Source organism: Pseudomonas sp. GM55, from assembly GCF_000282395.1.
GTDB lineage: Bacteria > Pseudomonadota > Gammaproteobacteria > Pseudomonadales > Pseudomonadaceae > Aquipseudomonas > Aquipseudomonas fluorescens_CC.
On record NZ_AKJJ01000004.1, the window covers coordinates 1 to 57,671 of the forward strand.

The window sequence follows — 57,671 nt, forward strand, 5'->3', positions numbered from 1 at the left end:
GTCCACCGTCAGCGTCGGCTCCGTGCCAGTGGTGCTGATGCTTGGTCCGTCATCTTCGAAGATGATCCTGGAGCCGATTTCAGTGGTTACCGTGTTGGTCTGCAGCACTTTGAAACCACCGATGTCGAAGTCGGCGTGCGTCTTATCGCCATTCTTGGCGGTCAGCAACCCGGCGTTCTCGATCAGCACGCGGTTGTGGTCGGTCGCCGTGCCGTAGGTGATCTGCGAGTCGGTCGGAATGCCGGTGATCAGCACTGTGCCGTCGGCGTTGTAGGTGATGACAGCGTTGGTGACGGTGGCGCCCAAGAACGTCTTCACGGTGACACTGCCGTTGGTGATCGCGATCTTTTCGCCGTCGTCGTTGGCGTAGCTGTTGATGAAGTTGACGCCGCTCTGCGACCCGCTGACGTTGTCGGCGTTCTTGAAGGCGGTGAGCAAGATTTTCGCGGTCGTGCCACCCGTCTCCTGCACGACCCTGAAGGTTGCAGCGCGGGCGCCGAAGTATTGATTGAAGTCGATGTTCGATTCGACACCCGCTTCGCCTGGGCTCAGGTTGGGGATCGTGACGTCCGCCCTGGCACCGGTGACGAAGCTGAAGCGCAGACCTTCCTGTTCGGTGATCGCCTGGTTATTGGTGCCCAGAGTCGTGTTGCCGCCGCCCTGACTGCTGTTGACCGTGTCGGCGCTGGTGATGGCAGCGCTGCTTGCCGACTGATCCAGCGGATTCCTGCCAGTGACGATGATCGAGACACCGGGAATCCGACCGTTCACATCGGCCGTCGCGCCCTCGGTCGTGAACATCAGGAACAACTGCTGGCCCGACGGCGCCCCAGCCAGACTGAAATTCGAGTCCTCGCTGGTGCCGATGAAGACCTTCTGATCCAGATTGATCGAGTCGTCGGGGGTGCCGGTATCACTGTGAAAGAGCGGCTGGTACAGCACCGTCCAGATCTTGCCGCCCGTGACCGGCGATCCGGTCTCCTCAATATAGGCAGCGAAGACGATCGCGCCGCTGGAGCCCGGGCCTGCTCGACCGAGGAGAACGTTGTTGTTCTCCGTATCGGTATAGAGGTAAATGCTGACACCGTCAGCAGTCTTGCGTCCGCTATCCACCCCATCGAGCAGGGTGCCGTCTGCTTTGGTAAACCGGATATCCGTGATGGCTCCGCCAGCAGAGGGCGCGATCGTGAACGCATTGAGGCCTGTGTTTGAACCGTTGTAACCACTCAATGCGGCGCCAATCAAGGTTTCTGTCGGAGCAGTAGCGGCCAGCAGTGTCGCCAGCCGGCCAGAAAACGCCGTCGGCAAGGTCAATGACGTGTCGTTGTCGTCAGCGTCTCCCCCTGGGCTTGGAGTGGCAGCGCCGTTCTGCAACCCGGCCGTTTCGTCCAGCGTAACGGTCACACCGGTCGCCAGGGCACCCGAACTGCTGTCCGTAAACGACGTTGTCGCCACGACGTCGTCACCAGTGCCGACTACTCCATCGGCGCCCGCAGAGGACGCTGTCAGCAGAAACGTCGCGCCTGCCGAGTCGTCGGGATTCACGTACCACGAGGTGGTGACGCTGCCGTTGACCTGGCCATCGAGATCGCCGGCGCCGCCGTCGGTCACGGACCAGGGCTCGTGTCCCGCGCCGGTGTTGGTAGCGAGCACGTCGTCGGACGTACCCCACACACCATCCGCGCCAGCACCGATGGCGTGGTCCACTTCGAGCGTCACTGTGCTGCCGGCGGCAAAGCCGCTGGCCGTGATGATGGCAGTGCTGCCGGGGGCGTAGTCTTTCAGGTCGGTGGTGACTAGCGGAGTGTAAAGGCGGGATCGATCGCTCACGTAGGTAAAAGTCCAGTCGTGGCTGACGGGTGAAGGATGGTCACCGGCGATATCGGCCAGGTCACTCGTTGACGATGAGGTCTTCTTGCGCATAGTCATGACTTTCTCCTCAGTGGGTCCAGTCATCGGGGGCCGACCGTGGACCATTTTCTGTTCTATTGGTCACAACTATGAACAGGCACAGGAGGCTGCACATCGGCCGATACTCCCAGGCGGGATGGGAGATTCAGACTACTTGGGAGAGGAGATGGAAAGTCACGAAGGTAGAGTTGATGGATTCGATCAATCCAGGTACCTGAATTTGTCGAACTTTATCTACACATCGTGAAAATGAAGCGTTGAAACAGGCGGGGGAGCTGCGATATATGGTGTCCCAGGGCAGGTTCGAACTGCCAACCTTCCCGAGTATCAACGTCAAGCCCTCGTCGGGCCTACGCCTCGGTTGCATTGAGCACAACTCCGAGGCGGCAAAGGCAGCAATCGACTAGCGGACGTTCGCGGAAGGCTTGAAACTAGCCTTTTGGAGGCGTGCAAACGTCTACCACCAGAGTAGGAGCGATTCAAATATCGGAAGGGGTTTTGGTTAGTCAGAAGCGATATCGCTTTGCATCTGTACACATGCTCTGAAGCATGTCTTCGGCGCGTGAGATGTTCATGGCAGCATCTGCGTGGGCGTTCAACGTGCGTAAGAGGTGAGCATATTCCATGCGCAGTCCGGTCGCGAAAATGCCGGGGTCGTCCGAACCTATTACTACGCTGACAGCCTTCCCCGCAGACCTCCTATCGAGGCCTAGCCAGTGCAGAGCATGGTGCTCCTCGTAACTATTGTGGATACTGATTCGCACATTGCTGCTTGGAAGTGTTTCGATTGCAATACAGCGCTCTTGCAGTAGTTGTAGAACGGCGTTCTGAATGGCACGTATGACCTTCGGTCTGAGGACGTCGTTCTTTTGAGAAACAACGAGGTCTTCTCGTGCTCGCTTTAGTTCGTCACTGCTAGCCCCCTTACCGTGACGACGCAAGAAATGCGCGTGGGCTACTGGCGCACGACTGTGAGCTTCTTCGAAACGTCGAACCTCTTCCCGTCGGTTTGGATCTACGTCATCTTGTCTCAGGCCTTGGACGAGCGGATCAAGCGAACGAAGCCGCCAAGCATCTGCCAAGACCTCGGGTGTGATGCGCGGATCGCTCCAGATTCTCATTGACAGCCGATGTATCTCCGCTTCTATCACAGGCAGGCGGTCGGCATATACCCTTGCATGGAGCAGTATTTCCCTGGCAAAGACCAAGTCATCCAGCCGATCCTCGGTCGGCATCACCACATAGCCTTCGGCTGCAGCCCACCAGGCCTTTGGATCTAGCCCCGACGCGGTTCCATGCCCAATGCGACAGCCTGCATCAAGTTCGAGGAAGTACACGGCTTCGGTGATCGCTCTCAGGCCGGAGATAAGGTGAGCAAAATCTTCGCCGGCGTGATATGTGAAACGTCGAATTCCGGCACCCCTCATACGACGGAATACTGGAGCAAACACCTCTGGACCGGCGTGGCGTTCGTTGCTGGCTGCGTCGATCCCACGTATAAGCGTGTCTAGCCCCGTTGTCCGGCGAATCAGTGCGACCAAAGCGCGCGCGCACTGATCGGTCTCTTGCCGCAGTTTCACATCGCGGCACATCGGGCGAAACTTCGGTGCATTGAAGAAGGCATTCCTTTCGTTAGCGTCTGCCCGTTTGATGAAATGGGGGACGAGCCCTAGGCGTAGACGCCTTGCAGAACGCAAAACTCGGCCATTCGTCTGCTTCGAAGTTAAGGAAGCCCCCTCACATCCGTTCTCCAGCCTACGAACGAGGCAAAGCATCTCAGCTAGGGAACCATATCGCCCGACCTCACGAGTGGTGCCAGCTTGGCCTGCTTCGCTCTCGCCGAGGAACTCCAGATAGCCACGCAGTATTCGACCGATCAGCTCGGCAGAGCCGTCTGGATTGGACTTTGGCGCAAATCGTCCTTCGAGGAAATCGACGCCCTTTTGGTGTGCGCGTTCGATCTGACGAAATCGCTCGGCATAATCTTTCTCCGTCGCCTCCCGCAACTCATTAAGGGTGATGTATTGGAACTGATCGAAGCCTTTCTGGTGCACTTGCTGGACTAGTAGACGGCAGAACTGAGCTCTCAACAGGGCGTAGTACCAGAAAACCAGACCAGCGTCGGTCTCCATACCCCCAGCCTCGAAAGCTCTCATAATCGCCACAAGCTGCCAGGCTTCCCTGGCCACCCGTGGAATTTGGTTTGCTGAGATGTGCGGCAAACAGGCTTTTTGCGCACGCCGATAGGCCGCCACCGCTGATTCACTTACATCGGTTTTTAAATTCGCATTCGACACTGGTACAGCATCGCTCAACAGCATCGCCTTTAGTGCGACGGCAGCTTCGACCCGCTGCAACAGCAGATCCGGTGTGAGTTCAGGATCTTCTTGAAGCAGCAAGCGTTCCACGCCATTTCCGATTGATACATGCAAGCCGCTGTCTTTTGCGGTGGTCCTCGCCGTAAGTCCCCCTACCACCTGTTCCGGGCGCTCTAGAGCGTCGCACCAGACCTTTTCGGCCTCAGTCGTGCCATTGAGATGCATGTGGGTTTCGTCCAACCCCTCTGTGCGGCACAGATGGTCAAGGAACGGATCGTCATCCACCGGCAGAGTGGATTCGCACAGCCATCTCCTCATTCGGGTCAAGGCCTGTTGCTGTTCGTCAACGGTTGGCGTCGTCGCGTCAGGTAGAGAAATGCGTTTCGCCATCCAAGCAGAAGTAATCAGCAACGGTGGAAATACAAGCACAAGATCTTGCCAAGGGGCCAGTAATCTGGCCCGCACACGAATTGACCCATCACGCCCCTCGCACAGGAATGTTTCGGCAAGGCACCTCAGCAATTTGGGAAGTGCCTGCTTCAAATCTTCGAAGGGCTTGACGCGCTCTGATTGAGCCTCTCTTGCCATAGAGGGGCTATACATTGAAGCTGCGTTGTCTAATCGCTTTACAATCCGCGCGATTCGGTTTTCGAGGGCTTCATCTGTCAACCGCGGATGCAAGCGTCGCATCTGGCTGAAGCGCCCCAGCGCATGTGCGTTATTTAACCGATCATGGCATTCGCGTGTTATAGACAAACGCGCGCCCCCTATGAATCGCGCGACCTTCGCCGAATGCTCGAATGCACGCAGCAGATCCTGGTTAGTCAACACGGCCTTCGCGTAATCCACCAGTTCCCATGCATCGATCATTTCATCCTTGAGGGGACGGGTCATTTTTTACTTTTCTCTTCGTGGGCATAACGTGGTACCACGTTCAGAACGTCATAAAATCCTTCTAGCTCCACAAAACGTTTCGTAATTGACTTGGGACCAAACTTTATCTGGATTTTCGGCGGGGATAGCCAGCGATCAAAGTCCGGTGGACATTTGAACTCGATAGCTTTTTCCGCCGTCGTGCTTTCCCAGTTTTTTAACGCATGCATAGCGGCGTCTTTCAGTTTGACGGAGGATATACCGCTGCGTTTGAATTCCTCTTTCGGATTGAGAAATGCCCATACCAAAGGGCAGGAGAGAAGAATAACCGCTAGCAAATGGGGGGCTTTGCCAGCCGCTACTTGTCCAAGTGCTTCAACGAAAGGCCGGTCGGTATCTTTGGGGCTTTCTTTACGGCCTGGAAGGTTCGATGTAAGCACAAGTATCCCGTGCAGGATATTGGTGATCTGTCGGTGCAGGATTTCCCCGCTTTTCCAGACAGAGGTGACATTTTCATCCAGCCCCATCAGATCATCATGGATGCGCGCGGCGATGCTCCCCAACATTGAAGGAGAAACGGCAACTGTTCCTGTATGTTCGCGTGAGAAGGCGTGCCAATTTTGCAGGTTGGCATTGAAGCTTTCAAAAGCTTCGCTCTGCTCGGTGGACGGCGCATCTTCGTCGCCTTCAGTTTCTTCACTGTTCGACTCGTCGTCATCCTCTTCTGCTAGCTGCTCATTGTCGTCTGTTGCAGTCGAGCTTCCGAAAGCCGGAACAGTTGAGGTTACGGAATGTGCTGCAAGGTCGCCTATTTCACTAGACATCAGTAGATTGCCAATAACGGCGAAGAGTGAAAGTGCCGAGATTGAGCGAAAGGCTTCACCGCGTGCGCTAAAACGCTTGTAGACGACGAGGTTCAGGACATCACTAAATTTCTCGCATCGCTCTTCTTGAAGGTCGTCGATCGAGAACCACCCCACTCCATTTCGGGCCTGCAGGCTAGCCCCGCCGGCGTCAGAAACCTTGGTGATCCAGTCTAGGGTGACAACGCCGTTATTGGTCTTTTTCACTAGCTCATCGACTGTCAGCTTTGCTTTCACATCTTTTACGCCGTAGATGCGCGGCAAGATGCTTTCCCTTTGGAATTGGCTAGCCAGCCCGACCGAGCCGAAAGAGCTTGCAGGTATTTTTCCTATCTTTTGTTGAAACCGGTCAATGGAACCAATGCGCGCCGCAAGCTCTGGCAGCGGTGGCGACGATTGCGTCCAGAGAAAGCCAAAGACTGCTTCACGGGTTGTCTCATCACTTAGCGCTGGGCGGCGCATCATGGCAATGGGGAGCGCTAGGGCAAACAAGGCCTGGAGCACTCCACCATGACGAGCTTCTAAGCCTTGCGAAAGCGCCAGAGCCAGACAGTGAACCACAATGGCTTTGGTTCGGTCGGCTGGAACACCGAAGCGGAGCAAATCAGGAGCGTCCTTTTGCCTGATCAACCAATTGAAAATTTCCCGCAATGTATAGTCATAGTTGCCCTTGTCAATAAGATCTGTCGGAACGCGCATGGTCCGTAGCCGAGCCTCGAACACCGTCAGAACCGCTTTGCGTCTTTGCTGTTTATTCTCGACAGCAAGCGCTCGCAGGTAGCTGATCACCAGCCGTAAGTGCTCCATCGCAACGAAGTCGAAGAATGGATGGTGTCGATTATTTTTGTCTTCGGCTAGCAGCTCCCGGACTTTCCCACTGGCCCATGGTTTTAGGTCATGTGTTCCATTACTCGCATTCAAAACGATCTGAACATCGTCGTGTTTGCTCTGTATAATGCCACCCAAAGGCAACATTGAGATTCTATTTTGCGGAGGGACGACTTTGAGCAGATATTGCTCTTCCAACTCCAGAACAGCATTTGCGACATTCTGCTTGTCACCCCCAATTATGTCGGGATCCTGCTTCAGGACCTTGTCTCCAAAAGTATCGTAGATGCCGCGACGCAAAAGTCGACCGTATAAGTCCAGATCTCCTGAAAGCAGTAGAACCAAGCGGGGGGAGGTCAGGTATTTTCGAATCGTTTCCAGAATGGCGTGACCATGCGCGAAATTGGTGTCGACATCGTCGAAGGCCACTACGAAGGCCTCTTTTTTAAGAAGTCTTAGCGCTGCTTCGATGTATGCGCCGAGTTTCCGTTCGAATAGCCGTCCTTTCATTGCCTTATTCAGGCCACGGCTCATGACCCAGTTCGCATCTTCCCACTCACTTCCGTAGGCCGAGTTCGATCCGATCCCATCGAGAAGGCCAAGCCCTTCTGCTAATGCCTGCTTCGCCTTGTCCAGTTGGTCATAATTACCTGGTGCATGTGCAGTCGCCGCCTCAATCATCGACAAGATGACGATGATGATATTTTCCTTGGTCTCGATTAGTGTAGGGTCGATCATCGGCAGCACATGGAGTTGCTGCGCGATTAGGCCAGCCTCTTCATCGTTTGCATTATTCAACCGCTGCAGTGCAGTCAGGAGGAACGTCGTTTTACCGCTGCCGCGCCCTCCCTCAATGAGGGCTGCATTATGGGTCCTCGGATAGCTCAATTCGGTTTCTTTGAAATCGGCGAATGATTCCTTAGGAATAGAGCCCAACTGGTGTTGAATCAGATTAGTCAGACGCGAGAAAGCATCCTTCTGCAGAATGTCGCTTGGGTTTTTAAGCCGCTCCATCTCGCTTTTGGAAAGGTCGATTACCAGCTTCTGTTCACCCATTGCCTATGCCCTGCAGAAAAGTAGATAAATAGAAAATTATAAGGCGAATTGGTAGCAAAATGACACCAATGAATGTGTCAGGTTGTGGGCTTGAAGTACGATTCTGCCCTCCCCTGTTTTCGTAGCAGCCCAAGTGTAACTTCTGATCCATCGCTGCCAGTCGTCACTACTCGCCACGAGGCCTAGACTAGAGTGTTTGTGACTCAGTTGGCGGACGGGCGGGGACAAAGGGGGTGGGGAGTGATCTGAGTTTTGGACGTGCTGCCGACCGAGTGCCGTGCCTTTTCTCAATACTGATTAGAGTGATTTAGAGACCCAAAAATGGCCAGTCAACTAGCGAGAACGCGAAAGGAACCTGATACCTCGATCAGCTCAAAGGTTGAGGTGATACAGACGATGCAGTTGGTTTTGACGCCGACACGCAAGCTTAGCCCTGTGCGCAGCAAATTTTCCGAATGATTATGAGTATGCGGCCGGTGACGATGCGGGGGGCCTATGACCTGCAATTGGCGACCGACTTGGCCGAGGTCAATACCCAGATCGAATGGACTCAAGAGGTGTTAGCGGTCGAGGGTGACGTGCTGACTACCTCGTTCGGAACGCCGATCATCAACCTTCGGGCGCCCCATTGCGGCAACCTCAAGCGTCAAGCGGTGACTCTGACGCGTTCGTTGGGGCTAACGGCTGGCCAGCGGCATTTAGGCGATGAGCCGAACCATAAACGTGCAGGCAAGCAAATGGAGTAGCAACAGGCCTCACGCGATGCCGAAGGTGACGCCTTGCTAGCATGACAGCGACAGCACGGGAACCGGGCAAGCTGGTACAGGCAATCGCAAGTCCCGAGATCAGTTAACAGCGGCCGAAACGATGACGATTGACTTGGTGCAATTCCACCCCCAATGGGCCCCGATTCTTTCCCTTGCTTTATCTCCAGTGTTAGCCCGCCCCGAAAACAAACAAGGCCCGCATCACTGCGAGCCTTGATTTTACTGGTGCCACGGATAGGAATCGAACCTACGACCTTCGCGCTACGAGTTAGGCGCGCGGCTGAATCAAGTTTCACCGCCTTCTGTTCGACGCTTAACGTAACCCCTGCGTAACCCCGCCGACCCTATAGAGACAGACGGAACACGCAATCATTTGAACTATATGGTGTCCCAGGGCAGGTTCGAACCCTTATCCGACATTCCCTGGCACCAGTCCCAAGAAAACCCAATAAAATCAATATGTTCCAGTGCACAGTCACTACACATTGAGGTGGAGGGGAAACCTACCAACTCTTTCTAGTCCGACCACAGTGGCCCCACGCAGAAATACGCTTCGCTCACTCAGCTAGGTTCTGTACGAAATGTAAAGCCTTTGATATCTCAGCGTGGCCATTGGGGTGCACCTCTGGTCAGCTTTTCATAGCGAGTACCGATCACCGTCCCTTTTTCATCCAACGAACGACCTGCACGATGTTGCTCCTTTATTAGATTCTCGGTCGAGCAAACAGCGGCAAGACTTGGCTTGGTAAGCGCTTCGCGCTTCACCCCTGCCTCACCGCTTGCCCGCTGCAGGGGTCACAATACGCCAACACCGGCACGGCAACCCTTTTCTGCTAATAACCAGGCACAGCGTCCACGGTATCGACCGGTGTTTCGAGGATACGCACCTGATTAAAATCCGAATGAGCATGCAGCGTCGTTGACCTCCCCCCAACGAGAAAACTTATCGAATGGGTTGTCTTGGCTTTCCCTTCTCTGGGAAGCCGGAGAAGGCTCCAATAATGAGCCCCCCAGTGGAGTCACATTGATGAACGGTTGACCTAGTTGTCAGAGCGCCCTGGAATGTCGAACCGGTTCATAAAACCCAGATAATACGATGAAGCCCCAACCTATTATCACTGCGAGGTCATTACTGATGGGAGTGTAAGCCTGATACTAGAATTCCAAGTCGACACTAAACACATTGGCTAGCTTAGCCTTACGCCAATTTAAGAAAACGGCAATATCTAGCCGAGAGATAGCGACTCTACGAGCCCTTGTAACAAATAGTACATCACCTGTCTGATCATCAAACTTAAAAAGCCCCGTACCGATCAGCACATCGAAAAGAGTGCTTGCCGCCCTACCCATGCCATCAATATCAAAATTATGTACTGCAACAGTCCGCGAATTAGTATCAAAGGATTTTTTTTGATGTTCGATTTTTTTATGAGCACGACCAAGCTTACTAGTGAGATTTGCAATCTCAACACTTTTCGATACGAGCAACCTCCTAGCAACAGGATCCACAACCCCGTTTTCGAGATCTCCGGAATGCATTTTCACTTCAATCAAATATGCATCGAGCAGTGAACGATATTTACCATCAGGCCTTAAAAGTGTAGCACTATTAATTGGCCGATATTTTTTCCCCTCCATGAGAGCCTGCCGCTGCTCTACGGCTCTAATAGTATGACAAATAATCTCGGCCAACTCAGTGATTTTCAACGGTGACGATTTTCTAGCTCGCATTGAACTCAACACGTCCATGACCATTTCCTTCCTAGACCTGACCTTACCCTCCTGCCAGGGTGAAAAGTTACTCGACATCGTCCTCTCCGAGTGAAGTTAATATCAAAGGTATATAGTCATCCAATGCTACACTCTGACCAATCTCCAACCTCTTGGTAAACTCATCAATAGTTATATTATTAACTTGGAGCATCGACTTGACCTGAGTCACTAATAAAGCAGCAGGGTCAGATATCGCCGGCTTAAAAATTTCAGCGATATCCACACTACCGCCTCGCAAGCGCATTTTCAGAAAATTATACCTAGCTCTTACTACTTCAGCCTGCAACTCTGGATATAGACTATTTTCATATAACCTTGAGAAAATGTATTGCATAGATGAGTCATTCATCTCTACTTCGCGCATGCTTTTTTTCATAAGCTGGGGCTGAATAGAAATGAGTTTATTACTTGAGGCAACATCTCGTCGATAACACTCTACCAAATAGTCGCGACTCCAAGTCCAACCTAGAAGATCAGACACAGTTCTTTCAAGCCTCACGTCAACCTGCTCTAACTCAAAGACATTTTCCTCAGAGATAGAATCAGCGTAAGAATGAAGCTCTTCAACCTCCATAGAAAGATTATAAATTTTTACATCTATAGCTGGGATGTTATCAACCCCTTTAACAGAAAAAATGCATAACCCACACCGCTTTTCGAGACCCTCATCGATTATTTCCTGCGTGCACGCATCTCCTTTTGTACATATATGGGTAGAATGATGACTCACTCTACCATCATATTTCTCTGTCAGATCTTTCAAAGCTGAGTTATCTTGAAGCACGGAGATATGTGACATAGTAATACAATTGAAGTCTCGCAATGCCTGAGACGCATCGACATTCAGCGCTTTCCGAAAATTAGAAGTTGGATGCGATGCATCAAGGCGTTCTCCTTTCCATATTCGGACTATATCATTATTGATCTTTTCAGTTACCTCATTGAAATCTTCATCTATGAGAGTCCCATAATAACGAACAGTGCGTACGCCTTGGCCAGTTTTAAACTTTCCAACCTCGCTGTCTTTCATAATCCGCTGCCATACTTTGACTGTGCTGTTGCGTGTATGGTGAGGAGTCATGTCAGTAACAACGCGCACGGGGCAGTACGGAAAATTCACACTCAAAACGACTACATTATTTGGGATTACTATTTGGCCATAACTGAATCCATTAGGCTTAAACTCATAAAACTTCGATACAACCCCGTGCCTCTTAAGAAAAAACTGAAACTCAACTAAAAAAGATAGATACCCTTCCGAATACACAGAATCTGTATATGGATCCCCACTTGAAACAGATTTCGAGAAAAGTGGAAAATAGTCTTCACGTACATTTTCGTGCCTATTCTCGTAGCTTTTCAGCCTGTTAAAAACGGGACTTGAAACCAATTCTCGGATCTTTCTTTGGTAGCGCAAAACGACAATAGTTTGCCCACTGACTATAGTCCGGATAGGTCGCTTCTTTACTTTATCCACCACCACATGCAGCCAATAAGCTTTGTTTAACTCGACCTCCCCAACTACGTATTTATCAAAGTCAGTTGACAACCATTGAATCGATTGATGCCTAAGACCACTTTCAACTGCTGAGATAACATGTACAATAAGATGAGGACTGAAAATGGTTTTACTCCCTTCGCCAGCCAGCGGGATGCTCCAACGCTTAAAAAAACACTGCGGCAGGGCCTCCACTACATACTTACGACCGGAATAATAAAATTCGTTTTTCCACCCTAACGATAGTGCACGTTCCTCCAGGCTTCCATGCATTATATCTGCGTAGTTCTGCTTAAATATATCATCATTAAGAATTTCAAGAGCCAGAAAAACACAATACAGATAATTAATTGCCAAGCTGTACTCAGCCCGCTTGAATGGACGCTTATCTGAATTCGGCAAGCCAGAACCTTCTGGCATGTCAATTTTCAGAAGGTGATTCTTGAACTTCCCTTCTTCATCTTCAAACTTTTTCGCCTCCATCCACTCAAACATTACTCGAAGCTGTTGCAAAGATGCGGATTTCACAGTTGGCGAATCCTTTGCCATACTTTCAATAAAATCCTTTAGAGGCAAAGGCGCGCCAGAATGCTTGGCGATAGGTGCGACAAACTTCAAATCCAATTGAGATATATACTCAGGATAAGAAAAGCCCTCACAACACCCGAACAAAGAAAACCACTTATCTAAATACACAAACAAATATATATTTAAATAACTCAGACCAAATGCACTATGGTTCTCATCCTCATACGCCTTAAGCTCCAAATACGCTTTCTGCACAGCCATCCACCGCATAAGTGCCGGAGTATTATGAAAACTAGAGTGACTCAAAATTGGATTCTGTTTAACCCTGGCAGGCATAAATTGATTCCGCACTAGGAGTCGGCAGTAATCTACAAGCTGGTCATCTGATTCTGATTGGTCAATAATTGGAACAAAATTTATAGCTGTTAACTCGCCCTTACTTCCTGACTTATACTTCATTGGTCTTAATGCATTAAGAGCATGAAATAGTTCATCGTAGCTAAAATTGACCCGCTCGCCGAAAAAGCTGCATACATAGTGAGCAATTGTATGAACAGGTAACTCTGCAGTCAGCCGCTCTTTTTCATAGAAATATTTTTGATGAACCGCCACTAGACTTTCGATAGTCAAATCTTCCGGTTTGACGGCCCCAATAATCCAAAATAACCGCGCACCATACTGTGCGATTCGTTCTCTAACCCTTTGATCAACACCTTGCCAAAAAACGGGAAGATCCACTTTATCTCTTGCAGAGATCGTGAAAGCCATCAACTCGGGGTAATGGTCAAAACCGAACTCAAGAAGTACTGGCGAGTTATTCTTATATTGGTTCGCTTTAAGCAGAGGAGTCAGTAACAAGCACTTATCCTTAAACAACAAAATTAACAAAAGCCATAGTGCCCGCCTCAATGAAACCTTAGTAGCCGGAAGATAATCAACTGAATCCTCGCCCAAAAGCTGTACCACTAGATTTTCTGATGCCCTCAGATCACCCAATAACACATACTCGTAGGCCGCCATCACCCATGAAGTGCCATAAAATCTCTTCCCAGAATTTTTTGAAAATACAAAAAATTTTTTAAATGTATAACGCTTCATGATTGGGCCGGTATTTATAGACTCATAGCTCGAAATAATGGATCCATAAATCTCATCCAAATAATTACTAACGGTTTTTATATTTCTTCGAACTGCGTCATTCAACTCAAAGTCGTTAACTAGCACCACGGGCTTATCTGAAAAATTAACACTCATCAGACCGACCCCAAAACAATATTCTCGTAATACCCATTTACGATGTAAAAATCTTCTGCCGCCATTAGAGCGTCAGATGAGTCAGCATGATTATAGATTTCAGTACTTTCAATATTTATATGCCCTACGTAGCCACTTGTCTTCTCCACCCCCAACCCGCAACCATTTTCTGTTGGGATATCATTGCAAAGATAAGAAATGTACATATGCCGTACATCATGTTGCTTTCCAATGAAAACACCTATTTTCTTTAGATTTGATTTGAATGTCCGAAGAATTGGCGATGGATCGACCAAACAGAAGGGCTTCCCTTTTGTTGCCCCTCTACTAACGCAAAAAAGAAAGTCATGAGTAATATATAACCCGTTACTATCTACACAGGGTAGTTGTGGCGAGGACAATAACGTCTGAAGGCCATTCCAAAACATAGTAGCGAAAGGCTCGATCAGAGTAAGTCGCTGATTGGCTCTACCTTTGAATCTAAGGGAGTTTATTTGAGACATCGACAATCCCATATTTTGGTAAAGCTTTTTCCTGTCCCGAGGATCTACGATATAGACAATCTTATTTTCCACATCGATATCGGAAATGAGTACCTGTAAGGTCTCAGATACACGTGCACCTCCAGCGGCTAACAGAGAATAATAAACCTTATCCCTGATATTTCGCGTTTGCTCTATCACCCGCACAACATCATCTAAATTCAGCTTGAGCTCTCCGACATTCCGCGTTGAGCCACCAACAAAGTACTGAGGTATAAGATTCAGCGCCTTTACACCCACCCCACCAGCTATACATTCCGCAAGATATGAATTAACCCTTCTACTCCCCCATCCTTTTCTTTTGTAATCAAAATCAGATACTTTTGGTACATGCGAAATTAGCGTCGGAGTCGATGCCGCGATCAAACAACCATATTCGTCCAAGCCTACAGTGGCCAAACTTGATTCCACCCACTTCTCAGACAATTGAAAAAATAGTGTCAATGCACTTCGGTGAATTTTCATTGTTGCGGATGACAAAATACTCCAGCCTAAACGCTCAACTAAAATCTGTACAATTTCCAATTCAGATTCTCGTCCAAAACTTAAGGCTTGAAAATATAACTCTACAACTGAATACTTGCTTAATTCGCCAATATCCAATGTAGCCATAACGGCCATACACTCGACGGTAAAGTCTAGATATTTACATACGCATGGAGTGTAAGTCTCTACTGTCCCCACAGGAGCATTACTAGAGAACAGCCGCCTCACATACTCCTCTACACACTCAATAATTTCACCTTCCAATGATTCCAACACATCTATGGACTGACCTGCTATTACGAGTTTTTTATATCTGAAATTTTTCATCTAAAGAGTACTTAACAACCTTGATTATTGAACAGCAGTGCACTTCTTGGAGCGACAATATTTTGCCGCATGTACAAAACGCTTTTTTCGAAGCTACTACAAGATCTTCAAGGCACACAAGGACTTCGTCAAAAATCCAATTTCGTCAATACAACGCAATTAAATTCCTGGTGTCAATTTGTTGATTATCTTAACGAAGCAGTTGCGGCATTACGTCAATACAAGCCATATAACCATTCAAGTTGCGACAGCCATCAATGTAGATATTGGCTTACCAAAAATTGCGTGAAGCCGCTCCCTCCCTGGCTTTCAGAGCCAGCTCAAACAAAAGTATGCGTACAAAGCCTGTCAATATATCTAATATGTTGAGGGAGCTAGAGTTTCCTTTCCCGAAGCACCTTCCTTTGATTTTAGCCTGCACATTCCGATGGCATGCATAAACCACGCCACCAGAACGGAATTTACTAAATCAATGGAAGGCAGATGATTCACCCGACCAGCGTTCAGAGAAATGACATGCATCATCCCTCTTCCCTTCAGTTTTCATCGCGCTAGCTTCAAGAGCCTGATTACTGTGCGTTTACCAATTATGAATATAAATTCCTTAACTTTTAATGAGTGCGACGAACATTGCTTCCATTATCAATGGAGACACTCAGCTGACTGCATAAAACTAACTCAAGAGTGCAGGAGTCAATATAGAATCTACCTGTCAGAATAATTTAACGTAACTCATTTTATAAGACTTTTACCATGACCTATCGATGCTCGGTGAGCCACCATTCAGGCCTAGATACTTCCGTCCAATGAACGCTTGTAGTTCGATCTACTCAACTCAGTACCACAAGGCAGGATGCGACTTGTAGTGCTGCGCTACTAGGTCTAACCGGCGACACTTTTATAGACTGTGGATCCCATGTGGCAAAGGCCGCCTGCTGATGACTTTTACGTGCACGTAGCACGTTGCCTATACCTATCGCCCCGATCAAACCGAACGATATGATGAATGGGCGGAGTACGCAGCATCACGTTTCTATTTCCGACTAAGTAGCGATGGAGACCACACATGCGAAAACCTCCTATGAAAATCATCATCGAAGAATGGGATGGTGACAGCGCGATTCGAAGTCCGGACAAAGCTCTGCAGGAGCTCGAACTGATTGTCGGCGAAGTTGTGTACTTGACAGAAGTATTTGTCGGCAACACGCGCTTCATCACGGATCGAATAGACGAGCTCACAGATGCTTGTGAATAGCGGAAAACAATGATGATTGACGCGAATCGTCTCTGGCAGCGCGAACGCAATCGTCGCTACGCCTTGTGGGATTTAGAAAGGCTGCAGCCTGGATCTGATCGAGCGATTCAGTACCTTGCGATTCTTGATGAAATTGAGCGCCAAGATCGAGATGACCCTATTGGCGATGCAGTCGCCATGTCAGTTGATGAGCTACGAGAATGTGTCCCAGAAACCGAGATCGTGGGAGTCAGCGGATCCCACTTTGTAGTCGTGCTTGACGAACACATACCAGAACCCTGGAAGACTCGTTTCGAAGAGGCGAGTACTGGCTCTACCCGTTTACGGCAGGGCAGCTATGCGAGAGATTGGCGCCGTTTTTTACGACTATGGTCAGCCGAGATGCAGCACCTCGCAGAGCACAGAGATGCGTTAAGAACCTGATGGGGGTATTCGTGAGTCTCGATTGTCAGAGGGCGCCTAGGTGACAGAGCCTATCAATTAGTCCGCCTGACGGATCTCACACTAGAACACCCTTCTCCAACTGGCCTATAAGATCGAAGACAGCTTTCGTTTCCACCCTCGTCCCCAGCATGTCGAGTGGACGCTTCGATCCGAGCCCTCGAACCGGCGAGCTAATCCACTCCGTAGCTGCTGCGACATCGTTTTCGAACAGGGAAAGGGCTTCCTCAAAGACAGCTACCAATGCGACGAGGCGGTCGCTTTCTACTGCGTTGAACCGCCCTGCTTTCGCTCTACGCGCCAACGTCGAAGGTGCTATGCAAATAGCCTTGGAGATGACGCCCCGCTGCACCTGCAGCACGCTCGCTATCCGCTCGAGGCATTCGAAAGGTAGTCCTTCGTGAACCAGGTCATGAAGCATGGTGCCGCGTGACGGCAGCCCGAGGCTCATCCAAATAGTCTGTGATATCCGAGGCCCTGGTTGGTATTCCTTGATCGATGACAGCACTTTCATCTCCATCTGAAAAGCCTCAGGCGAGCCGGGCCAAAGGCCCGAATCAGCGACATACACCTCGGCGACAAGCACCGCTTTACGGCTTACGAAAGCAGAGCATGACAAGAGCTTCAAGCGCGGATAATGTCAGTGCCATGAATGATTCAAATCCTACTCCATCCATATCCACGACCCACTCTCGCAGTGCCTCGGAGCACGCGAGCACCTCAGAGAATGACCAGGAGCTTTCTGGGTTTCTAAAATTGCTGGAGGACGACATTCTGAGTAACCCTGAGAGTCTGATCGCCCTCGATTCAACTGTCCTGGCTCGCCTCGACTCATTAGTCGGCGGTATCGATGTTGACATCAACTCCCCGCTTTCAGCGGATGAAGAGTGAACGATGCCCTCTGACAGATACTCACGCAGATGACTGAGCACTGGCTACACCCCATCATTCCCACATCGATTCCTACATCGACTCTGGCCCGAGCAGATGAGCTTGTAAGGAAGACTGCGTTCCTCGCTGGCATGGTCGCGCCAGAGACAGCTTCATGCTTGAGTGAGCGGCTTGAAGTCACCAACGCTCATTACTCGAGCGTGATTGATGGGGTCATTTGTGAGCCAGAGATTCTGGAACGTGTGTTCATACTTGAGCACCATCAGAGCGCCTTTGGCGAAATCCCAGAGCATCGTCGACGCATCGTGGCGGTCTTGTGTATGCACTACCAGCTTCTCCATAGGCGAACACCCCGTAATGGCATAGGGGCTTTTGCGCGGGCGCTTACGTTCGAGCATTTCGCACTACTTGGACTTCACCCACACCTGTGGTCGCTTTCGCGGGGCCTGGCTCGAAGGCTCGACGAGTATCAGTCTGCTACAGGTATGAATGATCCCATGCAGACAGATGGGCTTGAGGGTGCTCAACAATCCACAGACAGAGAGCAACTCGCTTTCATCGAGTTCATGCTTGATGTCTGCCATGACGAAGTGGACTACATTACTACCGCTCTGAGTCGTCACCAACTTCGTAAGTCCATGGCCCATGCGTACAGAACAAACTCGCAATTGACCGAAGCAGGCATCACCCCAGAAACGATGCCGGCGCTCCTAGCGCTGTTAATCCAAGGCTCACTACCTCCCGCCGAATTCGTAACCTTCACCGACCTGCCACGTGCAGCAGCGAACGATCAACTCAACCGGCTACTCAACCTTGGCATAGTGGTGGGCCCGCCATCTAACTTTCATAGACTGAGGGTAGGCTTACCGGCCTGGATTGCACTCGATCTCCTTCCTAATTTCCATTAGGCATGCTGGCGGTGCGCGCTGCCTAGTTAGGATCCTCTTGGGCTACCTACCTTTCAAACAGAGTTCCGCCGGATGGAAACCAGCCATCGGCCTGCAGCTTTTGCTTGTTGTCTCCAAGGTATCCAAGGGCTCGCGCCCCTGGGCCTCCATCAAAGCGTTAGAAAGCCACACTGCGTCGTCCATGCTGAACGAATGGGACGTGAAATCGAAAACCAGCTCTACTCCACCCTCATCATCCGTGTAGACCCTCACCTGCTCAGTTTTGTCGTTCTCATCCACCGCAAGCTCAACAACATAGACTTCATCTTCTGTCTCGTGGCAGTTAAACCTGCCATTGGCGCAGTAATTCCACTCTCCGGACACTCTTTTACGATATGTCCTTTCAAGCATACATTCGCGATCTGCTGGCGTTGGCACAAACCCTGCGAGATTTCCTACGGTAATGAGCACAGCATCGTAAAGACAGCGCGCGATATCCTCTGCTACAGCATCGACGAACCTGATAGACATTAGGTCTAAATTAACACTGACGTAGTAATCTCCCTGTCTTGATACCTGGCACGAATATTTTTCGTCATCCTCACGCCCTAGCCAACATACAAATTCGCGCTCGGCAAAAAACTCTGCTGGTTGCACCTGAGCTTTATTCATAAACGCCACCGTCACTATGTTCTTAAACATCAATCGGACGGCTTAAAGGCATTCTTTAACGTAGAGGAAAAATATTTTTTTGAAATAACCGTTTGCGTTAAATTTAGCTGCAGATTAACTATGCTGTCATCATTACCTACGCCGGGTCGGTTCAGCTCTACATAGAACTCGTCTCCGACTTCTGAGACCAATGCTAATGAGATCAATTTTGTATCTTGGTTGAGCTGAGTGAACTCACAGTCCAAAAAAAGCTTCATCACCTTCCGTCCTAAGCGTGTTCTCAATCCGTACTCATGACTGCGGTGTATTCTTGCGCAACGATGGTCAGTCAGGTAGCTGGGCAACACTCAGGCTAGCTTAGGGCTCCCAAGGCGCTCTGATTGCTGTGAGCACGTGATAGCAGTTGGCAACCCAATGATGGCTTTTGGCTTCGATGCCAGCTAGGATTTGGAGCACTTCAACATCAAGGACGGATATGAAAAGTCTCATCGCAGTTATGGCAGTTTGTTTGGCACTTGGCGGTTGCGCTACATCGCACTTCACCGCTGGCCGAGACTTTCCGTCGGCCAGTGTGGCGAGTATCACCAAGGGTAAAACCACGACTACTGAGTTGAAGTCGCTATTCGGTGAGCCTTACGCCAAAAGCGCAGTTAGCGAGACTGACGAAAAGTGGGTGTACACATACACCAATGGCTCAGCCCATGCTCAAAGCTACGTTGTCACTATGAAGGTGACGACCACTGGCACTCAGAAAACGCTCGACGTTCTGATCCGCAATGACGTGGTCATCAACTACACGTTCAGTGAGGGCCCTGCGCCCGGCACAACCACCGCCACTAACTGAGACTGCCACCTTGGCACTGGGCGACCCACTGCGTTCAGTCAGGTGTTGATGGAGCACGCCCATGGACAGAACGTATGCCTTCGTGGATGAGTCCGGGAATTCAGACCTGGATACGTCAAAGGGAGGGAGCTCGGGCTTCTTCATAGTGTGCTCCATCCTAGTGGCGGAGAAAGACTTAGACGCCGCCTACGCCCAAGCAGAAGTCCTACGAAAGCGCCATTTCCAAAATGGAGAGATCAAGTCAAGCAAGCTGAAGGCCAAGGATTCAGATCGTCGTGCCTGGATCCTGAACGAGCTAGCCGACCTGCCATTCAAGCTTTATTTCACCGTTGTTGATAAGTCCAGAATCCACAAAGATGGCGGCCTCCGTATCAAGACCTCGTTCATTAAATACGTGAACGGGTTGCTCTATGAACGTCTGTTCAGCGCCTACCCTGACCTGCGGATGATCGTAGACGAGCATGGTAGACAGGAATTTCAGGAGAGCCTCAAAAGCTACGTTGTAAAACGGTTCGTCGACGACCTGTTTGGCGATGAGGAAGCCTTCCAGACGATTTCCAGTAAGGACAACGTTTTGGTTCAGGTTGCAGATTTTTTCGCCGGCTCAGTAGCTCAGATCTACGAAGAGAAAGCATCGCAAGAAGCAGTTCTTGCCTACAAGAAGATCCTCCGCAGTCTGACTCTTGGCATGCTTGAGTGGCCATCCAAGTACCAGTCTCTCCTGCCGCCGCCGACGAATGAGTCTGGATATGCAGACTACCAGGTACACCAAGAAGCTCTCCGCCAAGCTGACCGATTTAGCGAGCGGGTTGGTGAGCACCCTGATGAAGATGAGCGCCTACAGCTAAGCATCTTGCGGTTCTTGAGATTTCAAAGCGAATTCGTCACCAAGGACTACGTGCTGACTACGGAAATCATGGCCCACCTGAAAGACAGCGGGTTCGGAGAGGTCAACGGCCAGAGAATTCGCTCCAGTGGCGTTGCCAAACTCCGAGATGCAGACGTCATCATCACAAGCGCGGCAAAGGGCTACAAGATTCCCCAGACGCGTGCGGACATCAACGAGTTTCTTGAAAGGGCGTCAGGGATTGTCGTTCCTCTGCTGGAACGGGTCAAAAAGGCTCGAGAGGTGTACCGGCTGAGTAGTCGCGGAGAATATGACATCGTGACGGCAGCGAACCTTACCGAGCTAGCCAAACTCCTCGCATCGCTAGAAGCACTTGCGGATGACTGAGCCGCTCGATGAGGAGCCATATAAGGCTGTGAAGATGCATCTCCTGATTGCTCACATATCATAGTGCTACTATCGCCCTTCCATCCTGCCAGCGCGCGCATCAACGATTTCTGGTGGTTTTTAAGGTTGAACATGGAGGTAGCAAATTATGCGCGTGATCACGGCGCACGCCCGGTTGATAAAAGGCATGCATGCCATGCAGCGAGCACTCATTGGTCAAGCAGAAGATCGCGGCGAGCTTCAATGGGCGTTCCCCAGTGGTGGTAGGGAAACGTGTCGAACGTATGCGCTGCAGACTGACCTTGGTGAAATGCTGTTCGCGATCCCTTCGCCGTGGGATGGAAGGCAAGCGCATATGTTCAGGCTCGGCTTTGAACGAGGCACCCTGTTTCCAGACGCAGAGATTAATATCCCAGACGGTCTAGACCGCAGCGTATCCGGTGTGCTCGCGGTAGGCGATAATGGCAAGACAATGATTTGTCATCGCGGTGCGGTCACGGCATTTCGTGGGAAGGTGCGTACCAGCATCACGCTTGAGCATTTCCAGGCTTGGCTACAGGAGGTCGACGACGATGGTAGGTCGGCACAGGTAATCGCCGTCAGCTCAACGGATTCTTCTACCATCGCCGACGACATCGCTGAGTTTGTATTCGAGGTGAAGCGACTCAAAGACAGGTTGAAGGCTGAAAGCCGGGATGACTACGTTCCTGATGAACAGGACGAGCCAGCTGTGGGGTGGGGAGAGCAAGAAGAGTACGAGGGCGACAAATCTTATTCCCCAAACCCAGGTAAGCGTGATTACCCATACCTCCATGGCCCCCTATGCAATGCGCTCCACCGGAAGTTGAAGGAGCTTGCCGGGGCCTCCGTCGCGGTCAAGGTTCTGAAGAACCGAAACATCGATCTGGCACTTGTCGACCGTGGTACAGGCAAAGCCAGAGCAATCTTTGAGGTCAAAACCAGCGCTTCGCTTTCGGCCCAACTGTATACGGCTTTTGGACAGCTCTCGTACTACCAGCATCGATTCGGTACAGAGGACACGGAGCGATATCTCGTACTGCCGGCTCATACCGCGTCTGATTTTACAGTGGGAGAATTTTTCGCCAAAGCGAACGTCCATGTGCTTTTCGGCGAGGCGGGTTCCTTTGAAAGAGCTGACGGCGCGAGCCTGGAAGAAGTCCTGTCTATGGTGTTGGAGTAGGCCCTTGGACGTCGATCTGTCGCTGATGATTGTCGGTTAAAAGCAAAAAGATCCTAGTCAGTGGGAGATCAGCCTGTCTTGTGAAATCTAGATATGTCGAAAGGATTTTTGAGTGGCCAGCTTTCAAGCCAGCCACTACCTAATCGGCCTCAGAAATCGTGCTCAATATCGTCGAAGAAGTTCCGATCTAGCTCGTACTCCAGAGAGCCGAAGCGCGCGAGCAGGTCTGCTCTTAGCTCACCCTGGGCTACAGGCTCAAAATCGATCCAGTAGCTGTACGGGAGCCCACCATCCGAGTCATTAGCCGTGACTTCCGCATCGGCCAGAAGCTCTCCGTCAGCGACTGAAATACCCAACTCATTCGCCAGGGCTTGGGCCATGGATATGCGAGGGCGGTCATCAACATGCTCGTCACTTTCCGCCTCTGCAATCTGAGCCCAATGCTCCCATTCAGACCTACGGTCGCGATCAGCATCAGACTCACTGCTGGAGATGGAGACGCCCTCCTCTGCAAGCCGCCACCTACCATCACGGCGCAATAGCTCGACCGAGGCTGTGAGGAAGAACGCTGCGCCGTGATACACCCGCTCCCGGTCTTGCTGCCCCTGGTAGGTAAGTGAAACCCCTAGGGTGAGCTTGCCGGTTGTGTCGCTGTAGTCCACAGCCTCCACCTCAAGGGCATCAATTGTGAATCCGCTTGCGTTGGTATCTGCAATTGCACCGGAGAGTTGATCCTCCAGCTCTTGATCCAGGTCGGAATAAACATCGTCCTCATGGATCGCTTCGCTGAAATCCTTGATCCCAAACACAGCCTCCATCAGGCGCGAATCTTTCGGGTTCCGCTGGGCGACCACAGAAAGCTCATGGTAATCAGCGAAGCCGGACTTTTTGGCAAGCGTTTCTTGAGCGGCAGCAAGCTTGAGGCCCTGGTCGCGAGCGAGTTGCTTGGCTTGAGATTTGAAAATGCTAAGCGGGGAAAAATCTGACATGGCAATAGCTCCAAAACATACGACGCTCTGGTGACCGATTGCCTGTTCACCGGGCAGCGTCTAGTTATGGACATGCCGATGTAATGCTGGAGGTTGTCAACGATGGGCTATTGCTTCGCGAAACAGGCGCCAGGCGACCATCACCGCCTGGCCGTGATCATAGGTCAACGAGTCCGGCTCTACAACCCTCAAACAACTCTGATTACCCAGTTCTATAACTGCGACGTAGGGTGTGTACCAGTTAAATTTTGACGCTGTTAGCAGTCAAAAATAAGACCTCTGAGGAAAACAATCCTTGCAACAAATATAAGTTGCAGCTGCTTCGATCACTCTGCTAAAAACAGTACCTGCTGGGTGCTACCACCCAGGTGCTCTTTAAACATGACTCAATATTCGGGCTTGCGGTTGTTGATCAGGAAACTGGTCAGCCTTGGTGTTCTCCTTGGCTTTCTTCGCCGCGCAGGTTGTTGCAGCCCCTCGCTCCTCAGTGCTTAGCGCTAAGGCCAATCCCAAAGGTTATCCGAGGGATTGTCTCTACTCGTTTCCAGTGTTGAGGCGTAAAGCGATGCGGCGGTAAAGCGGCGGACGGCTTATCAAGGGACTTGATAAGCAGAACTGTGGTTTGTAGTGGCATCTTCAGCGTTCCTTTCGGCCCGGAATGCTTGGCGGCGGGGCTAATTTCGGCCTGTCGTTGGGAACATCAGTCATGGTTAATTTAAAGAATCTGGCGCGTCGCAAGGCTCGCCAGGCTATGCACAACAGTGAAGATGCTCGCGTCATCGAGGCAGCTCCATCCCAAGAATCTAGAACGGGTCGGATTGCGTGGGTAAAGGCGAAGGCAGTAACCCTGCTCAAGTGGATCGCACGCATTCGGTTATGCATCTGGCTATGGGAGAAGGCTGTTGAGGGTTGGGATTACATTGAGACAGTGGTGATTCCACTTATTGAGAACATCCTATGACGCAACAAACCACATCATTCGAATTTAGAGGGGCCGGTTCATCGGGGCCGGCCCATCGTCGGAAACTTGGACATGGATGCTCCGTTCTATCCCCACAGCCCTATCCACAGCATCAAAGCCTTGGCACGTGCTCTTGGTGAACCTGCTGAGAGACTTCTTGCGCTTGCTCAGCGTAGCTCTCGACTTTATCGCTACGTCCCTCAAACAAAAAAAGACGGAATAACGCCACGGCATACCTATGATGCCCATGAGCCGCTGAAGACCATTCAGCGCAAGATCGTGGATCGGTTGCTCAGCAAGGTCACGTACCCTGGATATCTGCACGGCGGCATCAGAGATCCCAAACTACCCCGCAGCATCTACTCGAACGCCCGGGTTCATACCGGCGCCAAAACAGTTATCCTCCAGGACATCGCTGATTTCTTCCCATCGATTACTACCGAGCATATTTATCGCATATTCGCAGGCCTCTTCCGCTTCTCTGCAGAAGTAGCTGCGTTGCTCGCCAACCTGGTTACACGTGATGGGCAAGTGCCACAGGGCGCGAGTACGAGTAGCTACCTGGCAAACCTCGTCTTTTGGGATATTGAGCCGGCTTTGGTCGTACGCTTCAAAGCCCAAGGATTGGAATATTCACGCTTCGCAGATGACATCACTGTCTCGAGTAAAGCGTGTATTTCTTCTGCCACAACCACCCAAGTCATTGCCTCTGTCACGTGGATGCTCGGCCAAAAAGGATGTCTGCAGAAGCGGAGCAAGCTACATGTACGCAAACGTGGGCAAGCTTTAATCAACGGCGAAAAAGCTGACGCAGTCACGGTGACCGGGTTAGTCGTGGACAAGCCGATTCCGGCGCTTCCCAAAAAAGCCCGGCTAGCTATCCGGGCCGCAGTGAAGCAACTGGAGGATCGAGCTAATGGTTATCCAGGCCAGCTGTCCATTGAGGATGAAAAGGAAGTGCGCCGTGTTATGGGGCGCATTGGCAGGCTGATCGCTTGCGGGCATCCAGAGGGCCAGCGCCTTAAGACTCGAGTTCGAGCGTTGCTAACACGGGCACCGCTCTTGGAACGGTATGCGGCTGATGCCAAACTTGAACCTCAGATGGCTCCGGCTACCCCCACAGAGCTGAGCGTAATGGCAAGTAGCGCCATGCCAAGTGACCTGCCGGTGGATCTTCCGTGGGAAGCTAGCTAATTGTTGGCTAACGGTCTGCCCTGGTTCACTTCGGCTTTTGCCACTGGTCTGGAAGCGCGGTTTTGGCTTGAGATTTGAGCCGATGTCGCTGAATGCAAGCACCAAGGCGCCTGCAATCAGACTGAAGAGAATGCCGCCTCAATCAATCGTGCGGTAGGTAGTGCTCGACTCACGTCTGCTATGGCCCCCTCCATTACTTCACGCGCAGAAAATGCTTCACGAATAAACTCAAGAGCTAGGCGTCCCGGCAGACCTGTTCCGACCAACGCATCATCGCAGCCTTCTTCCGCCAAGCGTTCCACAAGCGCATCCACATCGCTCTCGTGAGACGTCAATTGATAATGGAGGGTGAAGGTAAAGACCATCTCTAGCACTCCGCTTCAGCAATATCCTAGGTGGTGTTCATTTTCACGCAGCGCAGAACCAATGCTCAACGAGCGGGCTTAGGCTGCCCATAACGCCTGGCTCACCATCAGTTTCGCCTACACCTGCGACTCGATAAACCACACTGTTGGAGCCAGTCACGTGAGCCCGCTGAGAAGCGATATGTTGATTGCCTACGTGGTTGCCGGGTAGAAAAAACGAAGCCCCGGAGGTTCGCGGCTCCGGGGCTTCTATTTTCGCCTCCATCCCTTAATGGTTTGGCGAACGTGGCCGGGACATTACCAGCGCCGTTTTGATATTTCACTACGACTTTGGATAAATGTGTTCGATTAGCGAAGCATCGAGGAAAACGCTATGTCGTGCTTACCATAGACGCCGTTTCAACAGGAAGACTGCAAATGGATCTGAAATTCAGTCACGTAGATGTACTGGTCAAAAATCTCGACGAAGCCTGTGCTTACTACGCGCAGGTACTTAACGCCAGGATCTCCAAAACCCTTGTCTGGGAACGAGGTGGTCTGCATGTGCGCTACGCGATTGCGCTGATGGGCCAAGAGCGTTTCATGTTGGTACAGCCGTTGGCGGGGAACCTGAAAGAGCTATTGGATACGTCGGGTGAAGGGATGATTTACCGCCACTGCTACTCGACACCGGACATCGAGAAAGCCTATGACGAATTGATGGCCGCAGGTGTTCAGCCAGAAGACGAAAATGGAGAGCCATTGGCTCGTGCGAACCTGCAATCCCCGTCTGGGGCACGCATCATTTGGTTGCCCAAACGCTTCGGGCACTTCTCTATTGAGATACTGGAAGATAAAACGCTGGAGGCATTTATCGAGGCTGCGTTTTCCTAAGAAAATTCTGCAGTGGGCGTGGGCGTCGTGAGTACAATGCGCGCCCTTAATTGGCTAATGCTTTCCAATGAAAAAACTGCTTTCCGTAGTAGCGCTGCTGACCTTCTCAGTAATCCCCCCCGCCTTCTCAAGCCCTCCATCGACCTTTTCCGAAGCCAAGGTCATCGCCAAGCAAAAGATCTACCTCGACCAGGCGAACAGTGCCATGGGCGAGCTGTATTGCGGCTGCAAATGGACATGGGTCGGTAAGTCGGGTGGTCGGATTGATGCTGAATCTTGCGGCTATCAAACAAGGAAACAACAGAGCCGCGCAGAACGGACTGAATGGGAACACATCGTTCCTGCCTGGACATTCGGTAACCAACGCCAATGCTGGCAGAACGGTGGTCGAGAGCATTGCGTGGATGATGATCCCGTATTCCGAGCGATGGAAGCTGATCTGTTCAACCTCTACCCATCTGTTGGGGAGGTGAATGGTGACCGCAGCAATTTCAACTACGGGATGGCCTCCGGGATAGCGCCGCAGTATGGGCAATGCAAGACGCGGGTTGATTTCGAGCAACGTGCTGCGGAACCACGTGACGAAGTTAAGGGGCTGGTCGCCAGGACAACCTTTTACATGTTCGACAGATACAAACTGAGCATGTCTCGTCAGCAGCAACAGCTACTGATGGCCTGGGACAAGCAGTACCCGGTTTCGTCTTGGGAGAAAGAGCGAGATCGACGCATTGCAGCAATCATGGGGCATTCCAATCCATTCGTGACTGGCGAGCGTCGATGGTCGCAAGGCTACAAGGTAGTTGGTGAGGGGGTGGTTAGTGCCCTTCCCGTCAACCCTCCGCGAGTAGCAGCCCAACAAACCCTGGCGAGCGTGACCGGTACAGGTGTGATCATCGGTAATCGGAAGAGCCAGGTGTATCACCTCTCAGTGGGGTGCCCTGGTTATGGTCAGGTGTCTGCGAAGAATCAGATTTCCTTCACATCAGAAGCTGAGGCCCAGGCAGCGGGATATCGAAAGGCAGGCAACTGCAAATAGTTGCTGCTTGTTGAAAGTCGGCCTTGCGAAACCGAGGCCGGCCCCCAACTTTAGACTTAGACATGCGTCCTGCTTTTGCTATTTTCATACTTGATAACGTCATTAACCGCAGGCGGTTCCAGCTAAGGCTTAGACGCCCCCATCTTTCACCATCCAATGAGCCAACCGCTGACTGCCAACCTGGAGTAACAAATTGCTGACCCGTCCCGACAAAGACGCGCTACGTGCGATGCTGGAATCGCAAGTCCAAGAAAAGCTGCAGCACGACCCAGACGCGTTAACGACATATGCAGCCAAGCCTGTACCAGAGCGCAAACCGTACACCAGCAAACCCACGGTTCAAGACAAAGCATTTCACAAAGAACTCGAGCAGATGCGTGCGGACGCTGAAGCTGGAGTGATACACGCGCCTAAGTGCGAGTCTGAGGATGGAGCTGCTCCTAGCCTTAGACTTGATGATTACCCGGGTCTGTAAGATGTACTGCTGAGAATCTACAGGCGGGAACGGTTTGCCGGCCGAAAGCAACTGAGACCACACGTGAGAAAGCCACCTATGAAAATCATGATCGAAGAATGGGATGGTGATGGTGCAATCCGGATTCCCGATGAGGCACTGCAAGAGCTGGAGTTGGATATCGGCGACGCGGTGTATCTAATTGAAGAATTTGTCGGCAACACGCGATGCCTAGTCCTATCAAAAACGGCTCAAATCGCGGATCGAATAGACGAGCTCACTGAAGCCTGGGATAGCGGACAGCTTGGTAACGCCCAGGAGAAATGAGACAGCCGTAATGCGCTTCCTTGACGCCCTCAAGGAAGGCCACCTGCAATTATTGATGGGCGAGAGCTGCCTCGATCAAGCGTGCGTTAGGTACGGCTCGGCGCACGTCTACTATGGCGCTCTCAATTGCGTCATCTGCCGAAGGTGCTTCACGGATGAATTCAAGAGCTAGGCGCCCTGGCTGCCCTACTCCGACCAATGCATCATCGCAGCCTTCCTCAGCCAAGCGTTCCACAAGCGTGTCCATATCGCTCTCGTCAGACGTCAGTTGGTAATGAAGGGTGAAGGTAAAGACCATCTATAACACTCCGCTTCAGCTAGACCCTGCGTGTTTTCTATTTTCGCACGACGCGAACAGCAGTGAGCCCTGGGACTGCGAAAACATGGCAACACCGGGGAGAAATAAGGCAGCGCAGGCATGACAGGCATAATTGCGGAGCGAGTCGCCTAGGCTACCTATCACCGGGGGGTAGACGATGCTAGGAATGTCGCATCCATCATTAAGGAGATGCTCGGCTGATTAAGTGAGCCGGGCCCATTGGCCCGAAGAAGCGACCTCTCCATTTATGTCACCCCGCAGCTCAGCTAGGGCAAGAGATGACTCGGACGCAAAATAACTTGAACACAACCTGTCCTCTCACCGCCCGCGAGGTCTGCCAGGTGCTGACGGAAGTCAGCGCTCGGCACTCGTACTTTGCAAAGAGCCTGCAGTCACTATCTTCAATGGCTATGACACAATCGGCTACTGCGAGTGCTGCAGTTCGCCTGACGGACGAGTTGGGACATTTGAAGATGCTTCTCGAAATCCAGGCTTTGGTGATCCTTGCTCGGAACAACTGCTGGGTGGCATTTGCTTTTTTTGAAAAATTATTGCCAATACCCATCGGCGTGGAGCTGTAGGGTTTTCCTACAAAATTGATCTCCCACAGTAAATGTGAGTATTCCTGTGGGAGCGGCTGAAGAGCGACCCGACTTGCCCGCGAAGACTGCAGTGCCGACGACACAATCCTGACCAGATATCAATCCAACTGATACCGAAAAGGTAAGTCCGGCCCGGTTTTACCGCAGGTCAGGGCAGCGGCGCTGATGGCAAAGGTGAGCATTTCGTCGATCTGTTCACGGCTCAAGCGTTGCAAGCCCTCCACCGAATCCAGCTGCTGTTCAGTCAGCCAAGCGATCAATGCCGCTTGGAAGGTGTCGCCGGCGCCTACGGTATCGACCATCACCACGGCACGGGCCGGCACCGACCAAGTGCCATGACGGCGGCTGAAAACTGTCGCGCCCTGACCGCCACGGGTGAGGAATACCAGTTGGCAACGGTGTTCCAGCCAGCCCTCGATCACGCTCTGCGGATCACGCTCGGGATAGAGTAGGTGCAGGTCTTCGTCACTGACCTTGATCAGATCGGCATGTTCGACCAGAGCGCCGATACGTTCACGCCACAATTCGATATTCGGCTCTGGGTTGAGTCGCACGTTGGGGTCGAGACTGATCAGGCGTTTGCCACTTTCCCGGCAGACCAGAGCCAGTAGGGTATCGGCAATCGGCTGCACCACCAACGAGAACGAGCCGATATGCAGCCCTCGCACGTCAGCGCCCAACTCAGGCAAATGCCCCGGCAACAGCTGACGATCAGCGCAGCCTTCGCCGCGAAAACTGTAATGCGGCGAGCCATCGGCACCAACGGCGACCATGGCAAGGGTGGTCGGTGCGTCGAAGTCCTGAAGGTAGTCCAAACGCACGCCCTCCTCCTGCAATACTTGCTGTAAACGCCGGCCCAGGTAGTCGGTGGACAACCCGGCAAACAGCGCCACGTCGATACCCAGGCGCCGCAGCCCGACGGCGACGTTGAACGGTGAACCGCCGGTAATGGCCTTGTAGTTTATTTTTGAAGCTTGAGCTCCGGGGTCGTTTTCACTAAAGAAATCGAACAGCGCTTCGCCACATACCAAATACATAGTCGTTTGCTCTTTAAAGGTTCGCTACAGGTTGTTGATAGCGTTAATAGGTCTGTTGATAGGCAGCCACGCTGGCTGCGACGGGTAATGTTTCGCTGGCGTGACTGGCACAGCGCTCGCACAGTTCGGCCTGTCAATAAGCAGAAAATGGCCGCCGACGCCTCCGGACTGGATTTTGCCGGTGGCGATGTCGCCCAGCATTGTCACCGCTGCCGCTGGAGACCAGTGCCTTGAGGTTGAGACCAACTGCTCGGCGATCTCTAAAAGTATCGTGCCTACAGGTGTATAGAATTGGATCAATTGCGGCAAAGCGGACTCCAGATTAGCGATAAAAATACTAGCTAAGCGAAGCTCTTGGGTAGCGGCATGATTCTCTCTCAAGGAGAAGAAGCGGGTTCTTCATCTGTGATCGTAAAGTCAGCACTACTGCTGGCCGAAATCACAAATTCGGCATTCGGAAGGTCGTTGCAACGAACTTTTTCATAGGAAGTAGACTCATCGAACCCGAAGGATCTCCATCGATCAAGCAGTCGCGTCTCCAAGGTTTTACGGTCAACCTGCAGCATAATGGTGGTGTCAAAACAGTCCCTTAAGGACGACCATGGGGCAAGATTTAATAGAAGGTAGTTTCCTTCTACGATGAGATATTTCACGTCAGAGGAAACCAATCGTCCTGCGGCACGGGATATCTCCAGGTTACGATCGAATACTGGAACGGCAACCGTTGGTTCGTTGTTCGCACGAAGCCGCAGCAGCAGACTCCTGAAGCCACCCACATCGAATGTATCGGGGGAACCCTTACGATCTAAAAGGTTCAAGGATCTAAGAACCGCGTCATCATAGTGAAAGCCATCCCCGGGAATGACCGCTGCACTCCCCGGCATAATACTATTAAGGGCCTCTACCAAGGCCTCAGAGACGGTGGACTTACCTGCACCAGGCGGCCCCGCTAGCGCAACGACAATTCGATTACCAGACAGAGCCTTAACGTAGTCAAGTAGCTCTATGCTTACTATTGTGTTTGCGTTGGAAAACATGCCAAGTTTCTCGTCAGCAAGCGTCGCTCAGGCCCCCATACCGGAGATACGTGGAGCTTGAACAATACTTATGGATACATAATTACAACAGGTTCAACAGAATCCCTAGCAAGCAAACCTCTAAGATGCCCATAATTGAAGCACATCTATGGGCCTGATACTTAACTAGAGCCACCGGAAGATCATTAAATTTAGGCTGTTCGGCTACTGCGAGTACCTCGCAGCAGCCATTACCCGCATTCCAGATGTGGCTAGATACCCCTATGCCACCTGACTAAATCGCTTATTAGTCATTGGTCAGCTTGCCAGCCTTTGTACTCCATAACATTAGTTCGGGTTACAAGTGAGGGTTGAAGCAGTACCGTTGTGCTTTGCAAGGATTTGCCATTCAGCAGGTCGTTACCCATCGTTACGGCCTGTTGTGCTTGGCCCCAAGGGGACTGAGAGGCAGAAGCCTGGATCTGTGTATCGCTTTTGAGTGCTGTCTCTATATCGGGAGCCCCATCCACCGATGCGATAATGATGCCTTTACGCTTGAGTTGTTTTGCTGCCAGGTCTGCACCTATGGCTTGGGGATCATTGATAGCGAACACCGCGTCGATTTTCGCAAAGCGAGTCAGGTCGCCTTGCATCACGCTGTAGCCACCTTCTCGCGAGCCTTTGGCATCCTGATTATCAGACAGTACCTTAATATCAGGTGCCTGTGCGAAAACACTCTTACACCCATTGACACGATCCAAGACTGCTGAAGTCTGCGTACCATTCTGGATAATAACGTTACCCTTGCCACCAAGTTTTTCAGAAATGTACTGACATACAATCCTGCCGGCTTCGACGTTATCTGTCTGTACCGTGGCGTTGGCACCTTGCACCATAACATCTACACCCACAACCACTATGCCTGCCTTTCTCGCTTTCGCAATCGCAGGCGCGATTGCTACAGGGTCGACGGCATTGACAAGAATCAAGTCTACGCCCGATGAAATGAAGTTATCGATCTGAGTGAACTGCTTGTTTAAATCGTAATCGGCCGAGACTGAGGTAAATTTTGCTGCTGGATTGATATGCAGTGCCTCCGCTTTAGCGCCATTTACCATCGCTACGAAATAAGGATTTCCCAGCGAGCCAACAGTTATCCCGACGGATTTCAACTCTCGCGCTTGAGCGGTGCTAAATGCCAGTAGTGCACAAACAGCGGTAAATATTATTTTTTTCATGGGTGCTGCCTCTTATTATTGGAGTTTGTTGCGGTAATTATATTTATGATTCAGGTTCGTGCGCCTGTCTGCCGAAAGCGATCGAGTGCTACCGCTCCGATAATGACGACACCTTTGATGATGTATTGCCAGATATCCGAAACTCCCAACAATATCAGGCCGTTGGAAAGTGTAGCGATAATCAAGGCGCCAATTAGCGTACCGATGATGGTGCCGACGCCTCCTGTAAAACGTGTCCCTCCCAGGATAACGGCTGCGATAGCGTCGAGCTCATAGGACTGCCCCATTTGCAGTCCGTTAGCAGCCATCAGTCGAGCGGAAGTCATGATGGCCCCCACACCCGCCAACAAACCGGATAGTGCATAAACAAATAACAGGACTTTCCAGACCTTGATTCCCGATAACCGTGCGGCCTCAGGATTGCCACCCACTGCGTAAATTTGTACACCTAAAACTGTCCGTCGAAGAATGAGCCACGAAAGAGTAACCACTACCATCGCGATTACAACCAACCATGGCACCCCAAACAACGTATCGTTTCCAATGTAAGCAAACGATAGATCGGGATTGAAAACCGTTTTGTCTTCGCCGATTAGGCGTGCGATTCCACGCATCGCAGTCAATCCGCCTAGGGTGACTATAAACGCAGGCAGCTTCCCAAAAGCGACCAATGCACCATTGACGAGCCCTAGCAGCAATCCGACTCCAAGCCCAGCAGCGATGGCCAGGGGAGCGAACCCCGGGACTTGCGATACCAATAGCGCCACTACTGCAGAAACAGCCAGAATCGAACCAACCGAAAGATCGATTCCACCTGTCAAAATCACGAAAGTTAAACCTGATGCCAACACCACATTGATAGAGGCTTGTTGACTAATTATTGAGAAATTCTGAGCCGAGAAAAAGCTCTCGCTCATCAGGCTAAAGCCCACACAAAGGAGCAACAATACGGGCAGCATGCCCGCCACCCTCATCATTTGGCGCATTTTATCCTGCGCGGTAGCTCCAGTGATGTTTCGTACACCAGGTGTGGTGAAGTCACTTACTAATTTTCGTTGCAATGGGGAAGTCATTGGACTAAGTCTCCGTTGGCTAGAGTCAACCTGTCGCTGCCTGTGGCAAACGCAATAATGGTTTCAGGTGTGATATCAAGACCGCTGTGGCCACCGAGTTCGGTGACAAGTTTTCCTTCACACATGACCAATACACGGTCAGCAATTCCAACGATTTCTGGTAGCTCACTTGAAATCATCACTACACAAACGCCAGATGCGGCCAATGCATTGATTATTTTATATATTTCTGTCTTAGCTCCAATATCTACACCCGAGGTAGGCTCGTCGAGGAACAATACCCTGGGTTTCATCTCAAGCAGACGAGCCAGCAAAACCTTTTGCTGGTTGCCTCCAGACAACGCTCCGACATTGATATCTGAGGACGCTTTGATATTGAGTGTTTGAATTGCTTGTTCGGCGCGTCCAGTTCCGGCCGTTCGGCTCACAAAGCCCGCAAATAGAGCATCACTTCCCACAACACATACATTGATATTGTCGTGGACACTCATGTCGAGAAAAAGGCCCAGTGCTTTGCGGTCTTCTGTTAGATAGGCGATACCTGCATTACCTGCATCGCGAGGAGAGCGTATGACTACAACTTTACCATCAATTTCAATCTGTCCACCTGAGTAAGCATCGACACCTGCGATTAATCGGGCAAGTTCTGTTCTCCCTGAACCTACCAGTCCTGCAATGCCAAGAATTTCGCCGGCATACAGATCGAAACTGCAATCTTTAATATTGGAGCCATCTGTAAGGTTGCGAACACGTAGTATCGGTTTCTCATAAGAACACGAAGGACGCTCATGGGCATAGAAACCGGAAACATCGCGGCCAACCATCATCCGGACTAAGGTTTCAGCTGATAGCGTGGCACGATCCAGCGAACCTACGTAATGACCGTCTCGGAGCACCGAAACAAAATCGGACAATGCGTATATCTCAGCCATTCGATGGCTGATATAGATGATCGCGACGCCATCATCACGTAACTGGCGAATCAACGTAAATAGACTTTCAGTCTCTTTTGAAGACAGCGGCGTTGTAGGCTCATCCATCACCAGGATTCGCGTATCGGCATGAATTGCACGGGCGATTTCAACAAGTTGTTGGTCGGCGATCGACAATGTACCGACCAGCGCGTGCGGATCAAATGTGACGCCAAGTCGCTTTAGTACAACCTGCGCGCCTTCGGTCATTGCCTTGTGGTTTACAACCCCACATCGACGAATTTCTCTACCCAGGTAGATGTTCTCGACCACGCTCATATTCGCGCACAAGCTGAGTTCTTGATAGATAACTGAAATGCCATGGCGCTTCGCATCGTTCAGGCCATAGTTTCGAATATCACATCCATCGATTCGGATAGTGCCACTGTCGGCTATATAGGCCCCCGACAAAATTTTCATCAGAGTGGATTTACCGGCGCCGTTTTCGCCCATTAGCGCGTGGATTTGTCCAGGGAAAATACTGAGGTCGATGTCATGCAGGACGCGCACCCCATTGAATGACTTCGAGATGGAACGCATTTCCAATAGGGCAAGAGGTGGACTTTCAGAGCCAGTGCTCAGCATTGCGGTTAACTCCTTATCTGCCGATTTGAGAAGCAGTGAAACCTCTCATCGGTGTTCTTGTTCGAGAAACATAGTCCAAAGGAAAGCGCTTGCGCAAGCGCTTTCCTTTGCATACGAAGGAAAGATGAAAAGGCTAGGAAAGCGCTTGCGCAAGCGTTTTCGTCTCAGCTATGCTTTTTTCAACAGCGTCCCTGCGTCCCGTTAACGGTTCGCTATGTGATCGCAAAAATAATAAAAAGGAGTGCCCGGCTATGCTGCATAGCGGATTCCACCATCTCGCCTCACCCACTTTAGGTGCACAGCGCACCTCGCTGGGTCTCTCTCGAAATTGCGGGCCCGCCCCGGCATCAATTCCTAGAGCCTCCGACACATTTTCTCGCCGTGAGCTTTACAATGGCTTACCGCTGGGCATGAGTTCAGCGCTATCCATGAAATCACGTGAGAAAGGAGTGGTGCACAGTGGGCGCAAAGATGAGTGATGTAGCGCGAGCCGCGAACGTATCAATGTCTACGGTATCCCACGTACTCAACGGTACTCGCAAAGTGCATCCTGACACCGTCCGTAGCGTGAATCAGGCTGTAGAGTCCGTAGGCTATATTCGAAACTCGCTCGCTCGATCTCTAGCTCGCTCCTCTTCAGGTGCTATAGGGGTGGCGATTGCTACGCTGTCGAACTATTACTTCAGTGAAACAGTACGTGCCATCGAAGCGGCATGTGCGAAAAGCGGCTTGATGATGATTCTGGTCAATACGCAAAAAGATCCTGAACAAGAGCTTAAAGCGGTCAAAGCACTGCATGAGAGACGTGTTGACGGCATTGTACTCGCCTCGGAGCATGATCCAGAAAATAGAGTATTTAATTACTTAAAGGCCAACAAGATACCCACGGTTCTCATCGATCGACTTCTGTCGACGTCTTTCGATCAGGTGGGGGTAGAGAATAAGCAATCATCTCAAGAGTTGATTGCACACTTGATTAAACTTGGACATCGGCGTATCGGGATGGTATCCGGACGATTGAGTCAGTCTTCTTCTCACGAGCGAATTGACGGTTACCGTGCGGCCTTGGCTGATGCAGGAATTCAGTACGAAGATCAATTAGTTTGCTGTGGTGAATCGGCGATTGAGCCGGCAATGGAAGCGACTCGCCGTCTACTAGCGCTAGAGCACCCGCCTACCGCAATAATGACCGCTAACAACTTGATGACCATTGGTGCAATGCAGGCCCTTCGTGAAGCAAGGCTTGAGGTGCCAAAGGACATCGCACTGGTCGGCTTTGACGACTTCGAATGGGCGGATGCTTTTAGCCCTCGACTGACAGTTATAGCGCAACCTCTCGAGGAACTCGGGGCCCAGGCTGTGAAGCTTTTATTGAAGCGTATCAAGCAACCTGATGGGAAACGTCAGACTATTCGATTGAAACCCTCTTTAATTCAACGAGATTCTTGCAGCGCTCCCAAATGACTGTACTCGGGGATTTATCCTGAGGATCTAGCGGTTGCAGGCGTGAATTATTTGACTCTTGTCCACGTCTCGCCGCCTAGATAACTTTTAAACTAAATGATCCGCACCTGGCTTCCATTTGTCGCGCACGCATATGTATGTTTATTTTTTACTTAAACAACCGACTTTCGGTTTTGTTTTCTTCAGGCCTCAATGATTTCGCTAAAGAGATAGGCGTCTATTTAAATTGCAATGAAAAACTCTGACCTCGTGGAGTGGAGTCCGATAGCCGATTGTAACTACAAACCGTAGAACCTATTTCTGCCGGGGCGTTTCTGCGTGTGCAAAATTACAAAACTCCAAAATTTTAATCGTTGATTGAGACGGCTGAAGCCGTATTGGCAAAGAGAGGCTGAGCATGAATAACTACAACAAAACGAATGATGTGACTGCATTGCCGGCATGGCGCAATCTGCTCGACCATCGGGAGAGCATGAAAAATTTTAGTATGCGCGATGCCTTTCAAGATGACAGTAAACGCTTTCAAGACTTTTCCTTGGCGGGCTGCGGGCTGTTTCTGGATTACTCCAAAAACCTGATCACTCACGAGACGCGTTCATTGCTTGTAAACCTTGCTCGCGAGGCTGGCGTGGAGCAGGCAGCGCATGCCATGTTCAGTGGAGAAAAAATCAACTGTTCCGAGGGGCGCCCTGTGCTGCATACCGCGTTGCGGCGACCAGTGGGGGAACCTTTGATGGTCGATGGCCGCAACTTGATGCGCGATGTGCATGGTGCTCTGGCCCAGATGACTGACGTTGTGAGTCGTATCCATAGTCATCTTTGGCGTGGTTACAACGACAAGGTCATCACTGATGTCGTAAATATTGGTATTGGTGGCTCATTTCTGGGCCCTGAGCTTGTCTCTGAAGCACTCGCGCCCTTCGCTCGGCATGGGGTGCGGTGCCATTACCTGGCTAACATCGACGGCAATGAGTTCCGAGAGGTTACAGCCGATCTGAACGTAGAAACAACGCTGTTCATCATCTCCAGCAAAACCTTCGGCACCCTTGAAACGTTGAAGAACGCGCAAGCTTGTCGAAGCTGGTACTTGGCTAAGGGCGGGACGGAAGAGAAGCTATATCGCCACTTCATTGCGGTGACAAGCAATCGTCAAGCTGCGCTGGATTTCGGCATCCGTGAAGCAAACATTTTTCCTATGTGGGACTGGGTCGGTGGCCGTTACTCACTATGGTCGGCAATTGGCCTGCCGATTGCTCTGGCCATTGGCATAGCTAACTTTAAGGAACTGCTGTCCGGCGCGTACGCTATGGATCAACATTTCCTGAATGAGCCATTGGAACAGAACCTTCCCGTTCTTTTAGCGGTACTCGGCGTTTGGTATCACAACTTTTGGGGTGCGCAAAGCTATGCGTTCTTACCCTACGACCATAACCTGCGCAACTTCGTGAAACATCTGCAGCAGATGGACATGGAGTCCAATGGCAAAAGTGTTCGTCATGATGGCACGTCAGTTTCCTACACCACTGGCCCAGTAATCTGGGGTGGCGTGGGATGTAACGGACAGCACGCTTACCACCAGTTATTGCATCAAGGGACGCCTCTCATTCCAGCCGACTTCATTGTGCCTGTGGTCAGCCACAACCCAGTGGCTGATCATCAGGAATGGCTGTACGCCAATTGCTTGTCTCAAAGCCAAGCGCTGATGCGAGGCAAAAACCGCGCTGAAGCTGAGGCAGAGCTAAAAGCCAAAGGCCTTTCGTCCAGTGAGATTGAACGACTGGCGCCGCATAAGGTGATTCCCGGTAACCGGCCAAGCAATACAGTTGCTCTTGAGATCATCAATCCACATAGCCTTGGTGCGTTGATCGCCCTTTATGAACACAAGGTCTTTGTCCAGGGTGTAATTTGGGGAGTCAATTCGTTTGATCAATGGGGCGTGGAGTTGGGCAAGGAGCTAGGCAACAGCGTCTACAACCTTCTGACTCGCTATGACGCGGAACCGGCAGATGATTCCTCGACGCAGGGCCTTATAGATTTCTTCCGGGGACGTCATCGTGGTTAGAGCCTCAAAAGATTGGGTGGGACTAATGCCTTCCAGTCTTGGAGAAAACGAATGCCATGTAGTAGTGCCTCTGCGCATGTATTCACTCGCGTTGTACTTCTGAGGCTACAGGGTGATCGACCGGCCCTGCACCGTGATTAAGTTAGTTTGGGCTTCCAGGTTCGTGACCTGAATATACATTCCAAAGGGTAAAACTTACGACGATTAACCAACTCATGTTTTAAGTAATCGCTTGCTTACCGTAGTCACTCCGCACTGGCACTGCCTGGATTCTTCTCATGCTTTGGCTCAGGTAATACGGTGCGTTTTCTATTCGATTTAACCTATTTCCCATTCGGGAACTTGTGCGTGGAGCCAGTTGCGTACTTGGTTACAAAGCGTGCTGACTCGCGTTATCGACCTTGTCCAATAAGTATAAAAAAACAAAAGGTGTTATGAATGAACGTTAAAACTCTCAGTGCAGTTCTGGGTGTGTCCTTTGCTGTCGGCTTTCTGCCTGTTGACGCGTATTCAACAGACTTCAGTGGTTATTTCAGAACCGGAGTGGGGGATTCTACTCAAGGAGGGACACAGTCGTGTTTTCAGCTACCGGGCGCGCAGTCCAAATATCGCCTTGGCAACGAATGTGAGCAGTATATGGAGCTGGATTTGCGCCAGGATCTACTTTCACTGGACGACGGCTCGTTGCTTAGCGTGGAAGGCATGGCACAGTTTTACAACGAGTATGGCCATGAACCAAAATTTGACGGAGAGCACGGTTATACGCGGATGAGTCAGCTCTACGCAGAGTGGAGCAAGATGCCGGCATTGAATGGCGGCTCTTTCTGGGCGGGCCGTCGTTACTACAACCGAAACGACATCAATATTTCCGACTACTTCTACTGGAACCAAAGCTCAACGGGCTTTGGGTTCGACCAGGTCGCATTGGGAGATCTGAAATACAGCTACGTGCTCTCACGCAAGGACAACGTCTTCCAAAAGGATTTTGTTACCCGTCATGATGTGACTGTCAGCGGATTCAACACAAATCCCGGTGGCGAAGTTCAGCTGGGCGTCAGTTATCTGGATAAGCCAAGCCGCGAGGATGCTCATCAGGGCTGGTCAGTGGTTGCCCAGCACAAGCAGGTCGCGTTCCTGGGCGGAGTCAACAAGTTCGCTGTTCAATATGGCCGAGGGCCAGGCACTGCATTGGGCTATACCGGTGATACCACGTTGGATGAGAGCAACAAAAGCTGGCGGCTCGTGGAGTTTTTCGATTGGCAATTGACTCATGCTTTCAGTGGTCAAGTTGAACTGGTCTATCAAAAAGACACGCGCCCTGAAGGTGATGATCAGAACTGGTTATCCATTGGTGTTCGGCCAATTTATGCGTTCACGGATCAGTTCAAGCTGATCACCGAGGTTGGGCGCGACCAGGTTGAAGCCGCAGACGGTACCCGAAAACTCACTAAGTACACCATCGCGCCGACTTGGTCACCGAAGGGCCCGGGATTCTGGGACAGGCCGGAATTTCGTCTGTATTACACCTACGCTACCTGGAACAAGGCTGCGCAACGCGCCGCCAGCTTGCAATCTCCGGGATCGGCTCTATCTGATACCGGTGCGTTTGGTACAGACTTGCAAGGCTCCAACGTAGGGGTTCAGATCGAGTATTGGTGGAAATAAACTCCCTTGTTGACGCCGATGCCAAATTGAACCAAATGCCGACGCAAGACCGACCCACCTCCAAATCAGCACAAATTCAGCAAAGGCAACGGTTTGTGAGGAGTCAGACTGGGTCAGTGACATCTCGGCAACTGGGTGTATTCGGCTTCGGCACCAACACCTACTGCCCCAGAGGGCATACACGGGGCTGTGGGCGGGTGTTGGTTAGCGGATGGAAGAGACAGGCGTCGAAAAAAAAGGGCCTCAGTCGAACAGGTGCATCAGGTGTCCATCCAACATGGGTTCTGCAACCTGCAGCTCAGGTAAGCAAGGCCGCTCTTTGTACTCAATCCAATATTACTTGGTCAGCCAGGACTCAACGGTCACGAGGCCGCACTAAGCCCTCCAGGACTTTTGCTACGCTGACCTCTTCCACGGAGGAATCACAATGTCGAATGCAGACCTGCTCCCTTCCCTACTGTCCAAAATCTATCAAAACCAGCTCGCACTTGAGGCTGCCATTATGGAGCTGACGCTGTGGGTCGAGCAGCGCGGATCAGCAGAGGTAGCCGGCAACGTTCGCGGTGCTTTAGAGGCAATCAGTAAGAATGAGCAATTCATCGGTATGACGCTTGCGGTGCTCATGACACCTGAGTGAGTAGGTCTCGAGTTTGATAGGCTAGCCGGGCCATTGGCCCGAAGGAGCGACCTCCCCATTACGTCACACCACAGCTTAGCTATGGGTATGCGATAACTCGCACGCAGAATGATTTGAACACAACCTACTCTCCCACCTCCCGCGAAGTCTCTGTCCTCACGCAGAGAATCATTGCGCCCTGTCATAAATTGTCTCAGCTCAGTCCTGCATAATTGTTGAAATCATGGAGTCATACCGGTACTCCTAAAGCACCAGTTTCAGCAGGGAACGCATCATGCATTCAAGATTCAGGGTCATTGAGACCACCGGACTGGAAGATGGCAATAAGCGATACAGGGTCGTTGATCTCGTTGAAGGAGGCTCAGCTAGCAAGCATGGTGTGTTTAAGGCCAGAGCAGATGCAGATGCTGTTTGTTCGCTCCTGAATGCCGAACATACGCGTCAGAGTGCTGTCGGTCGTATGTCTCGGAGCCTTTGATCCACTCGCTTCGGAACGCCAAGCGCCGGATGGTTTGTAGGACTGCTCATACCTACATCGCAGTCACGGACTTTCACTCCGAAAGTACGTTTTGAAGGCGCTCCTAGTTAAGTCGATGACACTCATCCTTGACCTCTTCTCGGGCCTGATAGGTCGTCTTCAGTCGTGAGCTTCGTACAGAACGCTACGAGCTGCTGCCCTCCGCCACAGGCAACAATCGGCCAATAGCGGACGTTTGAGTCTGAGTCTCGCCCGGCTCGACTCCGGAGACGAATCTGCTGAGATAGGCGAAAAAAGGCGCCAAATTGGCGCCTTAACGTTATTAAGCGATTTTGATCACAACCTTTCCAAATGCTCCCCTCGCGAGATGCTCGTAAGCTTCTCGTGCTTTCTCGAACGGATATACCTGATCGATCACGGGACGGATCTTGTGTTCGTTGAGGAAAGCGTTCATCCGGTCGAATGATGAGCGCGGCGCCACGGCGATACCGCGAATGGTCGTCTGGCGGAAAATGAGTGGCATCAGATTGAGTTCAACAGTTTGCCCTGTCAGAAAGCCGATCTGCGCAATACGTCCCGATGCCTTGGTTGCTGCGACCGATTGATTGATGCCGCTGCCGCCGGCCACATCGAGTAGCAGATCCACGCCCTTGCCTTCGGTCAGCTTCAGCACTTCGTCCGCCCATTTCGGAGTCGTCCTGTAGTTAATGCCCGCCAGGGCCCCCAGCCCCTTCACGGTTTGCAGATTCTGGTCGCTACTCGACGTTGCGATGACCTTAGCGCCAAGCGCAGTCGCGATCTGCACGGCGAATATCGACACACCTCCAGTGCCTTGAACCAATACGGTTTGGCCCGGCTGGATTTGTCCAAAGTCCACCAGCGAATACCAGGCCGTCAGCGCAGCAATAGGAAGTGTTGCCGCCTCTTCGTCGCTCATGTTGTCGGGTGCACCGACGGCGCTGTCTTCATGGATGATCATGTATTCGGCCAAACCGCCGGGCAACGGCGAACCGAAGCAGTAATCGGGTTCGTTCGGCCCCGGCTCGCCATCTAGCCAACGTGAGTAAAGATGCGAGTTGACGCGATCACCGACTTTGAAACGCGTGACGTTGTCACCGACAGCTACTACCGTTCCGGCGGCATCGCTCACCGGTATCAGTGGTTTGGGCACCATGTGCGGCTCATAAATGCCGTCGACGATTGCCTTGTCGCGAAAGTTGAGCGAGACAGCACCGACCTTGACCAGCAACTCGCCAGCCTTTGGTTGCGGGGTCGCTACCTCTCCCAATTGCAGGTTGTCGAGTCCGAAATCTTTCAATAACCAAGCTTTCATTGCGAATCTCCAAATACACGTCGATGGCCTCGAACCAGAGCCGGTTCTGCCTTGGGTGCATCTTTCACTTTTGACGGTGCGCAATAAATGCGTGGAAAAAGACATGATTGTTCTATTCTTGGATAACAATCATGTTCAACTTCGTGAGTCAGGCGGGGTTCATAGGAAAGCGTCATGGAATTACTTCAATCGATGCGACTGTTCGCCAGACTTGCCGAACTCGGCAGCTTTACCAAAGCCGCCGAATCGCTGGACATCGGGCGACCTCAGGTCACTCGGTATATCCAGGAGTTGGAGACGTCATTGGGCGTGCGCCTGTTCCAGCGCACCACGAGAAAGGTGGCACTCACCGCCGAGGGCGAGAGGTTCTATGAGCGGGTACAGGAAATTCTGGCGGGTATTTCTGCTGCGACCTCGATGTTCGACCGATCCGGAGCTACGCTCGCAGGCCGACTTCGCGTCGACATCCCGACCGCTTTCGCGCAAATGGAATTCATCAAAAGCCTTAAAGAATTCACCGCCTCCTACCCTGGTATCAACATGGTTCTGGGCGTGACTGACCGGGCCGTCGACCTGATCGGTGAAGGCATCGACTGTGCGTTGCGTATCGGCGACCTACCGGATTCGACCTTGATCGCTCGTCCTATCGCGATGGCGACCATGGTGACGTGTGCAGCGCCCGAGTATTTGCACGAGCATGGCGAACCCGAAACACTCGACGATCTGGCCTCCCATCGTGGCGTCAACTTCTTGTCCGGTCAGAGCAACAGGACATTGCCTTGGCATTTCTCGGTAAAAGGTCAGGATCGAGCGTTTGTGAGTAACGCCGGCATCACCGTCACCGAGTCGAATGCGTACGTTCAGTGCGGCGTGTCGGGCTTCGGAATAATCCAGGCACCTGGGATCACCGTGGCCGAGCATTTGGACAGTCGCGGTTTGGTGGAAATTCTAAAGCCCTATCGGCCAGCCCCTCGCCCTGTGTCGTTGCTATACCCAAGCCGGACGCACCTGGCGCCACAGGTTCAAGTTTTTATTGAGTGGCTGCAAGAGCGTTTTCCGCAACTTCATTCTGACTGGCTGGAACCTAGCGATCATTGAACCGGTTTCGTAAACGGCCGTTCTGGGTCGATTGCAACCCTTCGTGACAGGCAGTAAACGGCCAATAGCTGCCCCTTGGCGAGAGGCAGCTTACAACGATGAACTCAAGGACGATCGTTTCAAACCAGTAGCGACCTGTGCGCTATTGCAAAGGCACATAAATATCGGTCTGCCATTGATCCTGCGGTGTCTCGGGGAAAATGCTTAGATAATCGAAGAACAGCGGCTGGTCTCGAAGCTCCTCGCCACTGGTAGGGAGCCAGTCGCGATAGATCGGATAGATCGATTCGCCGATGTGATCCGTCGAGCCCACGTGACGCACCACGACGCAGCGCCCGCCAGGGATAACCCTCTCGGTTACGCCGAACTCATTCGCTGCTACCGCCTCGTGAATCTCGCCGCAAATTGCAAACCGGAACTCTTCGGCCGGGGTCGTATCGGGGTTGCCGAAAGGAATACCAAAGCTGCGACTTGATGCCACCGGCGACTGTCCGCTCTGCATGCGCCACTCGATAAATTTACGGACACTCTCATTAATGAGCCCGGGCGCTCCGCAATGCTCTAATGCTGCAACCCTGACTTCGTGAAACTCCACAATTCGTATCTGCATGATGATGCTCCTGGAAAAATGAGGGATGGTGAACACCGCACTCCAGACCTGCCAATTCGGCTGCTTCCTGAATGCACTCGGCGTCGTACCGAACGCCCGTCTGAACGCCCTGGAAAATGCTTCGGGGCTTTCGAAACCCGCACCAAAAGCGGCGTCCAGCACCGAGTAATCCGCGAGGGAGGACAAGCAATGCGCCGCGCGTCGTAGTCGCATCAGTTGTACATAACGTGAAACAGGCACGCCCACGAACGCGGTGAATTGTCGATGGAAGTGAAACACCGAAAAATTCGCGACTTGGCTCAACATCCTCACAGACAAGTCACCTTCGAGATTGGCGTCAATGTAGGCGAGTACCAGGTCGAAGCGTTTTGTGTAGGCGGCGTTGATCAGCAAGTCAGACACTGGATGGAGGCTCCGGAAAATACGCTAGGCAATAGAGTCGACTATACCGGCGTACCCGCGCCTAGCCGTGTTTGCTCAGGTCGCGATTGAATTGCCTGTTCGACGTGGCCGCCTTGGATGCACCGTCTTGAAGGCTACCGGGCCGCTCATCTGAGCCTCCGATTGTAAATCCTGTACGACCGACAGCTTTGGGTTGTGGATTCAACTGCCCTTCTCGACTGTCAGCAATCGGCCAGAAACGTACGCTCAGCGTTGGTAGGCGCACCTAACCGCGCTAGCGGATCAGCGTTCAGACATCATGGGTATGTCCGCCGACTTGTCCAAATACACCGATCTGCACATTTTCGCCAAGGCCCACCCGGATCGTTTCTATCAGATGGGCATGGCCGAACAGTTGCTCATGAGTGCTGCAGCAGGGATGGCACGTGAAGGTTTTGTGCCGTTCGCCACGACCTACGCCGTGTTCGCCTCGCGCCGTGCCTATGACTTCATTTGCATGGCGATTGCCGAGGAAAACCTCAACGTCAAAATCGTCTGCGGCCTGCCCGGCCTGACCACTGGCTACGGCCCAAGCCACCAGGCCACGGATGACCTGGCGATCTTCCGTGCCATGCCCAACCTGATGATTGTCGATCCGTGTGATGCACTGGAAATCGAACAGGCGGTGCCCGCTATCGCGGCGCATCAAGGGCCGGTCTACATGCGGCTGTTGCGCGGAAATGTGCCGCTGGTGCTGGACGAGTACGGCTACAAATTCGAGATCGGCGAGGCCAAAACCCTGCGCACCGGTAACGATGTGTTGATCATCTCCACCGGCTTGATGACGATGCGCGCACTGGAAGCGGCCAAAGAGCTACAAGCGGACGGAGTTGATGTCGCTGTACTGCACGTACCGACGATCAAACCACTGGATGAGCAAACCATTCTCGCTGAAGCGAGGAAGTCCGGTCGCTTGGTCGTTACCGCAGAAAACCACTCGATTATCGGTGGATTGGGTGAAGCCGTTGCAACGGTCTTGCTACGTAACGGCGTAACACCAACCTTCAGGCAAATCGCGTTGCCCGATGCTTTCCTAGATGCTGGCGCCTTACCTAAGCTGCATGATCGTTACGGAATTTCGACTCAGGCGGTCTGCGCCCAGATCAAAGCATGACTTTGATCTGGGCCTAAAGAGAAGAGCCTAAGCATCGGCTTAGCTGTTAAGAGCGATGAACAAGGGCGTCTTTCGACGCCCTGACTTGTTAAGCGGTCTTGATTACTAACTTCTCCAATGCATCTTTGGTGAGATGCTCATAAGCTTGACCAGGCGGATTTAAGAGAGGCGAACCTCGAGGACATTGGGCAAAGCCAATATCCGAGCGACAAGATTCCACCAAATTCTCCTACCGCTACTGAATTGTCACGCCCATTCCCTCCCCCTTCGCAATGCCCTCACTACACATACGATCAAGTCGGCTGTCGCGCCCCCTTGAAAGCCTACCAACTAGATGGTAGATTCTATCGGATTCACATCTCCTCCCGTAAACCTACAGGGCGCCCCGCCCAGGTGAGTCCCCATGCAAGATTGGAAGCAAACTCGAAAAGACATCAGCGCCCGCCTAGTACAGCTGAATGGCCTGTCCCCAGAGACCATGAAAGGTATGGCTTCTCTAGGGAGCGCCGGCGCAAAAACAAACCACCTCGATGCTAAAACTCGTGAACTGATTTCGCTCGCCGTAGCGGTGACCACCCGCTGTGATGGCTGCATCGCTTTCCACGCTGCTGAGGCCAAAAAGCTTGGTGTAACTACTGAAGAGGTTGCTGAAGCATTGGGTGTAGCAATCAACATGAACGCCGGTGCTGCATTGGTCTACAGCACTCACGTTTTGGATGCGTTCGACAAACCTTAATGCAGGGCATTGCGGGAATATCAGAACTAATTGCTGCCATCCGCCCAGCCAATAAACTGCGAGACTTTTCATGAATGAGCTTTTCACGCCTACGATCTGTGCTGAACGCTATTAGCCAACCGTGTCGTTTTAGCCCACATGACTCGCACTCGAACGCTGAAAAACAATTCAAATGAACTTATCGCTCTCTACTACGCGCAGCAAGCGTCTGCCGGTCTGATCACAGAAGGACTGGAGGCCCGTGGCTATTTGTATACCCCGGGTATTTACACTGCGGAACAGGTTGAGGCTGGCGCCAAGTCAGTGATGCTGTATGAGGAATAGCGACATGAACAAGTCTTATGAGCAGTCCCTGAAAATCGATGCTCCCCGTGATGGCGGGTTGCGTCAACTGCGTAGCCTGTGCGGTTACGAAATAGGGGTAATCCCACTCCCAATTTTTCTCGGCATCGCCGTAATCGTATATCTCTCGGCACACTTGGGTTTTTTGCCTAATAACATGATCGGTGGCCTCGCCGTCATCATGACGATGGGTATGTTCTTCGGCCAACTGGGTTCGCGTCTTCCGATTCTGAAGGAAATCGGAGGAGGAGCCATTCTGTGCTTGATGCTGCCATCGATTTTGGTGTTCTACGGCTTCTTCGGGCCAGCCACGATTGACGCTACAAAAATGCTGATGAAAGAAGCCAACTTTTTGTACTTCGTGATTGCCAGCCTGGTAGTCGGCAGTATTCTCGGGATGAGCCGATTTATTTTGATTCAGGGCATGATGAGGATGTTCATACCTCTTCTCGTCGGAACCCTGGCTGCCGTGGCAAGCGGACTCATTGTGGGAAAACTCGTCGGCTATAGTTTCTACCACACCTTCTTCTTTATCATTGTTCCCATTATTGGCGGGGGTATTGGTGAGGGAATCCTGCCTTTATCGCTTGCTTACTCAGCTATTCTCGGCGGTACGCCGGATATCTACGTTGCTAAATTGGTGCCTGCCGCTGTAGTCGGCAACATCGCGGCGATTATCTGTGCCGGCTACTTGGCCCGGCTGGCGCTAAAACGCCCGCATCTCAATGGCGAGGGTTCATTGATCCGTGCCAAAGACGAGAATGATAAATTCCAAGCCAGGGAAGATAACGGCTCGACTATCGATTTCAGAGTGATAGGTGCAGGCATTCTGGTCATCTGTGCATTCTTCGTCCTTGGCGGCCTGCTTGAAAAAGTCTTGGGGATTCCTGGCCCTGTCCTGATGATCTTGGCCGCTGTACTTTTTAAGTACGTTCGCGTTCTGCCGGAAAAACTGGAGAAAGGCACAAGCGCTTTCTACAAGCTGATTTCTTCCGCCTTCATTTGGCCGGTAATGATCGGCTTGGGCATGTTGTATGTCCCTCTCGATAGCGTCGTAAAAGTCTTTTCTATCAGTTATGTCCTAGTCTGCGTATCCGTCGTTGCCTCAATGGCCATCGCAGGTTTTTTCATTGGCAACCTGATGAAAATGTACCCCATCGAATCAGCCATCGTGACCTGCTGCCACAGCGGCCTTGGCGGTACCGGGGATGTTGCGATCCTCTCAGCCTCCAATCGTATGTCGCTGATGCCATTCGCTCAGATCTCCACCCGCCTCGGCGGCGCTTCGACGGTGATCATTGCTAGTATTCTTTTGCGTATTTTTGCTTGATGCCGAGTGCAGGACACTCATCATCAACCCCTCAATAAACCCAATGGTTTTCACTTTCTAGTGAACACTATCTGAGGTCAGATTTTGTCTGCCCTTGGTGCTGGATTGCCAAACGGCGCTTTAAAGCAGCCCTTGAGCAGTTTGAGCACAAACATCTGGTAGAGATAAAGCTGCGGGCCTACCGGCACGCACCAGGCCAGGTATCAGAGCCGTTCAAGGAAATTCATGATGAGCAAACAAAAGATAACGTTCCGAAACGCCCAGGGTATAAGCCTGTCAGGTCTGCTTGAGACACCGGAGGCGCCCAAAGCCTATGCATTGTTCGCCCACTGCTTCACCTGTGGGAAGGATATTAAAGCTGCCGCGAGAATTGCTAAGGCGCTAGTCGACAATAATATCGCTGTACTGCGATTTGATTTCACAGGTCTAGGCAGCAGTGAAGGAGACTTCTCCAACAGCAATTTTTCCTCCAACGTTGCCGACTTGGTAGCGGCGGCGGAGTTTTTGCGTGATACATACCAGGCTCCATCCATCTTGATTGGCCATAGTTTGGGCGGAGCCGCAGTCATAGCAGCGGCGAAGTACATCCCAGAGGCAAAAGGCGTGGTGACAATAGGTGCCCCCGCTGACGCGACCCATGTCCTGAAGCAGTTCAAAGGTCACGTAGAAGCGATCAGAGACATTGGTGAATACAAAGTAATGCTGGCAGGAAGAGAGTTTACTATAAAAAGGCAGTTTCTCGATGATATTGAAACCCAACAGCAGGATACAAATATCGCTAACCTACGACGCGCATTGCTTATTTTTCATTCCCCAGCAGACAGCGTTGTATCAATAGAGCAAGCCCAGAAAATTTACCTAACAGCTAAACACCCCAAGAGCTTCATTTCACTCGACTCGGCTGACCACTTGCTTACTAATAGTCAGGATGCGGATTATGTTGCGTCATGCATTACTGCCTGGAGCTCTAGGTATCTGTAACCCTAGGCATTGCTTCCCGGCGAAAATGCCATAGCACTTTGGGGGTCAATTTAATATGGCATCAGCACTTGGCCGGAGCGAGCTGGATATCGTGATAAGTATTCCCTGTAAGAAAATCTGACTTTTCCGACATCGATAACAGTTGGCACACTTAATGAACTTACCAACACAAATCCGGCTGGCCTTGGTCGATGATCACACCTTAGTGCGCGATGGGATCAGAGCTCTACTATCCGTCATTCCGACTGTGACCGTGGTTGGTGAGGCTGAAAATGGTGCGGATGCTATGGTGATGGTTGAGCACTGCAATCCTGATCTTCTATTGGTCGACATCAACCTTCCCGACATAAACGGTCTTGAGCTGACGCGAAAAATACGTGACAGGTTCCCCACCCTGAAGGTGCTCGTGCTCAGCATGTATGATAGTAAAGAGTATGTAAGTGAATCCCTACGCTCCGGTGCGAGTGGCTATGTATTGAAAAACGCACCCTCAAGAGAGATTGTCGCTGCGATTGAAGCAATTAAAAACGGAGGTACTTTCTACAGTGCTGAAATCGCACAAAAGCTGCTTCTTGATGATAGTATTATCAACGAGCTAACGCCCCGGGAAAACCAAGTTTTATATAAAATGACTCAAGGGCTGAACAACAAGGAAATGGCACGAGAATTGAACATCAGTGTCAGGACTGTAGAAACCCATCGCTTGAGCATTCGACGCAAAACCAATATCGACAAACCTGCTGCGTTGGTAAAGTATGCAATAGACCATGGAATAATTCCGAGATAGGGAATTTAGCCAGTGGTCGTGGCGTGTCATTCAATTCATGTTTATAACAGTGCCCCCATCGGAACTGTATCGCCCATCCGCGACAGAAGTTGCCTAACGTGCCCACAAGATGTGGGCGTCATAGTCAGCGCGCCCTTGCAACCCTACCAATCGGATGGTAGATTCTGATCACCCTCTAGAAATGACTAAGAAAAACTATAGGGCCTGTGCTCGATGAGTTGCAGACTTCCTACGACAGTCCGGCACGCTATTAGCCAACCGCTCTTATGCTGGGTGCCTGCCGAGGAGATTGAAAATGCCCTACGATTTTGACCTTTACGTGATTGGTGCCGGTTCCGGAGGCGTGCGGGCTGCGCGTTTCTCCGCCGGTTTTGGCGCGAAAGTGGCTGTGGCCGAGAGCCGCTATCTGGGCGGTACATGTGTGAACGTTGGCTGCGTGCCGAAAAAGTTGCTGGTCTACGGCGCGCACTTCGCCGAAGACTTCGGGCAGTCGCAAGGTTTTGGCTGGACGCCGGGCGAGGCGAAGTTTGACTGGGCGAAGCTGATTGCCAACAAAGATCGTGAGATCAATCGACTGAACGGCATCTACCGCAATTTGCTGGTCAACAGCGGCGTGACCTTGCATGAAGGCCACGCCAAGATCATCGACCCGCACACGGTCGAGATCAATGGTGAGCGTCACACCGCCAAGAACATTCTGATCACTACCGGTGGCTGGCCACAAAGTCCGGAGATTCCGGGTCATGAGCATGCGATCAGTTCCAATCAGGCATTCTTCCTCAAAGAACTGCCGAAGCGTGTTCTGGTGGTGGGTGGTGGTTACATTGCGGTGGAGTTCGCCGGGATCTTCCACGGGTTGGGCGCCGAGACTACGCTGCTATATCGCGGCGATTTGTTCCTGCGCGGCTTTGACGGTGCAGTGCGCAAACATTTGCAGGAAGAGCTGACCAAGCGCGGCATGAACCTGCAGTTCAATGCCGACATCGAGCGCATCGACAAGCAAGCCGATGGCAGCCTGAAAGCAACCCTCAAGGATGGTCGTCAGCTTGAGGCGGACTGCGTGCTCTACGCTACCGGTCGACGTCCGATGCTCGACAACCTAGGACTGGAAAACACTGGGGTCAAACTCGACAAGAAAGGTTTTGTCGAGGTCGACGAAATGTATCAAACCGCTGAACCGTCGATCCTGGCCCTGGGCGATGTGATTGGTCGGGTGCAGCTCACTCCGGTCGCTCTGGCGGAAGGCATGGCCGTAGCGCGGCGTTTGTTCAAGCCCGAGCAATACCGCCCGGTGGACTACAAGATGATCCCGACCGCCGTGTTCAGCTTGCCGAACATCGGCACTGTCGGGTTGACCGAAGAGGAGGCGCGAGAAGTCGGACACGAGGTGGTGATATTCGAAAGCCGTTTCCGGCCGATGAAGCTGACCCTGACCGAATGTCAGGAGCGTACCTTGATGAAGCTGGTAGTAGATGCCAAAACCGACAAGGTTCTCGGTTGTCACATGGTTGGCCCGGATGCCGGGGAAATCGTTCAGGGGCTGGCGATTGCCTTGAAGGCAGGCGCGACCAAGCGCGTTTTCGACGAAACCATCGCCGTGCATCCGACGTCCGCCGAAGAGTTCGTTACCATGCGCACGTCGGTAGCCTAGACGATTCCGACAGCGGTACTCCGGCGCACGCGGAGTTTCGAGGTAAGGCTAGTTTTTTTGGTTTTCGGGTTGCTCTGAAATCAAAAGCTAGCCGCGACTGACGTCGCAAAAAAACGATCTCCCCTGCCCTGCGGGCAAAGCCGTCCACCGTCATTCCCTGCCATTCACTCTAATCAGAAAAAATCGCTCATCCGATAGGTGGCTTTATCCAGCCAAGTTGGATCGATATACCCATGGATCACCTCGGAACGACTACAGTCAGAAACTCCCATGTAGTAGGCGCGCAACCGTACCGGAGGCATCGATTAAATAATTTTTTTACAGACAGCATAATTATTGGAAGTAAATTCTAAATTCGCGCCTTTTCTTGAAAAATACGGAAAATTTTTCGTTGGGAGATGCCCTATATTTTATTGAAGCCCATGTGTCGTTGATAGCTTGTAACTGAGCACCACAATGAGTTTTTAGCCAAGCCGTGGGACGTTGAAACCATTAGCAACTATGAGAGGTGATCATGGAACAAATACCATTGTTTATTGGCGGTGTATGGCGTAACACGCATCCCACTGAATCGATCCCCGTAATCAATCCGGCAACTGAAGAGCAGATCGGACTCATTGCGAAAGCTAGCTTGGCTGACATAGAAGACGCGGCAATCGCTGCGGAAAAAGGTTTTGCCACCTGGAAACAAGTCTCTGCGCTCGATCGCGCAACGATTATGCACAAAGCGGCAAACCTGATTCGTGAGCGCGCAGAAAATATCGCCCTCACCCTCACCGCTGAGCACGGAAAGCCCTTGGCCGAGGCGATGGGTGAAGTCGCTGCAACTGCAGACACCATCGATTGGCATGCTGAAGAAGGCAGACGCGCGTATGGGCGTGTCATCCCCTCGCGCGCATTAGGAATTCATCAGTTTGCCTTGATGGAGCCTATCGGGCCTGTAGTGGGATTTGCGCCATGGAATTTTCCGCTCATTCAAGCGGTGAAAAAGGTCGCTGGTGCGCTGGCCGCCGGCTGTTCGATCATTTTAAAAGGCGCAACCGAGGCACCTACGTGTGCTGTTGAGCTTGTGAAAGCATTCGCTGACGCTGGCGTTTCTCCAGGAGCCGTAAACCTACTGTTTGGCGACTCGAGCCAGATTTCTGAGTATTTGATTGCTCATCCTTCCATCCGGAAAGTGACCTTCACCGGATCAACACCAGTGGGCAAAAAGCTTGCAAGCCTCGCAGGGCTGCATATGAAGCGATCCACAATGGAGCTGGGTGGCCATGCGCCGGTAATCGTTATGGACGACGCGGACATCGCAACCGCAGTCAAGATTTCTGTCGCCGCTAAATATCGAAATGCGGGCCAGGTCTGTGTCTCCCCGACTCGCTTCATTGTTCACTCAAAAGTGTTCGACGAGTTTGTTTCCCGTTTCGTGGAAGGCGCACGCGCAATCAAGGTGGGCGACGGTCTTGATCCGACGGTAACAATGGGCCCAATGGCTCACCTGGGCCGGCTTAAGGCAACAGAGGAACTCGTGGCGGATGCGGTATCCCATGGAGCGAAGCTGGAGACTGGCGGCAACCGCGTAGGCGACAAGGGTTATTTCTTCGAACCCACCGTTCTCACCAATGTACCGGTGACCGCTCGCGCCATGGTTGAAGAACCGTTCGGGCCGATTGCGTTGATCAATTCTTTTGACGACATCGATGAAGCCATCAAGGAAGCCAACAGACTGCCATACGGCCTCTCTGCCTACGCATACACGCGATCGCTTAGCTCGGCTAATAAGCTGTTTAACGGCATCGAGTCTGGCGCCATCTCGATCAACCATCACAGCGTTGCCCTACCCGAGCACCCGTTTGGCGGCGTAAAAGATTCCGGATACGGAACCGAAGGAGGCCCTGGCGCACTGGATGCTTTCATGACCACGAAGTTCGTTTCGCTTGCGAGCGTTCTTTAACGTTCGGCGAACGTGTTTTTTAGTCGCTATCGAGCACTGCTGCATTCAGGAAATAACGCGTCGCTAACTATTGGAACTCTTATGCTTACTCCGAACATTATCGAGCGTCTTGTCGGCGCAAACGAAAACTCTCCGCTTGCGATGGCCATTGCTGAGCGGGCAGAAATTATGGCGCTGAGTCAAGCGAGCCATGATGCAGTGATCATTCCGAAGGATCCCGGTGGTCTGTCACATGCAGAACGTGCAGCCCTTGCTGAACGAATCGCTCGGTTGAGCAACTCTGAAGAATTGGCTGATCACTACCATGCTTGTCTTGAGACAGCAGGTGGCGAAGAGGGCCTTTATGTTGCCGCCAATCCTCAGCAGTCCGCTTACGGGGATGAACGCTTTATGGCGATCATCCGATTCACGGATCTGGTCACTCAAAAGCCGCGAGAAGCTACAAAGCAAGATATCGATACGTTAAAGGCCGCTGGGATTTCAGAACCGGACATCGTAAGGCTCACTGAAGTCCTCGCTTTCGTGAACTACCAGCTCCGGGTCGTAGCAGGATTCAAAATTGCAGGAGAAATGAAATGAGCCAGGTCGTGCATAATTTCACCGTATCGGTGCCTCATTGGTCGCCGTACATCAAGCCTGTTGAGTTAGAAAGCGCGAGCCAAGAGCAGCTTGATGCGATGAAAGTGACTCCATCGAGCAAAAAAATCTCGGAGTATGTGCTCACTCTCGCCCATGACCCCGAATCGCTCGCGGTGCGATCCCCTTTGTTCAACGCCATTATGTATGGCCGCGCCGGCTTGCCCCCAGCTGAGCGTGAACTTGGGGCGATTGGTTCTTCAATTGTTAATCGATGCGTCTACTGCGCTGCAGTACACGGCGCCCGATACAATCAGCTGACTAAAAGTACAGAGCTGGTCGCAAAAATCTTTGCAGACGAAACCGAAGCACAATTGGATGATCGCTCTCAGGCGTTGTTTGACTTTGCGGTTGAGTTGGCCAAGTCACCCCCAATGCTGAATACACGGCATGCCGATGCCTTGAAAGAACTCGGCTTTGACACGCTTGGGGTTGTCGACCTCGTGCTGGCCACAGCCATCTTCGGTTGGGCAAATCGCCTGATGCATGTTTTAGGTGAACCCGTAAAAATCTGATCAGACGCTCCATTGAAGTGATATCAAAATAGCGGGCAGCCCCAAACTGCCCGTTCATCAAAATGACCGTTTTCTATAGCAGCATTTCCGCATCCTCTGACTTCCCCCTACTCGTATCTCGAAGCGAAATCGACGCTGCCGGCCAGGCCTTGGAATATCCCTATCAGACGTGCTACACAGTCTGTCGTAATACTTCGCTGCCCCTGAGCAATCGATTTGCAACGCAGCGCCAAGTAAGGGTCTCACCTCTTTCCAAGCAAGCATTGCGTGGCAGCTAACGGACATACAATGACCCGACCTCTCACCGTCAGTGCCACTTGGCTTGTAGGCGTCATCGAGGAACTGACTCGGCAAGGTATCGAGCCTTCCCGTTTGGGCGCTCCCTGGACTCAACAGTGGGACGACGTGGCGCCTACGCGGCAGCTGCAACTCGTGCAAGTTAGGAGGCTTTGGCAGCGCGCGATGCAACTCTCCCAGGATCCGCTGCTCGGCTTGAAGGTTGGCGTAGCACTGCCACTGCAATCGATGAACGTCGTAGCACTGGTGTTGATGCACAGTAGCTCATTGCGCCACGCGCTCGCTCATACGGTCAGGCTGCAGCAGTTAGTTAGCAACTCTGGTCGTTTTTCAGTTGAACCTGTTTCCAACAATGGTGTTCAGCTGGTTTACCACGTAACACCCAGCCCGGTTGCCATGCATCCGGCCCAGATAGATTCGCTGTTTGCCGCGTACATGCGCCTTCTCTATAACTGTATGCCGACTGATCGAAGGCCAACCAGAATTGAGCTACCTGGTACTGACGTGTGTTTAGCCGACCGCTATCAAGTCTATTTTGAATGTCCGGTCATTCTCGGAGTGGAGCACGCTCGTGTTGTATTTGGCGCTGAACTGCTGGACGCACCTTGGCAGGCTGCTGATCCAACACTGCTTCGCATCGTACTCGGTCGCGCGGAGACGATGCTTAAAACCCAGGGTCGCTCCGACACGCTCGTTGATTACGTGACAGCAGCCATCGCAGCGCAGGGATTTTCGGAAGCGAATTGCGACAGCGTAGCGCGCTCGCTGGATCTCAGCAGGCGTACTCTTCAGCGTCGATTGGCTGAGCGCGGCTCATCCTTCCGCCAATTACTGGAAGCGGTACGTATGAGCGAGGCATTGGAAGGCCTCGCTGATCCCAATCTGCCGCTTGTGATGCTGGCAGAACGGCTGGGCTATGCAGAGCCCAGCGCTTTTTCGCATGCTGTGCGAGGTCATTTCGGTAAAGCACCTAGTGCGCTGCGCCATGAATTAGCAAGCAGCTTCTCTGCAGGAGGAAAGGCCCTTGCAATCAACAGTTCTGAGAGTTCTGACCACCAAAGGGCGCCTTGTAAGACCGATTCGACCCGGTGTGAACTTGAGGGCTAAAGCTCTCGGAAAAGATCACGTTCAAGAACGGCGCTCGCTGCGACCAGCCCACTGACCATCGCGCCACTGACTCCGGCAGCGGTCACATCCTGTCCGCCGAAGAACAGACCTTTAACAGGGCCGTGCGCGCGCATCCAACGCTGTGCAAAACGAAGCGGCGTTTGCTCATACCCCATGAAATTGCCGTGGCTACGGTTTAGAAAGTGATTGAAGGTTAGAGGTGTAGCCAACTCGGCATGAGCAATGCGTCCGCCGATTTGAGGATAATGTTTTAAGGCCACGGCCAAGAGGTTTTCTCTAAGGCTTGCTGTCATGTCCTCGTACTCTGCACCTCGGTGCTTCCACTTCGTGCCAGTGAAACGCTCGAACACCGACCAATCAGTCAGGCCGCAGACGTCCATCGTGCTCTGCTTAGGGTGACGGTCGACCCAACTCGGATCCCGCAGTGATGGATGGGCAATGAAATGAAGGGGCATGGGCTGTCCCTCTGGATCAGCTTTATACCGAGAGAGATTCGCTGGTAGATCGTTGCTTGGGTGCACCCAAAGATTGGCTGGATGAATGTTCAGATCTGCGTTTGCGATGTCGATGCCAAGGTTAAGCACAGCAAAACATTGAGTTGTACCAATGCTCTTAGTCGCCTCGCCCAATGGCTGCGCCAGTTCTGGACTTGCATGAGCCAGCAGCGGTACGGTTTGAGAAATACCAATCGCACTGACGACTCTGTCCGCGAGAATTAGGCTTCCGTCAGCGGTTTTTACACCTACCACGCAACCATCACACATCTCGATGCTCACAACCTCAGCAGTAACAAGGCAAGCTCCTCCTGCAGCACGTACAGTGTCGGCCATTGCTGTGGCGATGCGTTGCGAACCGCCAACGGGGTAGCTCGCACCATCGATGTAATGGCCGAAAACCATGGCATGGATCGCAAAAGAGGCCTCAGCAGG

Annotated in this window: 47 protein-coding genes and 4 pseudogenes (1 of these 51 running past the window's edge); 31 read left to right on the forward strand and 20 right to left on the reverse strand. The window is 51.8% G+C overall.

What is annotated here, in order from left to right; translation table 11 throughout:
* The 3 genes and pseudogenes from PMI31_RS01075 to PMI31_RS01085 form a co-directional block, all read right to left on the reverse strand.
* Window positions 1-1,929: pseudogene (locus PMI31_RS01075) on the reverse strand (DUF5801 repeats-in-toxin domain-containing protein); the annotation flags it as partial.
* A 488-nt stretch (window positions 1,930-2,417) separates the two neighbouring features.
* The gene (locus PMI31_RS01080) at window positions 2,418-5,123 is read right to left on the reverse strand and encodes an adenosine deaminase (protein ID WP_157213248.1); all 2,706 of its coding nucleotides are present in this window, start codon (window positions 5,121-5,123) and stop codon (window positions 2,418-2,420) included.
* Complete coding sequence (locus tag PMI31_RS01085; protein WP_008015660.1) at window positions 5,120-7,849, reverse strand: hypothetical protein; 2,730 nt, start codon at window positions 7,847-7,849, stop codon at window positions 5,120-5,122. Before PMI31_RS01085 ends, PMI31_RS01080 begins: the two co-directional genes overlap by 4 nt.
* Before the next feature lie 455 nt (window positions 7,850-8,304).
* On the opposite strand from PMI31_RS01085, the gene PMI31_RS01090 reads away from it, so the two are divergent.
* Window positions 8,305-8,595, forward strand: a complete 291-nt coding sequence (locus tag PMI31_RS01090; protein WP_008015661.1) for a hypothetical protein — start codon at window positions 8,305-8,307, stop codon at window positions 8,593-8,595.
* Between the two features lie 1,176 nt (window positions 8,596-9,771).
* Here the strand turns inward: PMI31_RS01090 and PMI31_RS01095 are convergent.
* The 3 genes from PMI31_RS01095 to PMI31_RS29570 are packed head-to-tail and all read right to left on the reverse strand — an operon-like array spanning window position 9,772 to window position 15,024.
* Window positions 9,772-10,365: a hypothetical protein gene (locus tag PMI31_RS01095; RefSeq protein WP_157213249.1), complete on the reverse strand. Its 594-nt coding sequence runs from the start codon at window positions 10,363-10,365 to the stop codon at window positions 9,772-9,774.
* Between the two features lie 49 nt (window positions 10,366-10,414).
* Window positions 10,415-13,669: a hypothetical protein gene (locus PMI31_RS01100; RefSeq protein ID WP_008015663.1), complete on the reverse strand. Its 3,255-nt coding sequence runs from the start codon at window positions 13,667-13,669 to the stop codon at window positions 10,415-10,417.
* The gene (locus PMI31_RS29570) at window positions 13,669-15,024 is read right to left on the reverse strand and encodes a tyrosine-type recombinase/integrase (protein WP_081500260.1); all 1,356 of its coding nucleotides are present in this window, start codon (window positions 15,022-15,024) and stop codon (window positions 13,669-13,671) included. Before PMI31_RS29570 ends, PMI31_RS01100 begins: the two co-directional genes overlap by 1 nt.
* Before the next feature lie 1,066 nt (window positions 15,025-16,090).
* Between PMI31_RS29570 and PMI31_RS01105 the strand changes: the two genes are divergently transcribed.
* Window positions 16,091-16,279, forward strand: coding sequence for a hypothetical protein (locus tag PMI31_RS01105; protein ID WP_008015666.1), 189 nt, complete (start codon window positions 16,091-16,093; stop codon window positions 16,277-16,279).
* A gap of 12 nt (window positions 16,280-16,291) precedes the next feature.
* A complete protein-coding gene (locus PMI31_RS29575) occupies window positions 16,292-16,702 on the forward strand; it encodes a hypothetical protein (protein WP_238539259.1) in 411 nt (136 codons plus the stop codon).
* 76 nt (window positions 16,703-16,778) lie between these two features.
* Here the strand turns inward: PMI31_RS29575 and parS are convergent, their stop codons facing one another.
* Window positions 16,779-17,240, reverse strand: coding sequence for a type II RES/Xre toxin-antitoxin system antitoxin (gene parS / locus PMI31_RS01110; protein ID WP_008015667.1), 462 nt, complete (start codon window positions 17,238-17,240; stop codon window positions 16,779-16,781).
* A 128-nt stretch (window positions 17,241-17,368) separates the two neighbouring features.
* Here parS and PMI31_RS31755 point away from each other — a divergent pair, with 128 nt between their 5' ends.
* A complete protein-coding gene (locus PMI31_RS31755) occupies window positions 17,369-17,611 on the forward strand; it encodes a type II toxin-antitoxin system PrlF family antitoxin (RefSeq protein ID WP_043302099.1) in 243 nt (80 codons plus the stop codon).
* Between the two features lie 152 nt (window positions 17,612-17,763).
* Here the strand turns inward: PMI31_RS31755 and PMI31_RS30620 are convergent, their stop codons facing one another.
* Window positions 17,764-18,009, reverse strand: a complete 246-nt coding sequence (locus tag PMI31_RS30620) for a hypothetical protein (protein ID WP_157213250.1) — start codon at window positions 18,007-18,009, stop codon at window positions 17,764-17,766.
* 87 nt (window positions 18,010-18,096) lie between these two features.
* Between PMI31_RS30620 and PMI31_RS30625 the strand changes: the two genes are divergently transcribed.
* Entirely contained in the window at window positions 18,097-18,519 is a 423-nt protein-coding gene (locus PMI31_RS30625) for a helix-turn-helix domain-containing protein (RefSeq protein ID WP_157213251.1), read from the forward strand.
* 42 nt (window positions 18,520-18,561) lie between these two features.
* On the opposite strand, the gene PMI31_RS01125 is transcribed toward PMI31_RS30625, so the two are convergent.
* Window positions 18,562-19,170: a hypothetical protein gene (locus tag PMI31_RS01125; RefSeq protein ID WP_043302104.1), complete on the reverse strand. Its 609-nt coding sequence runs from the start codon at window positions 19,168-19,170 to the stop codon at window positions 18,562-18,564.
* Window positions 19,171-19,645: 475 nt separating this feature from the next.
* On the opposite strand from PMI31_RS01125, the gene PMI31_RS01135 reads away from it, so the two are divergent.
* The 3 genes from PMI31_RS01135 to PMI31_RS01145 all read left to right on the forward strand — a co-directional run bounded on the left by PMI31_RS01135 (window position 19,646) and on the right by PMI31_RS01145 (window position 22,449).
* On the forward strand, window positions 19,646-20,014 hold the full coding sequence (locus tag PMI31_RS01135) for a hypothetical protein (protein ID WP_008015671.1): 369 nt from the start codon (window positions 19,646-19,648) through the stop codon (window positions 20,012-20,014).
* A 61-nt stretch (window positions 20,015-20,075) separates the two neighbouring features.
* The gene (locus PMI31_RS01140; RefSeq protein WP_008015672.1) at window positions 20,076-21,248 is read left to right on the forward strand and encodes a DUF3800 domain-containing protein; all 1,173 of its coding nucleotides are present in this window, start codon (window positions 20,076-20,078) and stop codon (window positions 21,246-21,248) included.
* 148 nt (window positions 21,249-21,396) lie between these two features.
* Entirely contained in the window at window positions 21,397-22,449 is a 1,053-nt protein-coding gene (locus PMI31_RS01145) for a hypothetical protein (protein WP_008015675.1), read from the forward strand.
* Window positions 22,450-22,598: 149 nt separating this feature from the next.
* Here PMI31_RS01145 and PMI31_RS01150 read toward each other — a convergent pair whose 3' ends face one another.
* The gene (locus tag PMI31_RS01150) at window positions 22,599-23,438 is read right to left on the reverse strand and encodes a hypothetical protein (RefSeq protein WP_008015676.1); all 840 of its coding nucleotides are present in this window, start codon (window positions 23,436-23,438) and stop codon (window positions 22,599-22,601) included.
* A 706-nt stretch (window positions 23,439-24,144) separates the two neighbouring features.
* Here PMI31_RS01150 and PMI31_RS30925 point away from each other — a divergent pair.
* Both PMI31_RS30925 and PMI31_RS01160 read left to right on the forward strand, forming a co-directional pair.
* Entirely contained in the window at window positions 24,145-24,399 is a 255-nt protein-coding gene (locus PMI31_RS30925; protein ID WP_008015678.1) for a hypothetical protein, read from the forward strand.
* Window positions 24,400-24,471: 72 nt separating this feature from the next.
* Window positions 24,472-25,593, forward strand: a complete 1,122-nt coding sequence (locus tag PMI31_RS01160; protein WP_008015679.1) for a reverse transcriptase family protein — start codon at window positions 24,472-24,474, stop codon at window positions 25,591-25,593.
* Window positions 25,594-25,709: 116 nt separating this feature from the next.
* On the opposite strand, the gene PMI31_RS01165 is transcribed toward PMI31_RS01160, so the two are convergent.
* Window positions 25,710-25,958: a hypothetical protein gene (locus tag PMI31_RS01165; RefSeq protein WP_008015681.1), complete on the reverse strand. Its 249-nt coding sequence runs from the start codon at window positions 25,956-25,958 to the stop codon at window positions 25,710-25,712.
* 417 nt (window positions 25,959-26,375) lie between these two features.
* Here PMI31_RS01165 and PMI31_RS01170 point away from each other — a divergent pair, with 417 nt between their 5' ends.
* From PMI31_RS01170 to PMI31_RS01185, 3 genes are all read left to right on the forward strand, one after another.
* On the forward strand, window positions 26,376-26,831 hold the full coding sequence (locus tag PMI31_RS01170) for a VOC family protein (protein WP_008015683.1): 456 nt from the start codon (window positions 26,376-26,378) through the stop codon (window positions 26,829-26,831).
* Window positions 26,832-26,898: 67 nt separating this feature from the next.
* Window positions 26,899-27,867 carry an endonuclease gene (locus PMI31_RS01175; RefSeq protein ID WP_008015684.1) on the forward strand — a complete coding sequence of 323 codons (969 nt, stop codon included), beginning with the start codon at window positions 26,899-26,901 and terminating at the stop codon, window positions 27,865-27,867.
* A gap of 553 nt (window positions 27,868-28,420) precedes the next feature.
* The gene (locus PMI31_RS01185; protein WP_008015685.1) at window positions 28,421-28,648 is read left to right on the forward strand and encodes a hypothetical protein; all 228 of its coding nucleotides are present in this window, start codon (window positions 28,421-28,423) and stop codon (window positions 28,646-28,648) included.
* Between the two features lie 64 nt (window positions 28,649-28,712).
* Here the strand turns inward: PMI31_RS01185 and PMI31_RS31180 are convergent.
* Window positions 28,713-28,946: pseudogene (locus PMI31_RS31180) on the reverse strand (hypothetical protein); the annotation flags it as partial.
* Window positions 28,947-29,308: 362 nt separating this feature from the next.
* On the opposite strand from PMI31_RS31180, the gene PMI31_RS31015 reads away from it, so the two are divergent.
* Window positions 29,309-29,548, forward strand: a complete 240-nt coding sequence (locus tag PMI31_RS31015) for a hypothetical protein (RefSeq protein ID WP_177323543.1) — start codon at window positions 29,309-29,311, stop codon at window positions 29,546-29,548.
* 119 nt (window positions 29,549-29,667) lie between these two features.
* Here the strand turns inward: PMI31_RS31015 and PMI31_RS01200 are convergent, their stop codons facing one another.
* From PMI31_RS01200 to PMI31_RS01225, 5 genes are all read right to left on the reverse strand, one after another.
* Window positions 29,668-30,606, reverse strand: a complete 939-nt coding sequence (locus PMI31_RS01200; protein ID WP_008015687.1) for a carbohydrate kinase family protein — start codon at window positions 30,604-30,606, stop codon at window positions 29,668-29,670.
* A gap of 377 nt (window positions 30,607-30,983) precedes the next feature.
* Entirely contained in the window at window positions 30,984-31,643 is a 660-nt protein-coding gene (locus PMI31_RS01210) for a nucleoside triphosphate hydrolase (RefSeq protein WP_008015688.1), read from the reverse strand.
* Between the two features lie 290 nt (window positions 31,644-31,933).
* A complete protein-coding gene (locus PMI31_RS01215) occupies window positions 31,934-32,860 on the reverse strand; it encodes an ABC transporter substrate-binding protein (protein WP_008015690.1) in 927 nt (308 codons plus the stop codon).
* 50 nt (window positions 32,861-32,910) lie between these two features.
* The gene (locus tag PMI31_RS01220) at window positions 32,911-33,933 is read right to left on the reverse strand and encodes an ABC transporter permease subunit (protein WP_008015691.1); all 1,023 of its coding nucleotides are present in this window, start codon (window positions 33,931-33,933) and stop codon (window positions 32,911-32,913) included.
* A complete protein-coding gene (locus PMI31_RS01225) occupies window positions 33,930-35,489 on the reverse strand; it encodes a sugar ABC transporter ATP-binding protein (RefSeq protein WP_008015692.1) in 1,560 nt (519 codons plus the stop codon). Before PMI31_RS01225 ends, PMI31_RS01220 begins: the two co-directional genes overlap by 4 nt.
* 459 nt (window positions 35,490-35,948) lie before the next feature.
* Here PMI31_RS01225 and PMI31_RS01230 point away from each other — a divergent pair, with 459 nt between their 5' ends.
* The 4 genes from PMI31_RS01230 (at window position 35,949) to PMI31_RS01245 (ending at window position 41,317) form a co-directional block, all read left to right on the forward strand.
* The gene (locus tag PMI31_RS01230; RefSeq protein WP_008015695.1) at window positions 35,949-36,953 is read left to right on the forward strand and encodes a LacI family DNA-binding transcriptional regulator; all 1,005 of its coding nucleotides are present in this window, start codon (window positions 35,949-35,951) and stop codon (window positions 36,951-36,953) included.
* Window positions 36,954-37,350: 397 nt separating this feature from the next.
* A complete protein-coding gene (gene pgi, locus PMI31_RS01235) occupies window positions 37,351-39,015 on the forward strand; it encodes a glucose-6-phosphate isomerase (RefSeq protein WP_008015696.1) in 1,665 nt (554 codons plus the stop codon).
* A 438-nt stretch (window positions 39,016-39,453) separates the two neighbouring features.
* Window positions 39,454-40,680 (forward strand): maltoporin, encoded by a 1,227-nt coding sequence (locus PMI31_RS01240; protein ID WP_008015697.1) that lies wholly within the window; start codon window positions 39,454-39,456, stop codon window positions 40,678-40,680.
* Window positions 40,681-41,107: 427 nt separating this feature from the next.
* Complete coding sequence (locus PMI31_RS01245; protein ID WP_008015698.1) at window positions 41,108-41,317, forward strand: hypothetical protein; 210 nt, start codon at window positions 41,108-41,110, stop codon at window positions 41,315-41,317.
* Between the two features lie 800 nt (window positions 41,318-42,117).
* On the opposite strand, the gene PMI31_RS01250 is transcribed toward PMI31_RS01245, so the two are convergent.
* A complete protein-coding gene (locus PMI31_RS01250; RefSeq protein WP_008015700.1) occupies window positions 42,118-43,128 on the reverse strand; it encodes a zinc-dependent alcohol dehydrogenase family protein in 1,011 nt (336 codons plus the stop codon).
* 174 nt (window positions 43,129-43,302) lie between these two features.
* On the opposite strand from PMI31_RS01250, the gene PMI31_RS01255 reads away from it, so the two are divergent.
* The gene (locus tag PMI31_RS01255; RefSeq protein WP_008015702.1) at window positions 43,303-44,226 is read left to right on the forward strand and encodes a LysR family transcriptional regulator; all 924 of its coding nucleotides are present in this window, start codon (window positions 43,303-43,305) and stop codon (window positions 44,224-44,226) included.
* 142 nt (window positions 44,227-44,368) lie between these two features.
* Here the strand turns inward: PMI31_RS01255 and PMI31_RS01260 are convergent, their stop codons facing one another.
* Window positions 44,369-45,238 (reverse strand): AraC family transcriptional regulator, encoded by an 870-nt coding sequence (locus PMI31_RS01260; RefSeq protein ID WP_008015703.1) that lies wholly within the window; start codon window positions 45,236-45,238, stop codon window positions 44,369-44,371.
* Window positions 45,239-45,503: 265 nt separating this feature from the next.
* Between PMI31_RS01260 and PMI31_RS01265 the strand changes: the two are divergent.
* The 12 genes and pseudogenes from PMI31_RS01265 to PMI31_RS01315 all read left to right on the forward strand — a co-directional run.
* Window positions 45,504-46,391: pseudogene (locus PMI31_RS01265) on the forward strand (transketolase family protein); the annotation flags it as partial.
* Between the two features lie 403 nt (window positions 46,392-46,794).
* The gene (locus PMI31_RS01270) at window positions 46,795-47,127 is read left to right on the forward strand and encodes a carboxymuconolactone decarboxylase family protein (protein WP_008015705.1); all 333 of its coding nucleotides are present in this window, start codon (window positions 46,795-46,797) and stop codon (window positions 47,125-47,127) included.
* 70 nt (window positions 47,128-47,197) lie between these two features.
* A pseudogene (locus PMI31_RS01275) lies at window positions 47,198-47,441 on the forward strand (oxidoreductase); the annotation flags it as partial.
* Window positions 47,442-47,455: 14 nt separating this feature from the next.
* Window positions 47,456-48,799 carry a 2-hydroxycarboxylate transporter family protein gene (locus PMI31_RS01280; RefSeq protein WP_008015707.1) on the forward strand — a complete coding sequence of 448 codons (1,344 nt, stop codon included), beginning with the start codon at window positions 47,456-47,458 and terminating at the stop codon, window positions 48,797-48,799.
* Between the two features lie 71 nt (window positions 48,800-48,870).
* Window positions 48,871-49,089, forward strand: coding sequence for a DsbA family protein (locus PMI31_RS31680; protein ID WP_081500264.1), 219 nt, complete (start codon window positions 48,871-48,873; stop codon window positions 49,087-49,089).
* Window positions 49,028-49,780 (forward strand): alpha/beta hydrolase family protein, encoded by a 753-nt coding sequence (locus PMI31_RS01285; protein WP_052037635.1) that lies wholly within the window; start codon window positions 49,028-49,030, stop codon window positions 49,778-49,780. The genes PMI31_RS31680 and PMI31_RS01285 overlap by 62 nt, the downstream gene beginning before the upstream one ends.
* A 154-nt stretch (window positions 49,781-49,934) precedes the next feature.
* On the forward strand, window positions 49,935-50,567 hold the full coding sequence (locus PMI31_RS01290; RefSeq protein ID WP_008015709.1) for a response regulator: 633 nt from the start codon (window positions 49,935-49,937) through the stop codon (window positions 50,565-50,567).
* Between the two features lie 295 nt (window positions 50,568-50,862).
* Window positions 50,863-52,218 carry a glutathione-disulfide reductase gene (gene gorA, locus PMI31_RS01295; RefSeq protein ID WP_008015711.1) on the forward strand — a complete coding sequence of 452 codons (1,356 nt, stop codon included), beginning with the start codon at window positions 50,863-50,865 and terminating at the stop codon, window positions 52,216-52,218.
* 514 nt (window positions 52,219-52,732) lie between these two features.
* Window positions 52,733-54,166 (forward strand): NAD-dependent succinate-semialdehyde dehydrogenase, encoded by a 1,434-nt coding sequence (locus PMI31_RS01300; RefSeq protein ID WP_008015712.1) that lies wholly within the window; start codon window positions 52,733-52,735, stop codon window positions 54,164-54,166.
* Between the two features lie 81 nt (window positions 54,167-54,247).
* Complete coding sequence (locus PMI31_RS01305; RefSeq protein ID WP_008015713.1) at window positions 54,248-54,745, forward strand: CMD domain-containing protein; 498 nt, start codon at window positions 54,248-54,250, stop codon at window positions 54,743-54,745.
* Complete coding sequence (locus tag PMI31_RS01310) at window positions 54,742-55,317, forward strand: peroxidase-related enzyme (RefSeq protein ID WP_008015715.1); 576 nt, start codon at window positions 54,742-54,744, stop codon at window positions 55,315-55,317. The genes PMI31_RS01305 and PMI31_RS01310 overlap by 4 nt, the downstream gene beginning before the upstream one ends.
* A 288-nt stretch (window positions 55,318-55,605) precedes the next feature.
* Window positions 55,606-56,721 (forward strand): AraC family transcriptional regulator, encoded by a 1,116-nt coding sequence (locus PMI31_RS01315; protein ID WP_008015716.1) that lies wholly within the window; start codon window positions 55,606-55,608, stop codon window positions 56,719-56,721.
* Here PMI31_RS01315 and PMI31_RS01320 read toward each other — a convergent pair.
* Window positions 56,718-57,671, reverse strand: partial view of a phytoene desaturase family protein gene (locus PMI31_RS01320; RefSeq protein WP_008015717.1) — the 3' portion only. 645 nt of this gene lie beyond the right edge of the window; only the last 954 of its 1,599 coding nucleotides appear in the window; its start codon lies beyond the right edge, outside the window; the stop codon is at window positions 56,718-56,720. The two genes, PMI31_RS01315 and PMI31_RS01320, sit on opposite strands and share 4 nt — an antisense overlap.

Excerpts from the sequence above, each read along its gene's own strand:
- PMI31_RS01310 (WP_008015715.1), top strand. The coding sequence starts at position 54,742 with ATGAGCCAGGTCGTGCATAATTTCACCGTATCGGTGCCTCATTGGTCG.
- PMI31_RS01160 (WP_008015679.1), top strand. The coding sequence starts at position 24,472 with ATGGATGCTCCGTTCTATCCCCACAGCCCTATCCACAGCATCAAAGCC.
- PMI31_RS01125 (WP_043302104.1), bottom strand. The coding sequence starts at position 19,170 with ATGAATAAAGCTCAGGTGCAACCAGCAGAGTTTTTTGCCGAGCGCGAA.
- pgi (WP_008015696.1), top strand. The coding sequence starts at position 37,351 with ATGAATAACTACAACAAAACGAATGATGTGACTGCATTGCCGGCATGG.
- gorA (WP_008015711.1), top strand. The coding sequence starts at position 50,863 with ATGCCCTACGATTTTGACCTTTACGTGATTGGTGCCGGTTCCGGAGGC.
- PMI31_RS01100 (WP_008015663.1), bottom strand. The coding sequence starts at position 13,669 with ATGAGTGTTAATTTTTCAGATAAGCCCGTGGTGCTAGTTAACGACTTT.
- PMI31_RS01135 (WP_008015671.1), top strand. The coding sequence starts at position 19,646 with ATGAAAAGTCTCATCGCAGTTATGGCAGTTTGTTTGGCACTTGGCGGT.
- PMI31_RS01085 (WP_008015660.1), bottom strand. The coding sequence starts at position 7,849 with ATGGGTGAACAGAAGCTGGTAATCGACCTTTCCAAAAGCGAGATGGAG.
- PMI31_RS01280 (WP_008015707.1), top strand. The coding sequence starts at position 47,456 with ATGAACAAGTCTTATGAGCAGTCCCTGAAAATCGATGCTCCCCGTGAT.
- PMI31_RS29570 (WP_081500260.1), bottom strand. The coding sequence starts at position 15,024 with ATGAAAAATTTCAGATATAAAAAACTCGTAATAGCAGGTCAGTCCATA.
- PMI31_RS01210 (WP_008015688.1), bottom strand. The coding sequence starts at position 31,643 with ATGTTTTCCAACGCAAACACAATAGTAAGCATAGAGCTACTTGACTAC.
- PMI31_RS01240 (WP_008015697.1), top strand. The coding sequence starts at position 39,454 with ATGAACGTTAAAACTCTCAGTGCAGTTCTGGGTGTGTCCTTTGCTGTC.
- PMI31_RS01090 (WP_008015661.1), top strand. The coding sequence starts at position 8,305 with ATGATTATGAGTATGCGGCCGGTGACGATGCGGGGGGCCTATGACCTG.
- PMI31_RS01095 (WP_157213249.1), bottom strand. The coding sequence starts at position 10,365 with ATGGACGTGTTGAGTTCAATGCGAGCTAGAAAATCGTCACCGTTGAAA.
- PMI31_RS01215 (WP_008015690.1), bottom strand. The coding sequence starts at position 32,860 with ATGAAAAAAATAATATTTACCGCTGTTTGTGCACTACTGGCATTTAGC.
- PMI31_RS31755 (WP_043302099.1), top strand. The coding sequence starts at position 17,369 with ATGAATGATTCAAATCCTACTCCATCCATATCCACGACCCACTCTCGC.
- PMI31_RS01315 (WP_008015716.1), top strand. The coding sequence starts at position 55,606 with ATGACCCGACCTCTCACCGTCAGTGCCACTTGGCTTGTAGGCGTCATC.
- PMI31_RS01140 (WP_008015672.1), top strand. The coding sequence starts at position 20,076 with ATGGACAGAACGTATGCCTTCGTGGATGAGTCCGGGAATTCAGACCTG.
- parS (WP_008015667.1), bottom strand. The coding sequence starts at position 17,240 with ATGGAGATGAAAGTGCTGTCATCGATCAAGGAATACCAACCAGGGCCT.
- PMI31_RS30620 (WP_157213250.1), bottom strand. The coding sequence starts at position 18,009 with ATGCTCGAACGTAAGCGCCCGCGCAAAAGCCCCTATGCCATTACGGGG.
- PMI31_RS01290 (WP_008015709.1), top strand. The coding sequence starts at position 49,935 with ATGAACTTACCAACACAAATCCGGCTGGCCTTGGTCGATGATCACACC.
- PMI31_RS01165 (WP_008015681.1), bottom strand. The coding sequence starts at position 25,958 with ATGGTCTTTACCTTCACCCTCCATTATCAATTGACGTCTCACGAGAGC.
- PMI31_RS01305 (WP_008015713.1), top strand. The coding sequence starts at position 54,248 with ATGCTTACTCCGAACATTATCGAGCGTCTTGTCGGCGCAAACGAAAAC.
- PMI31_RS01200 (WP_008015687.1), bottom strand. The coding sequence starts at position 30,606 with ATGTATTTGGTATGTGGCGAAGCGCTGTTCGATTTCTTTAGTGAAAAC.
- PMI31_RS01220 (WP_008015691.1), bottom strand. The coding sequence starts at position 33,933 with ATGACTTCCCCATTGCAACGAAAATTAGTAAGTGACTTCACCACACCT.
- PMI31_RS01250 (WP_008015700.1), bottom strand. The coding sequence starts at position 43,128 with ATGAAAGCTTGGTTATTGAAAGATTTCGGACTCGACAACCTGCAATTG.
- PMI31_RS01145 (WP_008015675.1), top strand. The coding sequence starts at position 21,397 with ATGCGCGTGATCACGGCGCACGCCCGGTTGATAAAAGGCATGCATGCC.
- PMI31_RS01080 (WP_157213248.1), bottom strand. The coding sequence starts at position 5,123 with ATGACCCGTCCCCTCAAGGATGAAATGATCGATGCATGGGAACTGGTG.
- PMI31_RS01285 (WP_052037635.1), top strand. The coding sequence starts at position 49,028 with ATGAGCAAACAAAAGATAACGTTCCGAAACGCCCAGGGTATAAGCCTG.
- PMI31_RS01225 (WP_008015692.1), bottom strand. The coding sequence starts at position 35,489 with ATGCTGAGCACTGGCTCTGAAAGTCCACCTCTTGCCCTATTGGAAATG.
- PMI31_RS01150 (WP_008015676.1), bottom strand. The coding sequence starts at position 23,438 with ATGTCAGATTTTTCCCCGCTTAGCATTTTCAAATCTCAAGCCAAGCAA.
- PMI31_RS01185 (WP_008015685.1), top strand. The coding sequence starts at position 28,421 with ATGAAAATCATGATCGAAGAATGGGATGGTGATGGTGCAATCCGGATT.
- PMI31_RS01170 (WP_008015683.1), top strand. The coding sequence starts at position 26,376 with ATGGATCTGAAATTCAGTCACGTAGATGTACTGGTCAAAAATCTCGAC.
- PMI31_RS01255 (WP_008015702.1), top strand. The coding sequence starts at position 43,303 with ATGGAATTACTTCAATCGATGCGACTGTTCGCCAGACTTGCCGAACTC.
- PMI31_RS01105 (WP_008015666.1), top strand. The coding sequence starts at position 16,091 with ATGCGAAAACCTCCTATGAAAATCATCATCGAAGAATGGGATGGTGAC.
- PMI31_RS01245 (WP_008015698.1), top strand. The coding sequence starts at position 41,108 with ATGTCGAATGCAGACCTGCTCCCTTCCCTACTGTCCAAAATCTATCAA.
- PMI31_RS30625 (WP_157213251.1), top strand. The coding sequence starts at position 18,097 with ATGAATGATCCCATGCAGACAGATGGGCTTGAGGGTGCTCAACAATCC.
- PMI31_RS01300 (WP_008015712.1), top strand. The coding sequence starts at position 52,733 with ATGGAACAAATACCATTGTTTATTGGCGGTGTATGGCGTAACACGCAT.
- PMI31_RS30925 (WP_008015678.1), top strand. The coding sequence starts at position 24,145 with ATGGTTAATTTAAAGAATCTGGCGCGTCGCAAGGCTCGCCAGGCTATG.
- PMI31_RS01270 (WP_008015705.1), top strand. The coding sequence starts at position 46,795 with ATGCAAGATTGGAAGCAAACTCGAAAAGACATCAGCGCCCGCCTAGTA.
- PMI31_RS29575 (WP_238539259.1), top strand. The coding sequence starts at position 16,292 with ATGATTGACGCGAATCGTCTCTGGCAGCGCGAACGCAATCGTCGCTAC.
- PMI31_RS01175 (WP_008015684.1), top strand. The coding sequence starts at position 26,899 with ATGAAAAAACTGCTTTCCGTAGTAGCGCTGCTGACCTTCTCAGTAATC.